Annotated in this window: 53 protein-coding genes, 1 tRNA gene and 1 pseudogene (2 of these 55 cut by a window edge); 24 read left to right on the top strand and 31 right to left on the bottom strand. The window is 67.3% G+C overall.

Features of this window, described 5'->3' with window-relative positions:
- The 3 genes from atuC to N0B71_RS26775 all read right to left on the bottom strand — a co-directional run.
- Nucleotides 1–968 carry the 5' portion of a geranyl-CoA carboxylase subunit beta gene (atuC, locus tag N0B71_RS26785; protein WP_259756063.1) on the bottom strand. Its footprint begins 649 nt before the window's first position, so only the first 968 of its 1,617 coding nucleotides appear in the window; the start codon lies at nt 966–968; its stop codon lies beyond the left edge, outside the window.
- A gap of 3 nt (nt 969–971) precedes the next feature.
- The gene (locus N0B71_RS26780) at nt 972–1,847 is read right to left on the bottom strand and encodes an SDR family oxidoreductase (RefSeq protein ID WP_259756061.1); all 876 of its coding nucleotides are present in this window, start codon (nt 1,845–1,847) and stop codon (nt 972–974) included.
- A gap of 107 nt (nt 1,848–1,954) precedes the next feature.
- Nucleotides 1,955–3,745: an acyclic terpene utilization AtuA family protein gene (locus N0B71_RS26775; RefSeq protein ID WP_259756060.1), complete on the bottom strand. Its 1,791-nt coding sequence runs from the start codon at nt 3,743–3,745 to the stop codon at nt 1,955–1,957.
- Between the two features lie 219 nt (nt 3,746–3,964).
- Between N0B71_RS26775 and N0B71_RS26770 the strand changes: the two genes are divergently transcribed.
- On the top strand, nt 3,965–4,585 hold the full coding sequence (locus N0B71_RS26770; RefSeq protein ID WP_259756059.1) for a TetR/AcrR family transcriptional regulator: 621 nt from the start codon (nt 3,965–3,967) through the stop codon (nt 4,583–4,585).
- Between the two features lie 350 nt (nt 4,586–4,935).
- Here N0B71_RS26770 and N0B71_RS26765 read toward each other — a convergent pair whose 3' ends face one another.
- From N0B71_RS26765 to eat, 5 genes are all read right to left on the bottom strand, one after another.
- Nucleotides 4,936–5,700, bottom strand: coding sequence for a CPBP family intramembrane glutamic endopeptidase (locus N0B71_RS26765; protein ID WP_259756058.1), 765 nt, complete (start codon nt 5,698–5,700; stop codon nt 4,936–4,938).
- A 101-nt stretch (nt 5,701–5,801) separates the two neighbouring features.
- Complete coding sequence (locus tag N0B71_RS26760; protein ID WP_259756057.1) at nt 5,802–5,972, bottom strand: DUF2897 family protein; 171 nt, start codon at nt 5,970–5,972, stop codon at nt 5,802–5,804.
- Nucleotides 5,973–6,020: 48 nt separating this feature from the next.
- Nucleotides 6,021–6,797, bottom strand: coding sequence for an ethanolamine ammonia-lyase subunit EutC (eutC, locus tag N0B71_RS26755; protein WP_259756056.1), 777 nt, complete (start codon nt 6,795–6,797; stop codon nt 6,021–6,023).
- Between the two features lie 12 nt (nt 6,798–6,809).
- Nucleotides 6,810–8,183 (bottom strand): ethanolamine ammonia-lyase subunit EutB, encoded by a 1,374-nt coding sequence (locus N0B71_RS26750; RefSeq protein WP_259756053.1) that lies wholly within the window; start codon nt 8,181–8,183, stop codon nt 6,810–6,812.
- A 57-nt stretch (nt 8,184–8,240) separates the two neighbouring features.
- Nucleotides 8,241–9,605, bottom strand: coding sequence for an ethanolamine permease (eat, locus tag N0B71_RS26745; protein ID WP_259756051.1), 1,365 nt, complete (start codon nt 9,603–9,605; stop codon nt 8,241–8,243).
- Nucleotides 9,606–9,919: 314 nt separating this feature from the next.
- Between eat and pyrF the strand changes: the two genes are divergently transcribed.
- Nucleotides 9,920–10,618, top strand: coding sequence for an orotidine-5'-phosphate decarboxylase (gene pyrF, locus N0B71_RS26740; protein ID WP_259756049.1), 699 nt, complete (start codon nt 9,920–9,922; stop codon nt 10,616–10,618).
- A gap of 223 nt (nt 10,619–10,841) precedes the next feature.
- On the opposite strand, the gene N0B71_RS26735 is transcribed toward pyrF, so the two are convergent.
- On the bottom strand, nt 10,842–11,285 hold the full coding sequence (locus tag N0B71_RS26735; protein WP_259756048.1) for a multidrug/biocide efflux PACE transporter: 444 nt from the start codon (nt 11,283–11,285) through the stop codon (nt 10,842–10,844).
- Nucleotides 11,286–11,404: 119 nt separating this feature from the next.
- Here N0B71_RS26735 and N0B71_RS26730 point away from each other — a divergent pair, with 119 nt between their 5' ends.
- From N0B71_RS26730 to N0B71_RS26705, 6 genes are all read left to right on the top strand, one after another.
- Nucleotides 11,405–12,265 carry a LysR family transcriptional regulator gene (locus N0B71_RS26730; protein ID WP_259756045.1) on the top strand — a complete coding sequence of 287 codons (861 nt, stop codon included), beginning with the start codon at nt 11,405–11,407 and terminating at the stop codon, nt 12,263–12,265.
- A gap of 99 nt (nt 12,266–12,364) precedes the next feature.
- Complete coding sequence (locus N0B71_RS26725) at nt 12,365–13,282, top strand: AAA family ATPase (RefSeq protein WP_259756043.1); 918 nt, start codon at nt 12,365–12,367, stop codon at nt 13,280–13,282.
- A 10-nt stretch (nt 13,283–13,292) separates the two neighbouring features.
- Nucleotides 13,293–14,246, top strand: coding sequence for a DUF58 domain-containing protein (locus N0B71_RS26720; RefSeq protein WP_259756042.1), 954 nt, complete (start codon nt 13,293–13,295; stop codon nt 14,244–14,246).
- Nucleotides 14,243–16,258, top strand: a complete 2,016-nt coding sequence (locus N0B71_RS26715; protein ID WP_259756040.1) for a transglutaminase TgpA family protein — start codon at nt 14,243–14,245, stop codon at nt 16,256–16,258. The genes N0B71_RS26720 and N0B71_RS26715 overlap by 4 nt, the downstream gene beginning before the upstream one ends.
- A 69-nt stretch (nt 16,259–16,327) precedes the next feature.
- Entirely contained in the window at nt 16,328–17,098 is a 771-nt protein-coding gene (locus N0B71_RS26710) for a CHAD domain-containing protein (RefSeq protein ID WP_259756039.1), read from the top strand.
- Nucleotides 17,099–17,209: 111 nt separating this feature from the next.
- The gene (locus N0B71_RS26705) at nt 17,210–18,010 is read left to right on the top strand and encodes an acyl-CoA thioesterase (protein ID WP_259756037.1); all 801 of its coding nucleotides are present in this window, start codon (nt 17,210–17,212) and stop codon (nt 18,008–18,010) included.
- An 11-nt stretch (nt 18,011–18,021) separates the two neighbouring features.
- On the opposite strand, the gene N0B71_RS26700 is transcribed toward N0B71_RS26705, so the two are convergent.
- The 5 genes from N0B71_RS26700 to N0B71_RS26680 form a co-directional block, all read right to left on the bottom strand.
- The gene (locus tag N0B71_RS26700; RefSeq protein WP_442964696.1) at nt 18,022–19,599 is read right to left on the bottom strand and encodes a diguanylate cyclase; all 1,578 of its coding nucleotides are present in this window, start codon (nt 19,597–19,599) and stop codon (nt 18,022–18,024) included.
- Nucleotides 19,599–20,003, bottom strand: coding sequence for a molybdopterin-dependent oxidoreductase (locus N0B71_RS26695; protein ID WP_259756035.1), 405 nt, complete (start codon nt 20,001–20,003; stop codon nt 19,599–19,601). The genes N0B71_RS26700 and N0B71_RS26695 overlap by 1 nt, the downstream gene beginning before the upstream one ends.
- A gap of 175 nt (nt 20,004–20,178) precedes the next feature.
- Nucleotides 20,179–20,538, bottom strand: coding sequence for an Mpo1-like protein (locus tag N0B71_RS26690; protein ID WP_259756034.1), 360 nt, complete (start codon nt 20,536–20,538; stop codon nt 20,179–20,181).
- A 114-nt stretch (nt 20,539–20,652) separates the two neighbouring features.
- Nucleotides 20,653–22,131 carry a methyl-accepting chemotaxis protein gene (locus N0B71_RS26685; RefSeq protein WP_259756033.1) on the bottom strand — a complete coding sequence of 493 codons (1,479 nt, stop codon included), beginning with the start codon at nt 22,129–22,131 and terminating at the stop codon, nt 20,653–20,655.
- A 137-nt stretch (nt 22,132–22,268) separates the two neighbouring features.
- Nucleotides 22,269–23,069, bottom strand: a complete 801-nt coding sequence (locus N0B71_RS26680; protein ID WP_259756032.1) for a TatD family hydrolase — start codon at nt 23,067–23,069, stop codon at nt 22,269–22,271.
- A gap of 223 nt (nt 23,070–23,292) precedes the next feature.
- Here N0B71_RS26680 and N0B71_RS26675 point away from each other — a divergent pair, with 223 nt between their 5' ends.
- Together N0B71_RS26675 and N0B71_RS26670 are read left to right on the top strand one after the other, a co-directional pair.
- The gene (locus tag N0B71_RS26675) at nt 23,293–24,717 is read left to right on the top strand and encodes a transglycosylase SLT domain-containing protein (RefSeq protein WP_259756031.1); all 1,425 of its coding nucleotides are present in this window, start codon (nt 23,293–23,295) and stop codon (nt 24,715–24,717) included.
- 143 nt (nt 24,718–24,860) lie between these two features.
- Nucleotides 24,861–25,295: a DoxX family protein gene (locus N0B71_RS26670; protein WP_045211483.1), complete on the top strand. Its 435-nt coding sequence runs from the start codon at nt 24,861–24,863 to the stop codon at nt 25,293–25,295.
- Between the two features lie 241 nt (nt 25,296–25,536).
- On the opposite strand, the gene N0B71_RS26665 is transcribed toward N0B71_RS26670, so the two are convergent.
- Nucleotides 25,537–26,565 (bottom strand): YeiH family protein, encoded by a 1,029-nt coding sequence (locus N0B71_RS26665; RefSeq protein WP_259756029.1) that lies wholly within the window; start codon nt 26,563–26,565, stop codon nt 25,537–25,539.
- Nucleotides 26,566–26,658: 93 nt separating this feature from the next.
- On the opposite strand from N0B71_RS26665, the gene N0B71_RS26660 reads away from it, so the two are divergent.
- Complete coding sequence (locus N0B71_RS26660; protein WP_259756028.1) at nt 26,659–27,558, top strand: LysR family transcriptional regulator; 900 nt, start codon at nt 26,659–26,661, stop codon at nt 27,556–27,558.
- On the opposite strand, the gene thpR is transcribed toward N0B71_RS26660, so the two are convergent.
- Nucleotides 27,544–28,062 (bottom strand): RNA 2',3'-cyclic phosphodiesterase, encoded by a 519-nt coding sequence (gene thpR / locus N0B71_RS26655; RefSeq protein ID WP_259756026.1) that lies wholly within the window; start codon nt 28,060–28,062, stop codon nt 27,544–27,546. The genes N0B71_RS26660 and thpR overlap by 15 nt on opposite strands.
- A gap of 182 nt (nt 28,063–28,244) precedes the next feature.
- On the opposite strand from thpR, the gene N0B71_RS26650 reads away from it, so the two are divergent.
- Nucleotides 28,245–28,565, top strand: coding sequence for a hypothetical protein (locus tag N0B71_RS26650; RefSeq protein ID WP_259756024.1), 321 nt, complete (start codon nt 28,245–28,247; stop codon nt 28,563–28,565).
- Between the two features lie 95 nt (nt 28,566–28,660).
- Here the strand turns inward: N0B71_RS26650 and greB are convergent, their stop codons facing one another.
- The 3 genes from greB to N0B71_RS26635 are packed head-to-tail and all read right to left on the bottom strand — an operon-like array spanning nt 28,661 to nt 32,398.
- Nucleotides 28,661–29,158 carry a transcription elongation factor GreB gene (greB, locus tag N0B71_RS26645; RefSeq protein WP_259756023.1) on the bottom strand — a complete coding sequence of 166 codons (498 nt, stop codon included), beginning with the start codon at nt 29,156–29,158 and terminating at the stop codon, nt 28,661–28,663.
- 41 nt (nt 29,159–29,199) lie between these two features.
- The gene (locus N0B71_RS26640) at nt 29,200–31,701 is read right to left on the bottom strand and encodes an ABC transporter permease (protein ID WP_259756022.1); all 2,502 of its coding nucleotides are present in this window, start codon (nt 31,699–31,701) and stop codon (nt 29,200–29,202) included.
- A gap of 13 nt (nt 31,702–31,714) precedes the next feature.
- The gene (locus N0B71_RS26635; RefSeq protein ID WP_259756021.1) at nt 31,715–32,398 is read right to left on the bottom strand and encodes an ABC transporter ATP-binding protein; all 684 of its coding nucleotides are present in this window, start codon (nt 32,396–32,398) and stop codon (nt 31,715–31,717) included.
- A 10-nt stretch (nt 32,399–32,408) separates the two neighbouring features.
- On the opposite strand from N0B71_RS26635, the gene N0B71_RS26630 reads away from it, so the two are divergent.
- From N0B71_RS26630 to N0B71_RS26620, 3 genes are all read left to right on the top strand, one after another.
- On the top strand, nt 32,409–33,014 hold the full coding sequence (locus N0B71_RS26630; protein WP_259756020.1) for an arylesterase: 606 nt from the start codon (nt 32,409–32,411) through the stop codon (nt 33,012–33,014).
- Nucleotides 33,015–33,101: 87 nt separating this feature from the next.
- Nucleotides 33,102–33,380: a hypothetical protein gene (locus N0B71_RS26625; RefSeq protein WP_259756018.1), complete on the top strand. Its 279-nt coding sequence runs from the start codon at nt 33,102–33,104 to the stop codon at nt 33,378–33,380.
- Between the two features lie 73 nt (nt 33,381–33,453).
- A complete protein-coding gene (locus tag N0B71_RS26620) occupies nt 33,454–34,431 on the top strand; it encodes a L,D-transpeptidase family protein (RefSeq protein ID WP_259756017.1) in 978 nt (325 codons plus the stop codon).
- A gap of 142 nt (nt 34,432–34,573) precedes the next feature.
- Here N0B71_RS26620 and oprI read toward each other — a convergent pair whose 3' ends face one another.
- A complete protein-coding gene (oprI, locus tag N0B71_RS26615; RefSeq protein WP_017517003.1) occupies nt 34,574–34,825 on the bottom strand; it encodes an outer membrane lipoprotei OprI in 252 nt (83 codons plus the stop codon).
- Between the two features lie 410 nt (nt 34,826–35,235).
- Nucleotides 35,236–35,325 (bottom strand) — tRNA-Ser (locus N0B71_RS26610).
- Between the two features lie 173 nt (nt 35,326–35,498).
- On the opposite strand from N0B71_RS26610, the gene earP reads away from it, so the two are divergent.
- Both earP and efp read left to right on the top strand, forming a co-directional pair.
- On the top strand, nt 35,499–36,626 hold the full coding sequence (gene earP, locus N0B71_RS26605) for an elongation factor P maturation arginine rhamnosyltransferase EarP (protein ID WP_259756015.1): 1,128 nt from the start codon (nt 35,499–35,501) through the stop codon (nt 36,624–36,626).
- 42 nt (nt 36,627–36,668) lie between these two features.
- A complete protein-coding gene (gene efp / locus N0B71_RS26600; RefSeq protein WP_090260808.1) occupies nt 36,669–37,235 on the top strand; it encodes an elongation factor P in 567 nt (188 codons plus the stop codon).
- A 66-nt stretch (nt 37,236–37,301) separates the two neighbouring features.
- Here the strand turns inward: efp and N0B71_RS26595 are convergent, their stop codons facing one another.
- The 3 genes from N0B71_RS26595 to N0B71_RS26585 all read right to left on the bottom strand — a co-directional run bounded on the left by N0B71_RS26595 (nt 37,302) and on the right by N0B71_RS26585 (nt 39,358).
- A complete protein-coding gene (locus N0B71_RS26595) occupies nt 37,302–37,730 on the bottom strand; it encodes an organic hydroperoxide resistance protein (RefSeq protein WP_024764536.1) in 429 nt (142 codons plus the stop codon).
- Nucleotides 37,731–37,890: 160 nt separating this feature from the next.
- Nucleotides 37,891–38,340, bottom strand: a complete 450-nt coding sequence (locus tag N0B71_RS26590) for a MarR family winged helix-turn-helix transcriptional regulator (protein WP_259756013.1) — start codon at nt 38,338–38,340, stop codon at nt 37,891–37,893.
- 61 nt (nt 38,341–38,401) lie between these two features.
- On the bottom strand, nt 38,402–39,358 hold the full coding sequence (locus N0B71_RS26585; RefSeq protein ID WP_259756011.1) for a LysR family transcriptional regulator: 957 nt from the start codon (nt 39,356–39,358) through the stop codon (nt 38,402–38,404).
- Between the two features lie 106 nt (nt 39,359–39,464).
- On the opposite strand from N0B71_RS26585, the gene N0B71_RS26580 reads away from it, so the two are divergent.
- On the top strand, nt 39,465–40,211 hold the full coding sequence (locus N0B71_RS26580) for a sulfite exporter TauE/SafE family protein (protein WP_259756010.1): 747 nt from the start codon (nt 39,465–39,467) through the stop codon (nt 40,209–40,211).
- A gap of 6 nt (nt 40,212–40,217) precedes the next feature.
- On the opposite strand, the gene N0B71_RS26575 is transcribed toward N0B71_RS26580, so the two are convergent.
- Nucleotides 40,218–41,069 carry a LysR family transcriptional regulator gene (locus tag N0B71_RS26575; RefSeq protein WP_259756009.1) on the bottom strand — a complete coding sequence of 284 codons (852 nt, stop codon included), beginning with the start codon at nt 41,067–41,069 and terminating at the stop codon, nt 40,218–40,220.
- A gap of 97 nt (nt 41,070–41,166) precedes the next feature.
- On the opposite strand from N0B71_RS26575, the gene N0B71_RS26570 reads away from it, so the two are divergent.
- The 3 genes from N0B71_RS26570 (at nt 41,167) to N0B71_RS26560 (ending at nt 43,244) form a co-directional block, all read left to right on the top strand.
- Nucleotides 41,167–41,409 carry a DUF1127 domain-containing protein gene (locus N0B71_RS26570; protein WP_311197259.1) on the top strand — a complete coding sequence of 81 codons (243 nt, stop codon included), beginning with the start codon at nt 41,167–41,169 and terminating at the stop codon, nt 41,407–41,409.
- A 74-nt stretch (nt 41,410–41,483) separates the two neighbouring features.
- On the top strand, nt 41,484–41,963 hold the full coding sequence (locus tag N0B71_RS26565) for a DUF3291 domain-containing protein (RefSeq protein WP_259756006.1): 480 nt from the start codon (nt 41,484–41,486) through the stop codon (nt 41,961–41,963).
- A 60-nt stretch (nt 41,964–42,023) separates the two neighbouring features.
- The gene (locus N0B71_RS26560; protein ID WP_259756005.1) at nt 42,024–43,244 is read left to right on the top strand and encodes a winged helix-turn-helix domain-containing protein; all 1,221 of its coding nucleotides are present in this window, start codon (nt 42,024–42,026) and stop codon (nt 43,242–43,244) included.
- A 34-nt stretch (nt 43,245–43,278) separates the two neighbouring features.
- Here the strand turns inward: N0B71_RS26560 and N0B71_RS26555 are convergent, their stop codons facing one another.
- Entirely contained in the window at nt 43,279–44,040 is a 762-nt protein-coding gene (locus N0B71_RS26555; RefSeq protein ID WP_259756003.1) for a M48 family metalloprotease, read from the bottom strand.
- Between the two features lie 132 nt (nt 44,041–44,172).
- Nucleotides 44,173–45,519: a class II 3-deoxy-7-phosphoheptulonate synthase gene (locus tag N0B71_RS26550; RefSeq protein ID WP_259756001.1), complete on the bottom strand. Its 1,347-nt coding sequence runs from the start codon at nt 45,517–45,519 to the stop codon at nt 44,173–44,175.
- 457 nt (nt 45,520–45,976) lie between these two features.
- Here N0B71_RS26550 and N0B71_RS26545 point away from each other — a divergent pair, with 457 nt between their 5' ends.
- Nucleotides 45,977–46,723 carry a spermidine synthase gene (locus tag N0B71_RS26545; protein ID WP_259759684.1) on the top strand — a complete coding sequence of 249 codons (747 nt, stop codon included), beginning with the start codon at nt 45,977–45,979 and terminating at the stop codon, nt 46,721–46,723.
- A gap of 19 nt (nt 46,724–46,742) precedes the next feature.
- Here N0B71_RS26545 and N0B71_RS26540 read toward each other — a convergent pair whose 3' ends face one another.
- The 3 genes from N0B71_RS26540 to N0B71_RS26530 form a co-directional block, all read right to left on the bottom strand.
- Complete coding sequence (locus N0B71_RS26540; RefSeq protein WP_259756000.1) at nt 46,743–48,410, bottom strand: ShlB/FhaC/HecB family hemolysin secretion/activation protein; 1,668 nt, start codon at nt 48,408–48,410, stop codon at nt 46,743–46,745.
- 85 nt (nt 48,411–48,495) lie between these two features.
- Nucleotides 48,496–50,067, bottom strand: coding sequence for a collagen-like triple helix repeat-containing protein (locus tag N0B71_RS26535; RefSeq protein ID WP_259755998.1), 1,572 nt, complete (start codon nt 50,065–50,067; stop codon nt 48,496–48,498).
- Between the two features lie 256 nt (nt 50,068–50,323).
- The gene (locus N0B71_RS26530) at nt 50,324–51,115 is read right to left on the bottom strand and encodes a crotonase/enoyl-CoA hydratase family protein (RefSeq protein WP_259755997.1); all 792 of its coding nucleotides are present in this window, start codon (nt 51,113–51,115) and stop codon (nt 50,324–50,326) included.
- Between the two features lie 303 nt (nt 51,116–51,418).
- Between N0B71_RS26530 and N0B71_RS26525 the strand changes: the two are divergent.
- Nucleotides 51,419–53,151, top strand: a pseudogene (locus tag N0B71_RS26525) (DEAD/DEAH box helicase).
- 175 nt (nt 53,152–53,326) lie between these two features.
- On the opposite strand, the gene N0B71_RS26520 reads toward N0B71_RS26525, so the two are convergent.
- Nucleotides 53,327–54,097 (bottom strand): DODA-type extradiol aromatic ring-opening family dioxygenase, encoded by a 771-nt coding sequence (locus N0B71_RS26520; protein ID WP_259755996.1) that lies wholly within the window; start codon nt 54,095–54,097, stop codon nt 53,327–53,329.
- A gap of 251 nt (nt 54,098–54,348) precedes the next feature.
- Between N0B71_RS26520 and N0B71_RS26515 the strand changes: the two genes are divergently transcribed.
- A protein-coding gene (locus N0B71_RS26515; protein ID WP_259755994.1) for a hypothetical protein crosses the window boundary here: on the top strand, nt 54,349–54,416 show its start. It continues 127 nt past the right edge of the window; only the first 68 of its 195 coding nucleotides appear in the window; the start codon lies at nt 54,349–54,351; the stop codon falls past the right edge of the window.

Raw genomic sequence — 54,416 nt, 5'->3', positions numbered from 1 at the left:
AACTCGTTCTTGAAGTCGAGGAAGCGCGAACCGTCGGCGATGCGCGCGACGATCTCGCGCACGTCATAGGGCTTCTTCGCGTCCGCCGGGACTACGCCGAGCAGTTCCTCGGCCGGGTACAGCGGTGCCTCCCAGTCCTTCTTCGGGCGTGCCGGCAGCTGCGCGTTCCACGGCAGCGCGGCAAGGATCTCGCGGGCCAGGCGCACGCCGTCGGCGTCGTTCTCCGCCAGGTACTCGGCGGTGCCCGCGACCTGGGCGTGCAACTCGGCGCCGCCCAGTTCTTCATCGGTGGCAATCTCGCCGGTGGCGGCCTTGAGCAGCGGCGGGCCGGCGAGGAACATCTTGGCCTTGCCGCGCACCACCACCACGTAGTCCGACAGCCCCGGCTGGTAGGCGCCGCCGGCGGTGGACGAGCCGTGCACCACGGTGACCTGCGGAATGCCCGCCGCCGACATGCGCGCCTGGTTGGCGAAGCCGCGCGCGCCCTCGACGAAGATGTCCGCCGCATAGTTCAGGTTGGCGCCGCCGCTCTCGGTCAGTGCCACCACCGGCAGCTTGTTCTCGAAGGCGATCTGCTGCAGGCGCAGGGTCTTTTTCAGGCCGGTGGGGGAGATGGTGCCGCCCTTGATCGCGCTGTTGCTGGCGGTGACCAGGCAGCGCACGCCGGCGATGTAGCCGATGCCGGAGATGATGCCACCGCCGGCCTGGGTGCCGTCCTTGTCGTCATGCAGCTTGTAGCCGGCCAGCGAGGCGATTTCGAGGAACGGCGCGCCGGGGTCCAGCAGCAGGTTCAGGCGTTCGCGCGGCAGCAGCTGGCCGCGCTTGTCGAACTTGGGCTTGGCCTCGGCGGCCTTGTCGAGCACCTTCTGCTCCACCTCGCGGAAGCTCGCCACGGCCGCCAGCATGGCCTCGCGGTTGCGGGCGAAATCGTCGCCCTGGGGATCGATATCCGAGACGATCACCGGCATGGCTTACTCCTGGTCCTTCAGCACATCGGGAAGATAGGCGCGGTGGAAGCCGTTGTAGGAGCGGCTCTGCCCCGGCTTGCCCTTCACCAGCGGGAAGGCGCGGCTGCCCTGGCTGGCAGCGCCGTCGATACGGATGGTGTTGCCGCTGATGAAGGCGGCGCCCGGGGAGAGCAGGAAGACGATGGCGGCGGAGACTTCCGACTCGGTGCCGATGCGCTTGAGCGGCACGTGTTCGCGCAGGGTCGGGATCACAGCCTTGAACGCGCCTTCATAAGTGTCCATGCCGCTGGAGGCGATCCAGCCCGGCGCCACGGCGTTGACCCGCACCCCGGCATGCCCCCATTCGATGGCGGCGGTCTTGGTGAAGTTCTCCATGCCCGCGCGGGCGGCGCCGGAGTGGCCCATGCCGGGCATGCCGCCCCACATGTCGGCGAGCATGTTGACGATGCTGCCGCCGGTTTTGCTGAGGCTTTGGTTGAACACTTCGCGGGCCATCAGGAAGCCGCCCACCAGGTTGGTGCGCACCACGGCCTCGAAGCCCTTCAGGTTGATCGAGGCCAGCGGCGCGGGATATTGGCCGCCGGCGTTGTTGACCAGGTGATGGATCGGCCCGCGCTCGGCGATGACCTGCGCCACCAGCGCCTTCACCGCGTCTTCGTCGCGGATGTCGCAGCTGTGCCAGCTGGCGCTGCCGCCGTCCTCGATGATTTCGCCGGCGGTCTTCTCCAGCTTCTCGGCCTTGCGCCCGACCAGAACCACGTGGGCGCCGAGGGCCGCCAGCTCATGGGCGGTGCAGCGGCCGATACCGCTGCCGCCGCCGGTGACGATGATGGTCTGGCCATCGAACAGGCCGGGTGTGAAGATCGAGTCGTAGCTCATTGTTGTTTTCGTCCTGCTCAATCGTTCTAGGTACGGGCACTTCGTAGGAGCGAGCTTGCTCGCGAATCCAGCCCCGCAGCGGAACCTGTTCGCGAGCAAGCTCGCTCCTACAGGAACTGATCGGCGATCTGCTGCGGCACCGCCACCGGGAATTCCAGCAACTGCTGGGCGAAGGCCTTGCCCTGCGGGTCGATGCGCAGGCTGGCGACGCCGCCGCCGCCCAGGGCGTTCTCCAGCAGGAAGTTCAGGCTGTGCGTGCCCGGCAGGTGCCAGCGGCAGACACGGCCGGTCTGTGGGTCGAGCACGTGCTGCATCCACTCGGCCACCGCGCCTTCGCTCAGCGCCTCGGCGATCCACGGCAGGTACTCCGGCTTGCGCGCCATCACGCCGATGTTGCTGTGGTTGCCCTTGTCGCCGGAGCGCGCCACGGCCAGCTTCACCAGCGGCACGCTGGCCTGGGCGGGGCCGCTGGCGGTCGCCACCGGAACGTCGGCGGCCAGTGCGGCCGGGTCGAACGTGTCGAGGGCGGGCAGCGCGGCGGGATGGCGTTCACCGTCGATATCCACGGCCAGCTCGCAGCTGTCCTTGTCGATCAGGAAGGAGAACAGGCGGATCACCGGGTACACGGTGGGGCGGCCGCCGACGATGCCGGTGAGGCCAGGCGCCATCCCGGTGGCGGCCTGGGCGATCTCGCGGGAGAACAGCACCAGCGCCTCCTTGCGGCTGTGGCGCACGGCGAGCTTCACCACGATTTCGCGGGTGTCGCCGCGGCGCCCGTGCGGGCCGTAGGTGGCCTCGCTGCCGAGCAGTTCCACGCTGACCTCGCGGTACGGGCCCCAGCCGCGCTCCATGAGGATTTCCTCGGTCTTGGCGATGATCGCCTGGCTGACCCGCTCGGCCTTCTTCACCGCGTCGATGCCGGCGATCAGGCAACTGGCGGTGCAGCGGAAACCGTCCGGGTAGGTGGCGCTGACCTTGTACTGCCCGGTCGGCGGCAGGCCGCGCGCGCCGCTGACGGCTACGCGGTGTTCGCCCGCCTGGGCCAGCTGCACCCGGGTGAAGTCGCAGACCACGTCGGGTAGCAGGTAGGCGCGCGGGTCGCCGATCTCGTAGAGCATCTGCTCGCCCACCGTCAGCGACGTCACCAGCCCGCCGGTACCCGGCGGCTTGGTCACCACGAAGTCGCCGCTGGCCTGCACCTCGACGATGGGGAAACCGATGTGCTCGTAGTCCGGCACGCTGTCCCAGTCGGTGAAGTTGCCGCCGGTGCACTGCGCGCCGCATTCGATGATGTGCCCGGCCAGCGCGGCCTGGGCCAGCTTGTCGTAGTCGTTCCAGGCCCAGCCGAACTCGTGCACCAGGGCGGCGCTGACCACCGCGCTGTCCACCACGCGGCCGGTGATGACGATATCCGCGCCGGCCTCGAGCGCGGCAACGATGCCGGGCGCGCCGAGGTAGGCGTTGACCGACACGCACATCGGCGGCAGCGGCGCGCCGGAGAACATCTCGCGGAGGCCGGCCTTGGCCAATTCACCCAGGCGCGGTTGCAGGTTGTCGCCGTGCACCACGGCGATCTTCAGCGCCACGCCGGCCTTCTCGCAGGCGGCGGCCAGCGCGCTGGCGCAGGCCTGCGGGTTCACCCCGCCGGCATTGCTGATCACGCGGATCCGTTTCGCGGCAATTTCGCCCAGCAGCGGCGTCATCACCTCGACGAAATCGGTGGCGTAGCCGGCCTCGGGATTCTTCAGGCGGGCGCCCGCCATGATCGACAGGGTGATTTCGGCGAGGTAGTCGAAGACCAGGTAGTCCAGTGCCGCGCCGCGCACCAGTTGGGCCGCGGCGGTGGAGGTATCGCCCCAGAAGGCGGAGGCGCAGCCGATACGTACGGTTCTCGTCATTGTTCTGCCCGTGACGCTGAGTGATGGATCGACATTACCAAGCAAGCGCTTGGTTGAAAAGCCCCGACTGAACCTCAGGCCCAACCTTTGGATGGCCAAGCGCTTGCTTGGTTGGGGCCTGCGGGCTTACATTTCGTCAAACAACACAAGCACTTGCAGGGCGTTTCGACGATTCGCCCTGAGCAGATCGGCCAATGGGCCCCATGGGGAGAGAACAGCGTGGATGACCGCAAAGCCCGCGAAGTACTGCTGGAGCTGGTCGGAACCGGGCAGATCACCGACCCGGAGAGCGCCCGTGGCAAGCTGCTGCAGACCGCCGCGCACCTGTTCCGCAGCAAGGGCTACGAACGCACCACGGTGCGCGACCTGGCCAGCGCGGTGGGCATCCAGTCCGGCAGCATCTTCCATCACTTCAAGAGCAAGGACGAAATCCTCCGCTCGGTGATGGAGGAAACCATCCTCTACAACACCGCCCTGATGCGCGCCGCGCTGGCCGACGCGACGACCCTGCGCGAGCGGCTGCTGGCGTTGATCCGCTGCGAATTGCAGTCGATCACCGGCGGCACCGGCGAGGCGATGGCGGTATTGGTCTACGAATGGCGGTCACTGTCGGAAGAGGGCCAGACCTACATCCTCAGCCTGCGCGACATCTACGAGCAGATGTGGCTGGACGTGCTGGAAGAGGCGCGTAGTGCCGGCTACAGCCAGGGCGACCCGTTCATCCTGCGGCGCTTCCTGACCGGGGCGCTGTCCTGGTCCATCACCTGGTTCCGCCCCGAGGGCAGCCTGACCCTGGACGAGCTGGCCGAGCAGGCGTTGCTGCTGGTGATGCGCGAGTAAGTTCGGCGTTGGGGGAATTTGATCGCGGACGCAGTCCGCTCCTACGCCGCGTTCGAGTTCGGTAGGAGCGGACTCCGTCCGCGATTGTCTTTGCGGCCGTTGCGGGCTTGGTTCGCGAGCAAGCTCGCTCCTACAGGCCATCCCGCCATCCGGGGCGCTTAAAAAAAACCATGCCGTCCCTGACGGGAGAGGTGCTCTCCACTTTGTAGGAGCGGGCCATGCCCGCGAAATCCCGCGCGGCGGAATGGGACTTCACCGGCAAACGCTGACCTGTAGCGCCCATTTGCAGGAGCGCCCACCGGGCGCGGTCGCGGGCATGGCCCGCTCCTACAGGGGGATTTCCGTGCGCGTCAGATAATCCGCAACGGATAGCTGAACAGCAGCAGGTGCAGGCAGTTCACGGCCGCGTGCAGCAGCACCGGTACCAGCAGGCGCCCGCTGAAGTAGAAGGCCAGGCCATAGCCCAGGCCGGCGATGCCGGCGACCACGGCGAACAGCGGGTTGATCGGCCAGTGCACCATGCCGAACAGCACGCTGGCGCTGGCCACCCCAGCGAGGCCGCCGAAGCGACGCACCAGTTCGCTCTGCAGCAGGCCGCGGAAGAAGGCTTCCTCGGTCAGCGAGATCACGCAGACGTTGACCAGCATCCACAGCCAGAAGCCGGGCGGCCATTTCGGATTCCACACCACCAGGCCCCCCGCCACCGCGACCAGCGGAACGGCGAACAGGGTGGTGACGATGACGATGGCGGCGAAGTCCGGCGAGCGCCGCTCGGTCGGCACCGGGTCACGACGCAGCCACCAGGCGAGCAGGGTGGCGCCAACCAGGGCCTTGTCCCAGGACAGGTGCAGAGCGTAGACGGGGGCGTCGGGGCTGAGCTGGCGCACCGGCCACAGCGTCCAGGACGTGGTGCCCGGCAATAGGTGCGCGGCCAGGGCGATGCTGAGCACCAGGCACACCAGCCACCAGAGCAGGTGTGGCAGGCGCTGCTCGCCATAGAGGGTCCAGGCGACGTAGACCGCGCCGATCAGCAACCCCAGCGGCTGCACGAAACCCAGCGCGAATCCGCAGAGCAATAACAGGATCGGCAGCAGCGGCAGGAGCTTCCTGAACATTCTTTCCTCCATCAAGGGAGGCGCAGTCTAGGCAATTTCGCCTGCCGCTGGCCATCGCTGCGACCAGTTTTTGGCTGAGGCGTCAGCGAGTTAGGCGAATTTCACCGCTTCTCGTCGGCGTCCTGGGCATCCATCTGGGCATTGCGCTCGTGGATGCGCTTGAGCTGCTCCTCGGTGAGCGGGAGCTTCTTCGCGGTATCGCGCAGCATCATCAGCGCGCCGACGATGGAGCCCAAGGCTAGGGCAATGATCAACCAGGCATACCAGGGCATGGCCGCGTCTCCGACAAGTGGCAGAAAAACATCACGATACGCCGTGATTCAGACCTTGTCAGGCGCGCGCCGGTTCAGATCGATCACATCGGGCAAGTCGCTGTCGTCCTTCAGCCGGACGCCGCTCACCCGCAGGCGCAGGGCCTGTTGCAGCAGATGGGCGAGCTTGTGTGCCGCCAGCGCGTAGGGCAAGCCCTCCGGGCGCACGTTGGAGATGCAGTTGCGCTCGCTGTCCATGCGTCCCACGCGCGGTTGCCAGGTGAGGTACAGGCCGAGGCTGTCCGGCGAGCTGAGGCCGGGACGTTCGCCGATCAGCACCAGCGCGAGTTTCGCCCCCAGCGCCTCGCCGATGCCGTCGCCGATGGCCACGCGCCCCTGTTCGGCGAGCACCACCGGGGTGTTTTCCCAGTCCGTGGCGAAGCGTTCGCGCAGCGCGCTCAGCAGCGGCAGCGCGTGTTGCTGCACGGCGAAGGAGGAGAGACCGTCGGCGATCACGATGACCAGCTCCGCGGCCACCTGCTCGCCCTTGAGTTGCCATTGGCTGTCCGGGTGCAACGCGCGGCCCAGGTCCGGGCGCAGCAGGTAGGTCTGGCGGTCCGGCGCCTCGCTGCGGGCGCGCAGTACGCGAAAGCCCGCATCGGCCAGTGCCTGCTGCAGCGCCGCGAAGTCCAGCGGGTGGTGCACGGCGTCGCGGGCCTGGGCGTGGGCCATGCCGAACTTCAGCACCTCGCGGGTCGGCAGGCTGGAGCCGACGCGGCCCAGCGCGATACGTGCGCTGGTGTGCGCGCGCAGTTCCTCCCACGGGTCGTTCTGGATCAGGTCCATGCGTGCCACTCCTCAGAATGCCCGCAGCAGGTCGTGGCCGCGGCTGATCGCGCGCAACTGGCCGGACGCCTCGGTGATCGCCATCTTCGCCAGCCACGCGTCGAACTCCGGGGCGCGCTTGAGGCCCAGGGTGCTGCGCAGGTAGAGCGCGTCGTGGAAGGAGGTGCTCTGGTAATTGAGCATAATGTCGTCGGCGCCGGGGATGCCCATGATGAAGGTGATACCCGCCGCACCCAGCAGGGTCAGCAGGTTGTCCATGTCGTCCTGGTCGGCCTCGGCATGGTTGGTGTAGCACACGTCGCAGCCCATGGGCACGCCCAGCAGCTTGGCGCAGAAATGGTCCTCCAGCCCGGCGCGGATGATCTGCTTGCCGTCGTAAAGGTATTCCGGGCCGATGAAGCCGACCACGGTGTTGGTCAGCAGCGGGCGGAATTCGCGGGCCACGGCGTAGGCGCGGGCCTCGCAGGTCTGCTGGTCGACGCCGTGGTGGCCGCCGGCGGAAAGCGCGCTGCCCTGGCCCGTCTCGAAGTACATGACGTTGTCGCCCAGCGTGCCGCGCCCCAGCGACAGCGCCGCCTCGTGGGCCTCGCGCAGCAGGGCGAGGTCGATGCCGAAGCTCTCGTTGGCCTTCTGCGTGCCGGCGATGGACTGGAACACCAGGTCGATCGGCGCACCCGCCTCGATGGCCTGGATCTGCGAGGTGACGTGGGTGAGCACGCAACTCTGCAGGGGAATGTCGAAGCGCTGGCGCAGCTCGTCCATCATCCGCCACAACTGCACCAGCGTGGCCTGCGAGTCGCTTGCCGGGTTGATGCCGACCACCGCATCTCCCGCGCCGTAGAGCAGGCCGTCGAGCATGCTGGCGGCGATGCCGCGCACGTCGTCGGTGGGGTGGTTGGGTTGCAGGCGCACCGAGAGGTGGCCGGGCAGGCCGATGGTGTTGCGAAAGCGCGTGACGACGCGGCACTTCTTCGCTGCCAGGATCAGGTCCTGGTTGCGCATCAGCTTGCTCACCGCGGCGGCCATTTCCGGAGTGATGCCCCAGGCGGCGGCCGACAGCGTGGCGCTGTCGGTGCTGTCCAGCAGCAGCCAGTCGCGGAAGTCGCCGACGGTGAGGTGGCTGATCGGCGCGAAGGCGGCGGCGTCGTGGCGGTCGATGATCAGCCGGGTGACTTCGTCGGCCTCGTAGGGGATCAGCGCCTCGTCGAGGAAGCGTTTGAGCGGCACGTCGGCGAGGGCGATCTTCGCCGCCATGCGCTCCTCGTAGCTGTCGGCGGCGAGCCCCGCCAGGGCATCGCCCGAGCGCGCCGGGCTGGCCTTGGCGAGCAGGGTCTTGAGGTCGGCGAAGCGGTAGGTCTGGCTACCGACGGTGGTCTGGTAGGGCATGCGAAGGTCCCGGTGGCTGCGTGCCGGCCGCGCAAGCCTGCACGCAGTGGGTGGCTGTCAGGCTCCCGTCAGCATAGCGTCCGCCGGGGCGCTGGCGCGATGGGCGGCGGTGAGCTGGAAGTAGAGGAAGCCGGCAGCCATGAAGCCCAGGAAGATCCCGGCGATCTGCAGGTTGAACCAGACCATCGCCGCCAGGCACACCATGGCCAGCGCCAGGGCGATGCCCGGCACCACCGGGAAGCCCGGCGCGCGGAAGCTGCGCTCGAGATCGGGTTCGCTGCGGCGCAGCTTGAACAGGCTGAGCATGCTCATGATGTACATGACGATGGCGCCGAACACGCTCATGGTGATCATCGCGGCGGTCAGGCTCATGCCCTGCAGGGCGATCAGCCCGTCGCTGTAGATCGCCGCGATGCCCACCAGGCCGCCGGCGATGATCGCCCGGTGCGGCGTCTGGAAGCGCGACAGCTTGGCCAGGCCGCGGGGCAGGTAGCCGGCACGCGCCAGGGCGAAGAACTGCCGCGAGTAGCCCAGGATGATGCCGTGGAAGCTGGCCACCAGGCCGAACAGGCCGATCCACACCAGCATGTGCAGCCAGCCGGAGTTCTCGCCCACCACCATCTTCATGGCCTGGGGCAGCGGGTCGTTGATCCCGGACAGGGCCTTCCAGTCGCCCGCGCCGCCGGCGAACAGCATCACCCCCAGGGCCAGCACCACCAGGGTGAGGATGCCGCTGACGTAGGCCTTGGGAATGGTGCGTTTCGGGTCCTTGGCTTCCTCGGCGGCCATGGCCGCGCCCTCGATGGCGAGGAAGAACCAGATGGCGAAGGGAATCGCCGCGAAGATCCCGCCGATGGCCGCGCCCCCGAAGCTGTCCGAGCCGGCCCAGCCATTGATCACGAAGTTGCTGAAGCTGAAGCCCGGTGCCACCACGCCCATGAACACCAGCAGCTCGGCCACCGCGAGGACGGTGACGATCAGCTCGAAGGTGGCGGCGATGCTGACGCCCAGGATGTTCAGGGTCATGAAGATCAGGTACGCGCCAACCGCCGCGTGCTTCGGATCCAGCGAGGGGAACTGCACGTTGAGGTAGGCGCCGATGGCCATGGCGATGGCCGGCGGGGCGAAGACGAACTCGATCAGCGTGGCCAGCCCGGCCACCAGCCCGCCTTTCTCGCCAAAGGCGCGACGGCTGTAGGCGAAGGGCCCACCGGCGTGGGGGATGGCGGTGGTCAGCTCGGTGAAGCTGAAGATGAAGCAGGTGTACATGGTCGCCACCAGCAGGGTGGTGACCAGGAAGCCCAGGGTGCCGGCGACGCCCCAGCCATAGCTCCAGCCGAAATATTCACCGGAAATCACCAGCCCCACGGCGATGCCCCACAGGTGCAGGGTGCCCAGGGTGGGTTTGAGTTGCGTGCTCATGCGACGTCTCCAGAGAGAATGCCCGAAAGAGGATGAAAGACACGACCCGAGGGTTCGTGCAGTGGCCGTGCCAGTCGCCGGAACCCGGTCGCAAACCGCCCGTTCGCGTCGTTTCGTGAACATTCGCCACCGGTTCGCCTGCTTCGAAGCGGTGCGAGGCACCGGCGCACGTCCCGTTCGGGTGCGCCACCGCGACGCGTGTGGCGATGCCGGCCGCGAGTCGCTGGCGCAGCAATCCTGCCGGGCGGGCTACGGAAGTCGGCGCGTTTCTGCGACAATGCGCGCCGATTTTTTCGATACCCGCGAGAGAGACCATGTCCGCCTGCCAGACCCCGATCATCGTCGCCCTGGATTTCCCCACCCGCGAAGCCGCGCTGGCGCTGGCCGACCAGTTGGACCCGAAGCTGTGCCGGGTGAAGGTGGGCAAGGAGCTGTTCACCAGCTGCGCCGCCGGGATCGTCGAAACCCTGAACGGCCGCGGCTTCGAAGTCTTCCTCGACCTGAAATTCCACGACATTCCCAACACCACCGCGATGGCCGTGCGCGCCGCCGCCGAGATGGGCGTGTGGATGGTCAACGTGCACTGCTCCGGCGGCCTGCGCATGATGAGCGCCTGCCGTGAAACCCTCGAAGCCTTCAACGGCCCGAAGCCGCTGCTGATCGGCGTCACCGTGCTGACCAGCATGGAGCGCGAGGACCTGGCCGGCATCGGCCTGGATGTCGAGCCCCAGGAGCAGGTGCTGCGCCTGGCGGCCCTGGCGCAAAAGGCCGGCATGGACGGCCTGGTGTGTTCCGCCCAGGAAGCGCCGGCGCTGAAAGCCGCGCACCCGGCGCTGCAACTGGTCACCCCTGGCATCCGTCCGGCCGGTAGCGCACAGGACGACCAGCGCCGCATCCTTACCCCGCGCCAGGCGCTGGACAACGGCTCCGACTACCTGGTGATCGGCCGCCCGATCAGCCAGGCCGCTGACCCGGCCAAGGCCCTGGCGGAGATTGCCGCCAGCCTGGCCTGAGTGCTTTCTCTGCACTGAGATGACGCCGGAAACGAAAAAGCCCGCATCGCTGCGGGCTTTTTTGCTTTTTGCTTTTCGTAGGTGCGAGCTTGCTCGCGAACGCGTTTCCCGGCAGCCGGGGGAGCTGGGCGGTTCGCGAGCAAGCTCGCTCCTATAGGTGTCGGACGCATGGCGCTGGAGGCGTTATGCGCCCTACATCGAGCATCAGCGTCCGAACGCGAGGTCAGTTCGCCTGGGCCATCGCCGCCTGACCCACCCAGCGCTCGCGCACCACGTCGTACACCCAGTTGAACACCAGCGCGTACGGCAGGAAGAACAGCACCAGGCCGATGTCGAGGATGAAGGCCTGCAGCAGGCTCACCGACAGCCACCAGGCGGCCAGCGGCACCAGCAGGACGATCAGGCCCAGCTCGAACAGCGAGGCGTGCAGCACCCGCACCGGCAGGGTGCGGGCGAAGCCCTTGCGCCGCTGCGCGCGGTCGAACGCGGCGTTGAACAGCATGTTCCACACGGTGGCGATGGCCGAGAACATCAGGGTCATCGCGCCCATGTGGCCCAGGGGTTTGTCCATCAGCCAGGCCAGTGTCGGTGCGCAGATGACCACCGCCAGCAGTTCGAAAAGCACGGCGTGGAACATCCGTTCTTTCAGGGTTTTAGTCGGGCTCATGGTGTGCTCCAGTACGAAAGAATACAGGCCGACTCCGTCGGTCCGGCGCCATTATCATCGGTCGACCGGCTGGATCTAAGTTGGATACCATCGGCTTAACCGATAATTTGGCCGCCGCCATGCACTATTCCCCCGAGTCCCTCCAGGCCTTCGCCGAGGCCGCCTGCCTCGGCTCGTTCAGCGCTGCCGCGCGCAAGCTGGGCAAGAGCCAGTCTACCATCAGCGAAGCCATCGCCCGGCTGGAGATCGACCTCGGCCTGACCCTCTTCGACCGCAGCAGCCGGCAGCCGCAGCTGACCGAGGCCGGCCACGCCCTGCTCGGGCGGGTGGAGGAAGTGCTGATGGCCAGCGACCGCCTCGGCCAACTGGCGCATCAGCTCGTCGGCGGTCTGGAGTCACGGGTCACCCTGGCGATGTCGGACACCTACCAGTCCGCCGAATTCGAGGCGCGGCTGGCGGAGATCGATGCGCGCTACCCGGACCTGGAGTTCGAATGGCTGATCGCCGAGGACAGCGACGTGCTCGACCTGGTGGTGCAGGGCCGCGCCAGCCTGGGGCTGCTCGCCGCGCAGAAGGACTATCCGCCGGACATCAGCTCGGCGACCCTGAGCGAGCAGGCGGAGTTCGGGCTGTTCGTCAGCCGCGACCATCCGCTGGCCAGCCGCGCGCGGGTGGAGCGCGAGGACCTGCTGGCCTATCGCGCGCTGCGCCTGAACACCTACCTGGACGACGCCGCGCCGCTGCTCGGCGGCCGGTGCTGGAGCGCACCGAACTACCTGCTGTTGCTGGACATGGCGGTGCTGGGCTTCGGCTGGATCGAATTGCCCAGCTGGATGGTAGGACGCTTCGCCAGCGGGCGTATGCAGGAGCTGAAAGTCGCCGGCTGGCCGCGCCGGGTGGCGGTGGACGTGATCTGGTCGCGGCGGCGCAGCCTGGGGCCGGCGTCGAGCTGGCTGATGGAGCGTCTGCTGGGGCGCTAGGCGCGGTGGATCACAGATTGCGGACTAAATGTGTCGAAGCCTTTGATGCGCCGTCCTGGACCAGTAGGATCGGAGTTTTCCGGGGAAGAGAGGGTCAGGATGCACGCCAAGCTGGAGAATTGTCTGAAGGCAGTCGATCAGGTCCTGCTCGGCAAGGAAGTGCAGGTAAGACTGGCGCTCACCTGTCTCCTGGCGCGGGGGCACCTGCTCATCGAAGACCTGCCCGGCATGGGCAAGACCACCCTCAGCCATGCCCTGGCGCGGGTGCTGGGCCTGAGCTTCCAGCGCATCCAGTTCACCTCCGACCTGCTGCCCGGCGATGTGCTGGGCACCTCGGTGTTCGACAAGGACACCGGGCAATTCGTCTTCCATCCGGGGCCGATCTTCTCCGAGCTGGTGCTGGCCGACGAGATCAACCGCGCCACGCCCAAGAGCCAGAGCGCGCTGCTCGAAGCCATGGAGGAAGGGCAGGTGACCATCGAGGGCGCGACCCGGCCGCTGCCCGAGCCGTTCTTCGTGATCGCCACGCAGAACCCGGTGACCCAGGGCGGCACCTTCGCCCTGCCCGAATCCCAGCTCGACCGTTTCCTCATGCGTCTTTCCCTGGGCTACCCCGGCCGCGCCGCCGAGAAGGCGCTGCTGCTGGGCGAGGCGCGCCGCGACCTGCTGCCGCGCCTGGAACCGATGCTCGATCCGCAGGAGTTGCAGGCCTTGCAGGGCGAGGTGCTGGCGGTTCGAGCCAGCGACGCGCTGGTGGATTACGTGCTGCGCCTGGTGGAAGCCACACGGACCCAGCCGGCCTTCGCCCTCGGCCTCTCGCCGCGCGGCAGCCTGGCGCTGCTGGCGGCGGCGCGTGCGTGGGCGCTGCTGGCCGGGCGCGACTATGTGATCCCGGAGGACGTGCAGGCCGTGCTGCCCTCGGTGGCCGGCCATCGCCTGCGCGACCAGGCCGACCCGGCCGGCCATGGCGGCGGTGCGCTGGTGCAGTGGTTGCTGCGCGAAGTTCCGGCGCTCTGAGGGGGCTGTCATGCTCGTCAGGGTCCGACCGTTGTGGCAGAGCTGGATCGCCCGGCGCATTCCGCCGTCGCCGTCGCTGCAGCTCAACCAGCGGCGCATCTTCATCATCCCCAGCCGGCAGGGCATGGCCTTCGGCGTCGCCCTGCTGCTGATGCTGCTCACCGCGATCAACTACCAGAACAGCCTGGCCTACGGCCTGACCTTCCTGCTGCTGTCGCTGTTCATCGTTGCCATCCTGCACACCTACCGTAACCTCGGCGGCCTGCGTCTGACGGCGCTTGGCGCAGCGCCGGTGTTCGTCGGCGAGCAGGCGGCGTTCCGTGTGCGCCTGGAAGGTGAAGGGCGCCCGCGACAAGCCATCGGCCTGGGCTGGGAAAGCCAGCACCTGCAGTTTGCCGACGTGGCGGCCGATCACGCCCAGGAGCTGTTGCTCACCCAGGCCGCGGATCGGCGCGGCTGGCTGCGCCCCGGTCGCCTGCGGGTGGAAAGCCGCTTCCCGCTGGGGTTGCTGGTGGCCTGGAGCTGGGTGGACCTGGACCAGTCGGTGCTGGTCTACCCGCATCCGCAGCCCGCCGACCTCCCACTGGAAAGCGGGCCTGCCGAACACGACGAGGAGGGCGTGCGCCCCAGCGGGCGCGGCGTCGATGATTACCAGGGGCTGCGGCCCTACCAGCCGGGGGACTCGCGCCGGCGGCTGCACTGGAAGGCCTATTCCCGTGGCCAGGGCCTGCTGGTGAAGGATTTCTCCGCGCTGGCCGGGCGCAACGTCTGGCTGGATTTCAACAGCCTGGGCGGCGACACCGAGGGGCGGCTGTCGCGGCTGTGCTTCTGGGTCCTGCAACTGTCGCTACGCCAGCAGCCGTTCGGCCTGCGCCTGCCCGATGCACAACTGGCGGTGGGCGTGGATGACGTCCACCGCGATGCCTGCCTGCGTGCCCTGGCGCTGCACGGGACGAAACGATGAGCGGCGCCAGCGCCACGGCCGTCCAGCCGATTCCGCGGGTGGCCCTGACCTGGCTGCTGGTGGCCCAGGGAGTGGTGATCCTTCCGCACCTGGAGCACTTGCCAGTGTGGATCGTCGCCCTCTGGCTGGGGTGTGCGGCGTGGCGCGTCCAGGTGTTCCGCATGCGCGCCAACTACCCCAGCGGCGTCGCCAAGCTGGCGCTGGTGGCAGCGGCCGGGGTGGGCGTGTGGTTTTCCCGCGGTTCGCTGATCGGCCTCGACGCCGGCGTGGTGCTGCTGATCGCCGCGTTCGTGGTCAAGCTGGTGGAGCTCAAGACCCGCCGTGATGCGTGGGTGCTGATCCTGTTGGGCTTCTTCGCGGTGACCACCAGTTACCTGTTCCAGGACGACATCGTCGCCGCCGCCTTCAGCCTGCTCCCCGTGCTGGCCCTGCTGGCGGCGGCCATCGGCCTGCAGCAGAGCAGCTTCGCCGCGCGCCCCATGGCCACCTTGCGCCTGGCCGGCGGCCTGCTGCTGCAGGCCTTGCCGCTGATGCTGCTGCTGTTTCTGATGTTCCCGCGCATCGGCCCGCTGTGGTCCTTGCCGATGCCGGGCGAGCAATCCACCACCGGGCTGAGCGACAGCATGGCGCCGGGCGATATGGTGGAGCTGAGCCAGTCGCCGGCGCTGGCCTTTCGCGTGAGTTTCGACGGCAGCCCGCCGCCGCGTGCGCAGCTCTACTGGCGCGCATTGACGCTGGAACGCTTCGATGGCGTGCGCTGGAGCACCGCCTACCAGCGTGCCGACGCCCTGCCGCAATGGCGGCCGCAGGGCCAGCCCCTGCAGTACCAGGTGATCATGGAGCCCAACGGCCGGCCATGGCTGTTTGCCCTGGATGTGGCGCGCACCAGCCTGGACGATGCGCGCCTGATGAGCGACTTCCACCTGGAGCGCCGCCAGCCGGTGCGGCAGGGGCTGCTGTACCGTGCGACATCCTGGCCGGAAGCGTTGCTCGAGCCCGACGATGGCGCCCGCGCGCAACGCATCAACCTGGCCCTGCCCGAGGGCGGCAATCCGCAGGCCCGCGCCTGGGCGCAGCAATTGCGCGAGCGCTATCGGCAGCCGGCGGAACTGGTACAGGCGATGCTGCGCACCTTCCGCGAGCAACCGTTCCACTACACGCTGCGGCCGCCAGCGGTTGGCGAGGAGCGCATCGACGGTTTCCTCTTCGGCACCCGTGCCGGCTTCTGCGAGCACTACGCCGGCGCCACGGCCTTCGTCCTGCGCGCGGCCGGCATTCCGGCGCGGGTGGTGACCGGTTACCAGGGCGGCGAGGCGAGCTCGTCGGGCAATTACCTGGCGGTGCGCCAGTTCGACGCCCATGCGTGGGTGGAATACTGGCAGCGCGGCCAGGGCTGGACGCGGGTCGACCCCACCGGCGCGGTGTCGCCCGAGCGTATCGAGCAAGGGCTGGAAGCGGCCATGAGCCGCGAAGGCAGCTTCCTCGAAGCCGACCCGTTCTCGCCGCTGCGCTACCGCCAGTTCGCCTTGCTCAACCAGCTGCGCATGGCCTGGGACGACATCAACTACGGTTGGCAACGCTGGGTGCTGGGCTACCAGGCCGAGCAGCAGGGCGACATGCTCAAGCGCTGGTTCGGCGGCCTGGACCGGCAATGGATCGGCGCGTTGCTGGTGGGTGGCGGTGCACTGCTGCTGGGCGCACTGGCACTGCTGCTGTTCAAGCCCTGGCGACGCTCCGCCGATGCGCAGCTGCGCAGCTTCGAGCGCTTCGAACGCATGCTGGCACCGCTGGGCATACAGCGCCGGCCGGGGGAGGGGGCGCGGGACTTCTGCCGGCGCGCGATCGAGGTGCTGCCGGCCCATGCCCAGGCGATCGGCAATTTCCTCCAGGCGTTCGAAGCCCAGCGCTATGGCGGCGCGGCCGCCTCGCCTGCGCAATTGCGCGCGCACCTGGCGCGTCTGCGCCGCGAGCTGCCGTGGCGCTTGCGCCGCACGCGCAGAAACGGAACGTGACATCGCGCCCCCTTGCCGGTGCGTGGGTGGGGGCTAACCTGATAGTTCACCCTCTGAGTGGAGCCTGCCGTGACGTCCTTCTGCGATTACCTGGTGAGCCATCTGATCGAGCAGGAGGTCGCGTTGTTCTCCGCGTCGTCCCGCCTGAAGGCCGAGTCCGACCCCGAAGCGCTGCATGACCTGCGCATTGCCGTGCGCCGCCTGCGCAGCCTCCTGCACCCGGTGCGCGGGATGCCCGGCATCGACGAGCTGGAACAGGCCCTGGGCGACATGGGCCGGCTCAGCGGCCCGCTGCGCGATCTGGAGGTGCTGCTGCCGGTGCTCGAAGCCGAAGGCTACGAGCGCGCCGCGGCGCTGCGCCGGCCGGCGCTGATCTCCGGCTACGCCACGCTGCTCGCCAGCCCGCAATGGGAACGCCTGATGCTGCGCCTGGACGGCTGGCCGCAGCTGTGGCGCACCGCCGAGCGCCACGGTGTGCTCAAGGGCCTGCACGGCAAGGTGGAAAAGCGTCTGGCCAAGGAGTGGCAGAAGCTGCGCGAGGCCCTGAAGGATCCGGCCCACGACCGCCATCGCCTGCGACTGCTGATCAAGCGGGTGCGCTATTCGCTGGAGGCCTATCCCCGGGAATCCGCCGTGCCGCAGCGCCTGCTGGCGCCGCTGAAGGACGCCCAGGCGGCCCTGGGCGAGTGGCATGACTACGAGCAGTGGCTGATCCGCAGCGAGCGCGAGTTGGACCTGATGCCGCTGCAGCCCCATTGGAACGCCCGCCATGACCTGGCCGAGCGGCTGGCCGACGAGAGCCTGGAGGCCCTGCAGAAGGCGCTGCATAGCGGCCATTGATGGCAAGGCATTTACCGGCGGGAACAAGGCTTTGGATGGTTTGCCGCCAGCGCTGGCGCCCTTAAGATCGCCGCCTGCACTTTCTACCCAGTAGCCTCAGGGAAGTCGTCCATGTCCTTCAGCGAAATGCTCAAGGCGGTGCGCGCCGCGCCGCTCTCCATCGTCATTCCCGCCACCTGGGCGCAAGGTCGCGCCAGCTTCGGCGGCCTGGTGGCCGCGCTGGCCTACGAGGCCATGGCGGCGGTGGCCGAAGCCGGGCGCCCGGTGCGTTCGCTGGCGATCACCTTCGTCGGCCCCATCGAAGTCGAGGTGCCGGTGAGTTTCGAGGCCGAGGTCCTGCGCGAGGGCAAGTCGGTCAGCCAGGTGTTCTGCCGCGCCGTGCAGAACGGCCAGGTGGTGGTGCTGGCCCAGGGCAGCTTCGGCGTGGCGCGCGAGTCCAGCGTGCAGGCGGACGGCCTGCCGCCGCCGGCGTTCAAGCCCGTCGAGGACTGCCAGGAACTGCCCTACATCCGCAAGCTGATGCCGGCCTTCACGCAGAACATCGCTATGCGCTGGGCGGTCGGGCACATGCCGTTCTCCGCCAGCCGCGAGCGCGAGATGGGCGGCTGGATGCGCTTTCGCGGTGACGATGTGGGCGATGAGCCAATGGAAGTCAGCCACCTGCTGGCGCTGATCGACGCCTGGCCGCCGGCCAACCTGCCGCACCTGAAAACGCCGGCGCCCTCCAGCTCGCTGACCTGGACCGTGGAGTTCGTCCAGCCGCTGCCGCGCTTGCCGGCCAACGGCTGGTGCCAGTACCTGGCGACCATCGAGCACGCCCGCGACGGCTATGGCCATATCGCTGCGCAGACCTGGTCGGCCGACGGACAGTTGCTCGCCATCGGCCGGCAGACGGTGACGATCTTCGGTTAACGGCCGCAGGCTCAGATGCCGGGCGCGGTCTCCGTGCGGTTGCGCCCGCCCGCCTTGGCCCGGTACAGCGCACGGTCGGCGCGCGCGAGCAGGTCTTCCAGGCGCAGCTCGCCGTCGCGGCGAACGGCCACGCCGATGCTCAGGGTCAGGCGCACGCGGCTGCCGTCTTCGCTGGTGAAGGACAGCGCCTGCACATTGTGGCGCACCCGCTCGGCCACCTGCAGGGCCTGCTGCAGGTCGGTTTCCGGCAGGATTGCGGCGAACTCCTCGCCGCCCAGGCGGCCCAGCAGGTCCACTTCGCGCAAGCCCTGGGTCAGTTCCTTCGCCACGGCTTGCAGCACGGCGTCGCCGAAGGCATGGCCGTGGGTGTCGTTGATCGGCTTGAAGAAGTCGATGTCGAGCATCAGCGCCGCGCACTGGCGCTCGTAGCGCTGGGCGCTCTTGAGCAGGGCGACGCCACGTTTGACGAAGGCGTGGCGGTTCTGCAGGCCGGTCAGCGGGTCGGTGGTGGCCAGCAGGCGCAGCTCCTGCTCCATGGCCTTGCGCTGGTTGATGTCGAAGCTCCAGACGAGCGAGGCGGGGCGGCCGTCCACTTCCATCTTCCGTGCCCAGACGATCGCCCAGTACGACGGGTTGCCCGCCAGCCGGGTTTCCCAGCTGTCCAGCTGGCCATGCTCGGCGAGGGACTGGCGGAAGCGCGCCTGCTCATCCGGGTCGTCGAACAGCCGGTGCAGGGTGAAGGGCTCGTCCGGGCGCACGCCGGTGCGCTGCAGCAGCCGGGGACTGACGTAGTGGGCGCGGGAATCCTCGTCGCTGAGCAGCGCCACGTCGCTGGGGCTGGTGTCGAGGATGTAGCGCAGCAGCGCCTTGCGCTCGCTCAGCTCCTGGGTGCGCTGGTCGACGCGTTGCTCCAGCGACTGGTTGAGGTCGTGCAGGCGTTGGGTCAGCAGCTGTTTGCGCCGCGAGTTGGCGATCACCCGCAGGGCCAGCAGCACGCTGCACAGGCCCAGGCCGAAGAGGACCCAGGCGAGCAGGTTGAAGGCGTGCTGCAGGTCCTGGCGCTCGGCGTCCATGTAGTTGGTCAGGGCGATATTGGTCGCCACCACCACGTCGTGGGCCGGCTCCAGCAGCGGCGGCAGGTCCCGCAGCATCTCGCCGGCCAGCCGCCTGGCGGCCTCCGGCTGGCCCCAGGGCGCGCGCACGAGCCAGGCATCGCTCAGGCGCTGGATCTTCTCCAGCGTTGCCTGCACCTCCGGGCGCGGCACCACCAGGTAGCGATAGACCGGCGTGCTGCGCAGCGGCGGCAGCAGGCTGGCGAGCACCTCGACGCGTGTCGCCAGGGCATCGCTGTCGCGTTGGCCGGCGAGCACCTGCCGGGCGGTCGCCAGCGAGCGTTCCAGCTCGGCGCGCAGCTGGTAGGCCTGCCACAGCTCGCTGTGGGCGTCGGGATGGGCCAACTGGCGGACGTGCTGGTGCACCATCCGCAGCGCGGCGCCGGCGCCGACGGTCAGCGCCACGATCAGGCCGCTGAGGATGATGACGGTCAGGCGGCGACGGCGCCGTCTGGGTGGCTGCGGGGGCACGGCGATCACTCCAGGGTAATGCGGCTTACCTGCCAGACGGTGCGGTTGAAGTAGACCTGGGTCCGCAGCGGCGGGTGATCGAGCATCGGGTAGATGACGAACAGCGGGCCACGTTCGGCGATGCCGAGGGTGTGGCCGTCGCGGCGGTAGGCAAGGATCGGCTCGAAGGCGTCGAGGTCGCTCAGCGGAATCAGCGCGGAATAGTCGTTCAGCGCCTCGACCCGCAGGTGCTGGGCGCGTCCGCGTTCCAGGCCGGCGAGCAGGGTGCTCAGGCGCACGCCCTGCCAGCGGTACACACGGGTTTCGTCGGGAAGCATGGAGCGCTGTTCGGTCTGCGGCAGTGCGGCCAGGTCGCGCAGGCGATAGTGCCGCGCGAGCTGTGGCTGGCCTTTCACTGCAACGGTCAGCACGCTGCGCTCGGCCGCCGGTTCCGGGGCCGAGTACACGGTTGCGACAAGAAACAGGCAGGCAAAAATGCCAATAAAATGACGAAAAGCCGACATCTCAACAGCTCGTGACGAAATCTCGACGATTATATCGGCGAACCCGCCTGCGACTTGAATGGCCGAAATGCCGCGCCTGCGATCAGCCCTTGCGTTGGCGCCACGCGCGCCACCAGGCGCCGCTCAAGACGAAGCGCGGGAAGGTGACGAACTGCTCGGCCAGCAGACGCCCCACGGCGTCCTTGCGGTCGTCGAAGGGCTCGGGGGCCTGCGCTTCGAGTTTATGGCCGCGGCCCTGGATGGCCAGCGAGGCCACCATGCCGATCACCCCCAGCAGGATCGCCGACAGGCTCAGGCCGAACAGCCCGCTGAGCAGCGTCAGGGCGCCGAGGATGAACAGCGGCACGGCGATGATGTGCAGCGCGAGGTTGGTGGGATTGCGGTGGTTGGCGGCGTAGCCCTGCCACTGCCAGGCGAGGAGGTTGGGGTGACGTTTGCCCATGGCGAAGCTCCGAGACTGAGAAGCCCGCCTGAGCGCAGGCGGGCGGGATGTCAGCAGTCTAGGTGCTGCCGCAAGGCCCGCGCCAATGGGCGCAGGCTATGCGGGCGATAGGTATTACAGGCGCAGCTGGCGGATGGCGCGGCTGAGCTCGCCGGCGAGGTCTGCCAGCTGATGGCTGGTGCCGGCCGAATCGACGGTCTGCTGCACGGTGTGCTCGGTGACGTCGCGGATGCCCACCACCGAGCGGGTCATTTCCTCGGCGACCTGGCTCTGCTGTTCGGCGGCCACGGCAATCTGCGTATTGCTCTCGCGCATCAGCGCCACCGCCGAGGCGATGGCCGCCAGGGCTTCGCCCGCTTCCCGGGCCTCTTCGACGCAACCGTCGGCCTTGATCGAGCTTTCCTGCATGAACTCCACGGCATCGCGGGTGCCCGACTGCAGGGCGTTGATCATCTGGGTGATCTCGTCGGTGGAGTCCTGTACGCGCTTGGCGAGGTTGCGCACTTCGTCGGCGACCACCGCGAAGCCGCGGCCCATCTCGCCGGCACGGGCCGCTTCGATGGCGGCGTTGAGGGCGAGCAGGTTGGTCTGTTCGGCGATGCCGTGGATCACGCTGACCACGCTGCTGATCTTCTGGCTGTCCTGGGCCAGCTGCTGGATCATCTCGGCGGTCTGCTGCACGCCCTGGGACAGCCCGGCGATGGACTGGCCGACGCGGCTGACGACCTGCTGGCCGTTGCCGGCGAGGCGGTCGGCTTCCTGCGACTGGTCGCGGGTATCCGCGGCGTGCTGGGCGATGTGATGGACCGTGGTGGACATCTCGTTGATGGCGGTGGCGGCCTGGTCGGTCTCGCTCTGCTGGCCGAGCATGCCCTGACGCACCTGGCCCATGCTGTTGGCGAGGCTGCGCGCGCCTTCGTCGAGGCGGCCGGCGGCCTGGGCGACGGTGCCGACCACGCGCTGGTAGCCGGCCTGCATGGCGTTGAACGCGGTTGCCATCTGGCCGACTTCGTCGCGGCTTTCCAGCGGCACGCGGGCGGCCAGGTCGCCGCTCTTTTCCACGTGCAGCATGACGTCGCGCAGGGTCAGCAGGTGGGTGAGGATGAAGCGGATCAGCAGTTGCGAGGCGGCCAGCAGCGCCAGCATCAGTACCAGCACGGCGCCGGCGAAGGGCAGGGCGCGGTCTTCGAACACCGTCCAGAAATCGGCACCGGGGGCGAGCACGGCGACGCGCTGGCCATTGCCGAGGTCCTGCACATAGGCGCCGGCGAGTGTGCCGGCGCGGGATTGCGCACCCTGCAGGTCGACCCAGCCGCTGGCGCGGGCGAGGGCGGAGCCGTCGATACCGGCGATCTGCGGCGCGCTACCGCTGGCGAAGCCGACGAGATTAGGCGAAGCCGGCAGCGCCGAGCCGGCCGGCCAGCTCTTGAGCCACTGCGCCTGGGCTTCGGCACCCTGACGCGCCTGCTGGTTGCGGCCATCGAGCTCCTGGTGCATGGCGAACAGCACCAGCAGCAGCGTGGTGACGAAAGCGACCGCGTTGACGGCCCAGAACTTGTACTTGAGGGAAATATCGCGGATCCAGGCGGCCATAACTCTCTTCTTGTCGGTCGAACAGTGGCAAGGCGCCATTATTCTCGTGAAAAGGATGAAGGTGGCCATTGATGGGAATCAACCCACCTTCCGCTTCCGGACGTATCGGCGGCGGAAGGGCGATCTTGAGAGCTGGTTCAAATTTCTGGCAGGTCAAAGAACCGTCGTGCGCAGGCGGTGGTGTGGTGGGCCACCTGCTCGGCGCTCTCGCCGCGGTGCTGGGCCACGCAGGCCAGCACTTCGGGCAGATAGGCGGGCTGGTTGCGGCCATTCTTGGGTTTGGGGCGCAGCGTCCGGGGCAGCAGGTAGGGCGCGTCGCTTTCCAGCATCAGCCGGCCCTGGGGGATTTCCCGCACCAGTTCGTGCAGGTGAGTGCCGCGGCGCTCGTCGCAGATCCAGCCGGTGATGCCGATGTGCAGGTCCAGGTCGAGGTAGGAATAGAGTGTGCGGCGCTCGCCGGTGAAGCAGTGCACCACCGCGGCGGGGAGTCGGTCGCGGAACTCCTTGAGGATCGCCAGCAGGCGCTCGCCCGCGTCGCGTTCGTGGATGAACACCGGCAACTGCAGCTCCACCGCCAGGCCCAGCTGTTCTTCGAATGCCTTCTCCTGCTGCGGGCGCGGCGAAAAGTCGCGGTTGAAGTCCAGCCCGCACTCGCCCACGGCTTTTACCCGCTCCTCGGCCAGCAGGCCACGCAGCACCTTCGCGCTGCCGCTGTCCCAGTGGCTGGCCTCGTGCGGATGGACGCCGGCGGTGCAGTAGAGACGTTGTTCGTCGTCCAGTTGCCGGCACAGTTCCAGGGCCTGTTCGCTGTCGTCGAGGCGGGTGCCGGTGAGCACCATCTGCGTCACGCCAGCCTCGATTGCCCGTGCGAGGACCGCTTCACGTTCCGAAGCAAAGCTTGGGTGGGTGAGGTTGACGCCGATGTCGATCAGTTGCATTTTTCTTCCTTTTGTTCGGAAGCGGAGCATAGCAAATACCGCTTTTTGAGCGAAAATTCTTGAAAAACAACAGGTTGTGGAGCATTCCGAAGATCTATCGGAAGTTTCGGGTTGGTATTGAGTCCCTCCTGTGAGAGTCTTGCGCGCCCTTGGCGGTCGGGAACCCCCGGCTGAAACCGCACTCTAATCGGCCCGCCGCCGAGTGCGACCCCTGGAGAGCTGGATGACCCGACTGTTGCTGCTACTGCTGTGCCTCGTGGCCTTGACGCCACTGCCGGCGGCTGCGCGCCTGACCGCCCAGCCGGAAAACTGGGAGCAGGAAAGCAGTGGCGCCCGCGACCTGGCCGCCATCCGTTCGGGCGGCACCTTGCGGGTGCTGGTCAACCAGAGCCGCAACAGCTCCGGCGAAATCAAGGGCGAACCCATCGGTGTCGAGTACCGCCGGCTGCGTGCCTTCGAGCAGTACCTCAACGACAGCGCACCGGGGCGCAAGCCGCTCACCGTCAAATTCATTCCCAAGGCCAAGGATCAATTGCTCGGCGCGCTGCAGCGCGGCGAAGGCGATCTGGTTGCGCCCGGGGAGGTCCTGCTGGCGCGCGATGGCCAGAACGTCAGTCCCAGCCTGCCGTGGAAGGCCGACGTGCCGCTGGTGCTGGTGACCAAGCAGGGCAACCGCAAGTTCGTGCGCCTGGAGCAACTCGCCGGCCGCACCATCACCCTGCCGGCCGGTAGCGCCGCCGGCGAGGCCGTGCGCAAGGTCAACGAACGCCTGGCGCAGAAGCGCCTGGCGCCGCTGGTGCTGGAGTGGACCGATTCCTCGCTGGCCGTGGAGGATGTGCTGGAGATGGTCCAGGCCGGCATCTTCAACTACACCGTGGTCGAGCAGCCCATCGCCGAGCGCTGGGCCAAGGTCTTCACCAAGCTGCGCGTCGACCGCCACCTGGTGCTGGACAACAGCGAGCCGATGACCTGGTACGTGCGCCGCGATGCACCGATGCTGCAGGCCAGCGTCAACCGCTTCCTCAAGGATTACCGTGCGCCGGCGGACCAGGACGTGGCGTTCCAGCGCCTCTACCGCCGCGCCTACCAGGTGCGCAATCCGCTGGTGGTGCCGGATCGCAAGCGCCTGGAAGCCGTGCGCCCGACGCTGCAGCGTTACGCCGAGCAGAGCAAGGTCGATTGGCTGGCGCTGGCCGCCGTAGCCTTCAAGGAATCCAACCTCGATGCCGGCGCGCGCGGCGCCGGCGGCGCCACCGGGCTGATGCAGATCACCCCGGCGGCGGCGCGCGCCGTGGGCGTGAACACCGTGCACCAGAAGGAGAACAACGTGCAGGCCGCCAGCCGCTACATGGCGATGCTGCGCAAGCGCTTCTTCTCCAGCCCGCGCATCAACGAACGGGACCGCATGGCCTTCGTTCTTGCTGCCTACAACGCCGGTCCCGAGCGGGTGCAAAGCCTGCGCGCCGAGGCCAAGCGCCAGGGCCTGAACCCCAACCAGTGGTTCTTCCAGGTCGAGCGCGTGGCCGCCGAACAACTGGGTATGGGCGTGGTGAACTACGTCAGCAGCGTCAACAAGTACTATCTTGCATATCAGCGGGAACGTGATGGCCTGGAGCCACGTGAGAGCGTGGCGGCAATCAAGAAGTAATCGGTTTGTTCGATAGTTATTAGCGCGATTTTGCGCTTTTGATATCGGAAAAACTGGATATATTGGTCGCCAAGCAACCACGGTTGTCATCTACTTCCTACGCAACCCTTCGCTCTCACCAGAGCCTCCCATAAGGACGCACCATGAACTCGCTGATCAAATCCATCCTGACCACCAACGCTGGCGCTGGCATCGCGGTGCTGCGTATCACCACCGGCCTGACCTTCATGGCTCACGGCTCGCAGAAGCTCTTTGGTGCCTTCGGTGGCCCGGGTCTGCAAGGCATGGCGGGCTGGCTGGAATCCCTCGGCGTGACTCCTGGCTACCTGATGGCGACCCTGGCCGGCAGCGCGGAGTTCTTCGGCGGTCTGGCCCTGGTCCTCGGTCTGCTGGTGCGCCTGGCGAGCATCCCGCTGATCGTGGCCATGCTGGTCGCCGTGTTCAGCGTGCACCTGGCCAATGGCTTCTTCATCACCGCCAACGGCTTCGAATACGCCTTCACCCTGATCATGATCAGCGTCGCGTTGCTGATCAGCGGCGCCGGCCCGTTCTCCCTGGACCGCAAGCTGTCCAGCTGAGCACAGGCGACATCCATGAAAAAGCCGGGCAATGCCCGGCTTTTTCGTTTGTGTCGGCTACACGGGATATCTGTAGGAGCGAGCTTGCTCGCGAACAGTGCCTCCGGCCGCATCGGCATCAGGCGGTTCGCGAGCAAGCTCGCTCCTACGAAGAGCAAAGAAAATGCTGGGCATAAGCCCGGCATCTTTCGTGGGTTCCTCGTGCAGAAACCAGCCTGCTCATCCCTGCACGGGTTTCCTATCAATGGAAGAGGTACTGTACGCCGCCATTGATCAAGCCGCCGCCCACCAGCAGGAAGACGAACAGCCCGGCGCCCAGCAGCAGCGGCTTGGGGCCTTCCTTGCGCAGGTCGCCCAGGCGGGTGGCGAGGCCCAGGGCGGCCATCGCCATGCCGAGCATCACGTCGTCCAGTTGCTGCAACGGCGCCAGCCAGCTTTGCGGCACCCAGCCCAGCGAGCGCAGACCGGTCACCAGCAGGAACAGCACGGCGAAGCCGGGAATGTGCAGCTTGCGCCGGGCGCCCGGCTCGGCGGCTTCGGCGCACCCTACGCGGCCAAGGATCAGCAGTGCCGGGGCCAGCAGCAGGACGCGCAGCATCTTGCTGATCAGCGCGGCGTCGGCGGCGGCCGGGTCCATGGCGCGGCCAGCGGCGACCACCTGGGCGACTTCGTGGATGGTCGAGCCGGTGAACACGCCGAAGGCCTGCTCGCTGCCGAACAGATGGGGCAGTGCGGCGTAGATCAGCGGGTGCAGCAGCATCGCCAGGGTGCCGAACAGCACCACGGTGGCCACCGCGACGGCGGTGTGCTCGGCCCGCGCCTTGAGCACCGGGCTGCTCGCCATCACCGCGGCGGCGCCGCAGATGGCGCTGCCGGCGCCGATCAGCAGGGCGCTTTCGCGCGGCAGCTTGAGCCAGCGTTCGCCGATCCACCAGGCCACGGTCAGGGTGCTGGCAACCATCAGGACATCGATGATCAGCGCGGCCGGCCCGAGGGCGGCGATGTCCTGGAAGGTCAGGCGCAGGCCATAGAGCACCACGCCCAGGCGCAGCAGTTGCTGGCGCGACAGGTCGATGCCGGGGCGGATGCCGCCGAAGCTGGCCAGGCCGAGGTTGCCGGCCAACAGGCCGATGAGGATCGCCAGTGTCAGGCTGCCGAGCCCCAGGTGCTGCAGTGCGGGGATTTCCATGAGCTGGCGCGAGCCGAAGGCGATGGCCAGGCAGAGCAGGGCGCCGGGGAGGTAGTAGGGCAGGCGGCGAAGGGCGTTCATTGCAGGCTCCTTGTATAAGGTGAAGCCATGGTGCCGCCGCCCCGCTTAGTGTAAAAACGGATTGTTCTTATTGGGTTGACCGGTTTTATCGATATGGGCCCGCGCCTCACCCTTCGCCAGTTGGCGACCTTCACCGCGATCGCCGAATCGGGCAACGTGACCCAGGCGGCCGCGCGCATTGCGCTCTCGCAGTCCGCCGCCAGCCAGGCGTTGCAGGAGCTGGAACGTACCCTCGGCACCCGCCTGTTCGACCGCAGCGGCAAGCGCCTGGCGCTTAACGACAACGGCCGCGCCTTCTACCCCAAGGCCAGCGCACTGCTGGCGCAGAGCGCCGAGCTGGAAAGCCTGTTCGAATCGGCACCGGTGCAACTGAGCCTCGGCGCCAGCCGCAGCATCGGCGGCTACCTGTTGCCCCAGGTGATGGCCGGCTTTCTCGCCGAGCTGCCCGACAGCCGCCTGGAGCTGCAGGTGGCCAACAGCGGCGGGGTGATCGAGGCGCTGGCCGAGTTCCGCCTGGACGTGGCCTTCATCGAGGCGCCGATCCAGCATCCGCAGATCCAGCTCTCGCCCTGGCTGGCCGATGAGCTGTTGCTGGTGGTGGCGCCGGACCACCCGCTGGCGCTGGCCGAGCGCGTCACCCTCAGGGATCTGGCCGCGGCGCGCTGGGTGCTGCGCGAGGCCGGATCGGGCACGCGGGTGACCTTCGAGCAGCAGGTATTGCCGCGCCTGGGCAGCGTCGACGCCCCCCTGGAGGTCAGCAACGCCGAGGCGATCAAGCACCTGGTGGGCAGCGGATGCGGCATTGGATGCCTGTCGCAGCGCGTGGTGCAGGCGGAGCTGGAACGCGGTGAGCTGGTGCGCCTGGGCAACCCGCTGGGGCCGCTGCGGCGCACCTTCTTCCGCGCGCTGCACATCGACAAATACCCAACGGCCGGTCTGCGCCGCTTCCTGGATTACGCCAGCGAATGGGCGGCGCGCTCAGGCGCCGTCTAGCGGCCACTCGCCGATGGCGCGATAGCGCACGCCGCTGGGGCTGTTCTCCGAACTGAACAGGGTGACCGCCCGGGCGGGCAGCAGGAAGGAGGCGGTAGCCGCCGGTGTGTGATGGGCGTGGCGGGCAAGGGTGATGTGCGGATGGAAGGGGCGCTGCTCGACCTCGAACCCACCGGCTCGCAGCGCTTCGCGCAGGGCCTGCACCAGCTCATGCAGGGCGGCGGGAATGTGGCTCGGTGCGAGATGCAGGATGCCATTGCCCCAGCGCGCGATGTGGTCCAGTTCCAGCTCGAAGCCCTGGCGCGGCAGGCGCTCGCCGATGGCGCGCAGTTCCGCCTTGCGGCCGCGCGGCACCGAGCCGAGAAAGGCCAGGGTCAAATGCAGGTTGGCCTGGGCTACGGGCTGGCCGTCCAGGGGCAGGGTGTCGCGCCAGGCGCAGATCTGCGCCGCCAGCGCGGGCGGGCAGGGCAGCGCGAAGAACAGCCGCAAGGGTGGCGTGGTCATCGATTCGGGTCTCCTTGACAGTGCTGCCGGGCCTTCTCTAGGATGCCGCTCAGCGCCGATTTAAGTAGCAACTTGCGGGGCGCGGATGCAGCCATGGCTGACATCGAAATACCGCTAAAGCGCTGGTTCGGTGTGCCTCTCGCCGCGTCCAGCAGGACCTTTGAGGTGGAAGACCAGACACCATGACCTGTCCCAACCCGCATCTGCGCCTGGCCCCGATCACCACCGGGCTGGTGCGTCGCAATCCGAAGATCCTCCTGGGCGGCAATCACCAGCCCACCCTCGTCCGTTACCTCGATGGCTGGCCCAAGCGCTGGAACGGCTCGCGCACTTTCCTGATCCAGTTCGCCGAGACCTTTGCCGATCTGGCGCGCTTCCCCAGCGATAGTTTCGACTTTGCCGTCGTCCAGTCGCCGGTGGCCGAGCAGCTGGAGTCCGCGGTTCACGAACTCACCCGTGTGGCCCGCCAGGGCCTGATCACCCGCCGCCCACCGCCGCTCTGATCATTCTGTAGGAGCGAGCGTGCTCGCGAGCGGGTTCACCGGCAGCTCCACGCTGGGCGGGTTCGCGAGCAAGCTCGCTCCTGCACGCATGTGCCTCAGGGATACTCGATTTCCACCACGAACCACAGCTTCTCGCCGGAGGGGCTGCGCACCATCACCTCGGCGTCCAGTTCCTTGCCCACCAGGGCGCGGGCCAGCGGCGAGTCGATGCTGATGTGGTTGTTGCGCAAGTCCAGCTCGTCCGGGCCGACGATGCGGTAGCGGGCCTGCTCGCCCTCTTCGTCTTCCAGGGTGACCCAGGCGCCGAAATAGACCTTGTTCGGGTCGGCCGGGCGCTCGCTGACGACCTTGCAGTTTTCCAGGCGCTTGCGCAGGAAGCGCACGCGGCTGTCGATCTCGCGCAGCATCTTCTTGCCATAGGTGTATTCGGCATTCTCCGAGCGATCACCCTGCGCGGCGGCCTCGCTGACCGACTGCGTCACCTGGGGCCGGCGCACGTTCCACAGTTCATGCAGTTCGGCGCGCAGGCGCGCTTCGCCTTCGGGGGTGATCAGCGGGGTACCGGCGGGGCGGGGCGGACGATAGCGGCTCATGGCATCCAGTGCGGAGGGAGTGATCGGGGCAGTCTACCCGATCAGCTCTCGCGCAGCAGGCGCAATGGGCTCACGTTGAGCGCGCGGCGCGTGCCGAGCAGCCCGGCGCCGCCCACCAGCAGTGCGCCCAGCACCGGCAGCAGCAGCAACCAGGGATGCGGGCTCCACGGCAGGTCGAACACCCATCGATAGAGCAGGTAGCTGATCAGTTCGCAGCCCAGCGCTGCCAGCAATCCGCTGAGCGCGCCGAGCAGGGCGAACTCGCTGCGCCGTGTGCGCATCAGCAGGCCGCGTTCGGCGCCCAGGGCGCGCAACAGGGCGCCCTGGCGCAGGCGCTCATCGAGGGTGGCCTGCAGGCCGGCGAACAGCACCACGAAGCCGGCGGCGAGCACGAACACCAGCACGTACTCCACCGCCAGCGTGACCTGGTCGAGGATGCTGCGCAGTTGCGCCAGCAGCGCGTCCACCGGGAGCAGGGTGACGGTGGGGTAGGCGCGGGCCAGTTCGATCAGCTGGCGTTCCTGGCTGGCCGGCAGGTAGAAGCTGGTCAGGTAGGTCACGGGCAGGTCGGTCAGGGTGCCGGGCTCGAAGACCATGAAGAAGTTCGGCTGGAAGTTGTCCCACTTCACCGCGCGCAGGCTGCGGATCTGCGCTTCGCGAGTCTGTCCGGCGACGGTGAAGCTCAAATGGTCGCCGACCTTCAGGCCGAGATTGCCGGCGAGCTTCTCTTCCACCGAAACGCCCGGCAGTTCGCTCTTCTCGCCGGCGTGCCACCAGTCGCCCGCGACGATGCGGTTGCCCGAGGGCAGGCGCGCCGACCAGGTCAGGCCGAGGTCGCGCTGCAGGGCGCGTTCGCTGCGGATGTCTTCGTTCATGGCATGCACGGGCTTGCCGTTCACCGCCACCAGCCGGCCGGGCACCATCGGGTAGAGGTCTTCGGCATGGGGCGACAGCGCCTTCACCCGCTGCTCGAAGCCGTCTTTCTCGGCCGGCAGGATGTTCAGGGCGAAGTGGTTCGGCGCGTTGGGCGGCAGCTGGGAGTGCCAGGTGTCCAGCAGCTCGCCGCGCAGCAGGGCGATCAGGGCCATGGCCAGCAGGATCAGGCCGAAGGCGAGGCTCTGCCCGGCGGCCGCCAGCGGGTAGCGCAACAACTGGCCGAGGCCGAGGCGCCACGGCAGGCTTGCGCCCTGCAGTGCACGACGCAAGCCGCGCAGGGCCAGCAACAGGATGAAGCCGAGGACCACGGCGGCAACGGCGCCGCCGCCAAGCAGGGCGAGAGTGAGTTTCAGGTCGAGGCTCAGGCGCCACATGATCAGGCCGAGGGCCAGCAGGGCGCACCCATACGCGGCCCAGGTGCGCATCGGCACGGGCAGCTGGTCGCTGCGCAGCACGCGCAGCGGCGGTACGCGGCCCAGCGCTGCCAGCGGCGGCAGGGCGAAGCCGGCCAGCGCCACCAGCCCGGTGGCCATTCCGGCGAGCGCGGGGACGATGCCGGCGTCGGGGATTTCCGGCGGCAGCAGGTTGCCCAGCAGCTGCATCAGGCCCAGTTGCGCCAGCCAGCCGAGGAAGGCGCCGGCGATACTCGCCACCAGCCCCAGTGCGAACAGCTGGCTGCCATACAGCAGCAGGGCCTCGCGGCGCGACAGGCCCAGGCAGCGCAGCAGGGCGCTGGCGTCGAAGCGGCGGGTGGCGAAGCGGTTGGCCGACAGGGCCACGGCCACGCCGGCGAGCAGCACGGCGGCGAGGCTGGCGAGATTCAGGTAGCGCTCGGCGCGGCCCAGGGCGTCGCCGATCTGCCGGTTGCCGTGGTGGGCGTCCTGTAGCTCCTGGTTGGCGGCCAGTTTGCCCTGGATAGCGCCGCGGTAGGCTTGCAGCGCGTCGTGCGGGCCGCCCCACAGGTCGCGGTAGCGCACCCGGCTGCCGGGCTGGACCACGCCGGTGGCGTCCAGGTCCTGCAGGTTCATCATCACGCGCGGGGTGAGGCTGTAGAAGTCGCCGGCGCGGTCCGGCTCGTAGGTCAGCACGCGGGCGATGCGCAGGGGCTTGCGGCCGATGTCGACGCTGTCGCCGATCTTCAGGTCGAGGCTGGCCAGCAGACGTGATTCGACCCAGATATCGCCCGGCGCCGGGCGGCCGCCTTCGACTTCCGGCTCCAGCGGTGCGGGCGCGCTCTTTAATGCGCCACGCAAGGGATAACTCTCGCCGACCGCCTTCACGCTGCTCAGCTGGATGCCGTTGTCGGTGGCGACCACGCTGGAAAATTCCACGCTCTGCGCGTGCTGCAGGCCGAGCGCGAGGCCGCTGTCTATCTGCTGTGGTTGCGCCGGCTGGGTGCCGGTGAGCACCAGGTCCGCACCGAGGAATTCGGCGGCGCGCACCAGCATGGCGCCGTTGAGTCGCGCGCTGAAATAGCCGATGGCGGAGCTGGCCGCCACCGCCACCAGCAGGGCGAAGAACAGCACGCGCAGTTCGCCGCTGCGGCCCTCGCGCCACAGCTGGCGCAGGGACAGACGGAACAGGTTGGGCAGCGACAATGGCTTCATCGGCTCGGGTCCGTCAGGGTTCGACGTGGTCGATCAGGTGGCCGCTTTCCAGGCGGATGTGGCGCTGGCAGCGGTGGGCGAGGCGTTCGTCGTGGGTCACCAGCACGAGCGTGGTGCCGCGCTCGCGGTTCAGCTCGAAGAGCAGGTCGCTGATGCGCTCGCCGGTGTGGGTGTCGAGGTTGCCGGTGGGCTCGTCGGCGAACAGCACGTCCGGTTCGGCGGCAAAGGCGCGGGCGATGGCGACCCGCTGCTGCTCGCCACCGGAGAGCTGGCGCGGGTAGTGGGTCAGGCGCTGGCCCAGGCCGACCCGCTCCAGCAACTCGCGGGCGCGCTGTTCGGCGTCCTTGCGGCCGTCCAGCTCCAGCGGCAGCATGACGTTCTCCAGTGCATTGAGGCTGTCGAGCAGCTGGAACGACTGGAAGACGAAGCCGACGTGGGCGGCGCGAACGCGGGCGCGCTGGTCTTCATCGAGGCTGCCGAGGGCGTGGCCGAGCAGGACGATCTCGCCGCCGCTGGGCAGGTCCAGCCCGGCGAGCAGGCCCAGGAGGGTGGATTTGCCCGAGCCGGAGCTGCCGACGATGGCGAGGCTGTCGCCGCGGGCGAGGTCGAGGGAGAGGTCGTGGAGGATGGTCAGCTTGCCTTCCGCGCTGGAAACAACCTTGCTAAGGTTCCGCGCGGTGAGAATGCGTTCGCTCATGGAGAATCCGATGCGTGCATGGCTAATGGGCGGCTGCCTGGCGTTGCTTCTGATCACGCAGCAGGCCGCGGCGCAGACGCTGTTGGTCGTCGGCGATAGTATCAGCGCCGGTTTGGGGCTGGATACCAGCCAGGGCTGGGTCAACCTGCTGGACAAGCGCCTGAAGGAGCAGGGTTTCGACTGCCGGGTGGTGAATGCGTCGATCTCCGGCGACACCACTGCCGGCGGCCTCGCGCGGCTGCCGGCGCTGCTTTCGGAGCAGAAGCCGGCACTGGTGGTGATCGAGCTGGGCGGCAACGACGGCCTGCGCGGAATGGCGCCGGCGCAATTGCAACAGAATCTTAATGCGATGGTTCAGCAGTCGCGGCAGGCGGGCGCCAAGGTCGTTCTGCTGGGCATGCGCCTGCCGCCCAACTACGGGCAGCGCTACACCGATGCCTTCGCCCAGGTCTTCCAGAGCGTGGCGAGCGAGCAGAAGATCGCGCTGGTGCCGTTCTTCCTCGACGGGGTGGGCGGCGTGCAGGACATGATGCAGGCTGACGGCATCCACCCGGCGGTGGCGGCGCAGCCCAGACTGCTGGACAACGTGTGGCCGACGCTCAAGCCGCTACTCTGATCACTCGCCGCGTTGATAAACGGCAGAATCGAGGCTTCCCCGCGCCCGGCCTTTCGGCTATGTTTGCGCACCCTTCTGGAACCCCCTATGTCGCGCCCCGCCTGGACCCTCTTCGCCTACCAACTGATCGAGCCCGATGAGCAGTTGGATCTGTTCGCCTGCCGCGAGGTCCGGGTGCACCTGGTGGCGCGCCAACTGGAGCTGGGGACCCCGGCGGACCGCACGCTCTGCGGCAGCCTGCTGCCGGCCCAGCCGCTGTGGCGCGGCGCCGAAAAACCGCTGTTGCGCGATCGACGCATCTGCGCGGCCTGCCTGAAACAACTGGATGAGGAAAAGCGCGGCGCGCGCAGTTCCTGGCTCATCTGACATCTCCCGTTGACGGGGCTTGCGGTGGTAAACTGATCACCCTTTGCTCATTGCCCTCGTCAAGGATCCTCGGATGTTGTCGCGCGTCATTGCCGCCTGCTCGCTGTCCCTCGCCGCGCTGCTCTCGGCCGGCCCCGTTTCCGCCATTGAACTGCCGCTGCCGGCACCGGGTGACGATATCGTCGGCCAGGTCCAGGTGATCAAGGCCAAGTACGAAGACACCTTCGCCGATCTCGGCGAGAAATACGGCCTCGGCTACTCCGAGATGATCGCCGCCAACCCGGGCGTCGACGCCTGGCTGCCGGGCGTGGGCACCGAGATCATCATTCCGACCCGTTTCGTCCTGCCGCCGGGCCCGCGCGAAGGGGTAGTGATCAACCTCGCCGAGTACCGCCTGTACTACTTCCCCAAGGACAAGAACGTCGTCTACACCTACGCCCTGGGCATCGGCCGTGAAGGCTGGGGTTCGCCGGTGGGCAGCACCACCGTGATCGCCAAGACCAAGGACCCGGCCTGGTACCCGCCGGCGTCGATCCGCGCCGAGCACGCCGCCGATGGCGACCCGCTGCCGACCGTGGTGCCGCCGGGCCCGGACAACCCGCTGGGCCCGTACAAGATGAGCCTGGGCTTCCACGGCTACCTGATCCACGGTTCGAACAAGAAGTTCGGTATCGGCACCCGCACCAGCCACGGTTGCTTCCGTATGTACAACTGGGACGTTACCCAGCTGTTCTCGATGATCCCGGTGGGCACCAAGGTGCGCATCATCAACGAGCCGTACAAGTTCGGTCGCAGCGAAGGCAAGATCTACCTCGAGGCTCACGCGCCGATCGATGACAACGGCGACCCGTCGGTGGTCGACAAGCACACCGCGGTGATCAACGCCCTGCTCAAGCGCGAGGATATCGCCAGCCAGATGCAGATGGACTGGAACGTGGTGCGTGAAGTGGTCGCTGCCGAAGACGGCCTGCCGGTCGCCATCGCTCAGCCGCAAGTGCAGGGCGGTTCGGTTGCCGCCACTGTCGACCAGGACGCCGTGCCGCTGCAGTAATCCCCGGCACGCAACAAAGCCCGCCGACCGTCGCCGGTCGAGCGGGCTTTTTGTTGCCTGCCGATCGCGCTGGGCAGCAAACGGCAGGCATAAAAAAACCGACCCCGAGGGGTCGGTTTTTTCGAACAGATCCGAAGATCTATTACTTGCGGCTGGCTTTGTCCAGCATACGCAGGGCGCGCTCGTTAGCCTCGTCAGCGGTCTGCTGGGCTTTCTGAGCGGCGGCCAGAGCTTCGTCAGCCTTGCGATAAGCTTCATCGGCACGGGCTTGAGCGCGAGCAGCGGCGTCTTCAGTAGCGGTCAGACGTGCTTCGGTTTCTTTCGAGTGGCTGCTGCAACCGGTGGCCAGAACAGCAGCCAGAGCCAGAGCAGAGAATTTCAGAACGTTGTTCATCGTGTTCCCCTTAAGGTGGACATTTCCATTAAAAGCAATCTCCCATGACTGGGAAATTAGCCGGACTACATAGTACTCATTACTTGTAGTAAGTAAACTGACCAAGCGCAAGTACAGCACTTTTTTTTCATGTTAGGCCTGCTCTTAGCACTAGTGCGAGGCCGATTTGGGCAAAAACTGTCCAATCTGGCAAAGGCGCACTGCCAAAGGCTATCAGGCGGGTGCAGCGCCGCTTTCGGCTTTCGGAACCAAGCTGTCGAAAGAGTGTCGACAATGGTCGAACAACTGTTTAGTCGGCGTTGTGCAGTTGTCCAACTGACAACTTGCAACTAGCGGCTATCGGTGAAGAAAGTGTGAAGCGGAAAACGAAAAAGCCCGGCTAATTGCTTAGCCGGGCTTTTTCATGAATCTGGCGGTGAGGGAGGGATTCGAACCCTCGATACGATTTCTCGTATACACACTTTCCAGGCGTGCTCCTTCAACCGCTCGGACACCTCACCAGATTTCTCGACAGCGCTGTGTCTGTCGAGGCGCGCACTTTACTCAAAGGTTTCCTCCTTGGCAAATCTTTTTTGAAAATTTTTTCCAACGGATTCATCGGCTTAAGGAGCATGGTCGGGATCGCGGGTACACTGGCGCCTTCTGAGACAGGCTCTGGTACGTAGGAAAGCGCATGGCGAGCTGGGACATCTTCTGCAGCGTAGTCGACAACTACGGCGATATCGGCGTCACCTGGCGGCTGGCCCGGCAGTTGGCGGAGGAACATCGGCAGCCGGTGCGCCTGTGGGTCGACGACCTCGCAGCCTTCGTGCGTATCTGCCCCGAGGCCGACGGCGCCGCCGCGTCGCAACGGCAAGCGGGGGTGGATGTGTGCCTGTGGCCCAGGCCCTGGCGGGAAGCCACCGCAGCGGACGTGGTCATCGAAGCGTTCGCCTGCGAACTGCCGGCTGCCTATATAGAAGCCATGGGGCGTCGCCAGAGGCCGTCGCTGTGGCTGAACCTGGAATACCTCAGCGCCGAGCCGTGGGTGGAGTCCTGCCACGGCTTGCCGTCGATGCAGGCCAGCGGTCTGCAGAAGTACTTCTATTTCCCCGGTTTCACGCCGGCCACCGGTGGCCTGCTGCGCGAGAGTGATCTGATCGCCCGGCGCGATGCCTTCCAGGCCGATCCGGCTGCCAGCCTGCGATTCCTCGAAGGCCTCGGCGTGCAGCCGCGCGCGAACGAGCGGCGCATTTCTCTGTTTGCCTATGAGAATGCCGCGTTGGGCGGTTGGCTCGATGCAGTGGCTGCCGGCACCGAGCCAACGCTGCTGCTGGTGCCCGAGGGCAGGGTGCTGGCGGACGTCCAGCGCTGGGCCGGAAAGTCGCTGGCGGTCGGCGAGCAGGTCCGGCGTGAATCGTTGCGCGTGCAGGTGTTGCCGTTCATGCGCCAGGAAGACTACGACCTGTTGCTGTGGAGCTGCGATTTCAACGCCGTGCGCGGCGAGGACTCCTTCGTTCGCGCGCAGTGGGCGGGGCGGCCGTTCGTCTGGCACATCTATCCGCAGGATGAAGAGGTCCACCTGGAAAAACTCGATGCCTTCCTGGCGCTGTTCGGTGAGGGGCTGGACGAGTCACTGCGGGCGGACCTGGTCGCCTTCTGGAGCGCCTGGAACGGCCGGGGCGATGCGGGCAAGGCGTGGCGAGCGCTGGAGAAGCGGATGCCGGAATGGGCGACGTGGATTGGCGATTGGCAGCGCCGATTGACCGAACAAACCGATCTTGCCGCGGGGCTGGTGCGTTTTTATACAAATTGGCTATGATATGGCCCCTGTTTTTTGTCTCCAATCCAATCGGATAATCGTATGAAAACCGCACAAGAGTTCCGCGCTGGCCAGGTTGCCAACATCAATGGCGCCCCCTGGGTCATCCAGAAGGCCGAGTTCAACAAATCCGGCCGTAACTCCGCGGTCGTCAAGATGAAGCTGAAGAACCTGCTGACCGGTGCCGGCACCGAGACCGTGTTCAAGGCCGACGACAAGCTGGAGCCGATCATCCTCGATCGCAAGGAAGTGACCTACTCGTACTTCGCCGACCCGCTGTATGTCTTCATGGACACCGAGTTCAACCAGTACGAAATCGAGAAAGGCGACCTGGAAGGCGTGCTGACCTTCATCGAAGACGGCATGACCGACGTCTGCGAAGCGGTCTTCTACAACGATAAAGTCATCTCCGTCGAACTGCCGACCACCATCGTTCGCGAAATCGTCTACACCGAGCCGGCTGTCCGTGGCGACACCTCCGGTAAAGTGATGAAGACCGCTCGCCTGAAGAACGGTGCTGAAGTCCAGGTTTCCGCCTTCTGCGAAATCGGCGACTCCATCGAGATCGACACCCGCACTGGCGAGTACAAGTCCCGCGTCAAGGCCTGAGCCTGATTCGAGACACAGAAAAGCCCGGCTGATGCCGGGCTTTTTCGTTTCTGCGACCTGGAGAGGTCAGACGCTGACGTTCAGGCGTACATCGATGTTGCCGCGGGTCGCGTTGGAGTAGGGGCAGACCTGGTGGGCCTTGGCAACCAGGTCTTCGGCTTCTGCCTGGTCCAGCCCTGGCAGGTTGATGTTCAGCTCCACTTCCAGGCCGAAGCCGCCGGGGATCTGGCCGATGCCGACCTTGCCGGTGATCGAGGCGTCCGCCGGGATCTGCTTCTTGCTCTGGCTGGCGACGAACTTGATGGCGCCTATGAAGCAGGCCGAGTAGCCGGCGGCGAACAGTTGTTCCGGGTTGGTGGCTTCACCGCCCGCACCGCCCAGTTCGCGCGGAGTGCTCAGTTTCACGTCGAGGATGCCGTCCGAGGAAACGGCGCGGCCGTCGCGGCCTCCGGTGGCGGTAGCGGTGGCGGTGTACAGGGCTTTGATGGTTTGCATGGTGTGTCTCCGAGTGTCTGGCTGTGAATGTCTGGTTGGTTAAAGTTTGGTGCGCTAAGCAGTTCGTGAGATGAAAGTTAGTTCTGTTTAATTTAGTGCGCAAGATAATTATTGGAAGATTTCTGACTAAAGAACCTGCAGCTTTGGCATAAGCCCCGGTTTACGGGGCTTGCAGATGTCCGCGCAGCTCCACCAGCTCCTCCTGGAGGCGCTTCAGACTGTCCAACGTTAGCCCGCTGCTGGCCAGGATGCAGGCCGGAATGCGCTCCGCCTGTCGGCGCAGGTCGCGGCCCTTTTCGGTCAGGCGAAGCTGCACCACGCGTTCGTCCGCCTGGCTGCGGGTGCGGGTGATCAGCCCTTCGGCCTCCAGGCGCTTGAGTAGCGGAGTGAGGGAGCCGGGGTCGGTGAGCATGCGCGCGCTGATTTCGCCCACCGTGATGCCGTCTTCCTCCCACAGCACCAGCATGGCGATGTATTGCGGGTAGGTGAGGCCGAGTTCCTGCAGCAGGGGCTTGTAGACCTTGGTCATCTGCAGGGACGTGGAGTAGAGGGCGAAGCACAGCTGGTTATCCAGCTTGAGGGCTTCGCAGGTCGGGTCTTGCTGGGTCATGGCGTGCTCCTGGCTCGCGCTCGAAGCGAAGAGGTGATTACGCATTAATTTAGCGCGATGGTTAATTCTTGAACAGCGCTTCCGCCAGCGCCACGTCCCAGGGCGGTGGAAAGCCAAAGCGCTCCAGCAGGAAGGCCAGCAGGCGCTCGCTGCGCGGGTGCGTGCCACGCTCCAGGCGTAATGCGTGGATGACGCCCGGCTCCGGCTCGGGCAGGCCGTTCTCGCAGAACAGCGGCACCAGTTGGCCGCTGATCAGATACTCGCTGCACAGCCAGGTCGGCAGGTGGGCCAGCCCTAGGCCTTGCAGGGCGCCTTCCACCAGCGTCTCGGCGTTGTTGGCGGTCATGCGCAGCCGGCGCGGCCGCAGGTGCTGCAGCTTGCCGTCGATGAGAAAACGCCAGGCCAGCGGCGGCGCGAGGCCTTCCCAGTCGAGGCCAACGTGATCGGGCAATGCCGATGGCGAGGCCGGCGTGCCGTAGTGTTCCAGGTAGGCGGGGCTGGCGCAGACGATCCGCCGCATGGCCGCCAGGCGCGTCGCGACCAGGCGGCTGTCGGGGAGGGTGCCGATGCGCAGGACCAGGTCGACCTGGCCGAGGTTTTCTCCGCGGGTATCGGTGAAGCTGTCGATCAGCCGCAGTTGCACATCCAGGCCAGGGTTGGCGGTGAGGAAGTCGGCCAGTGCCGGCGCCAGATGGCGGCGGCCGAAGGGCACCGGTGCATCGATGCGGATCAGCCCTTCCGGCGCTGTGCTCAGGGACACTGCTTCGGCCCGCGCCTGGCGCAGTTCGCCGACGATCCGCCGGGCGCGCTCGGCAAACGCCAGGCCCGCTGGCGTGGCGCGCACCTGGTGGGTGCTGCGCACCAGCAGGGTCGACCCGAGTCCTTGCTCCAGCGCATCCATGCGCCGCGCGACGGCGGAGGGCGTGAGCTGGCGCAGGCGCGCGGCGGCGGAGAAGCTGCCGTGTTCGAGCACGTCCAGATACAGGTCGAGCGGGTCTTCGAGGCCGGAAACATTCATGTGGGCAAGTTCGCTATGCGAGAAAGGCAAAGCCATTGTGCTGCGCTTTGCGTTTCCCATCCAGCCACGGTTTTCTAGCATGGGCGCACAGTCGTGGAGGTGCGTGATGTGGGACCTGGTTGTGGACTTTCTGCTCGGCGTCATCCTGGGCAGCCTGGGTGGGCTGTTCGGCATCGGCGGCGGGCTGCTGGCGATTCCGGCGCTGGGCGTGCTGTTCGGGCTGGATCAGCAATTGGCGCAGGGCACGGCGCTGGTGATGGTGGTGCCCAATGTTGTGCTGGCGATCTGGCGCTACCACCAGCGCAACCGCATCGACTTTGCCCAGGCCGGCGTGCTGGCGCTGACCGGCCTGGTCTGCGCGTTCTTCGCGTCGAGCATTGCGGTCAACCTCGACGCCGGCAGCATGCGTACCGCCTTCGTGGTGTTCCTCGTCCTGCTGGCGCTCTACCTGCTGGTGCGGTTGTTCCAGCGCGTGCCCGAGGGCAGCAGCACGCCGCGCTACGGTTTGCCGTGGATGGGGGTGCTGGGCCTGGGGGCGGGGTCGCTGGGTGGGCTGTTCGGTGTCGGCGGCGGGGTGTTGGCGACGCCGGTGCTGACGTCGGTCTTCGGTCTGACCCAGGTCATCGCCCAGGGCCTCGCCCTGGCACTGGCGGCGCCGAGCACGGGCGTGGCGCTGGCGACCTATGCCGTGCACGGTCATGTGGACTGGCGCATGGGCAGCGCGTTGGCGCTGGGCGGCCTGCTGAGCATTTCCTGGGGCGTGCGCCTGGCCCACGCTCTGCCCGAGCGCCAGCTGCGCATGGCCTTCAGTGCCTTCCTGATCGTCTGCGCAGTGCTGCTGGCGGTGCGCTGAGCCGCCTTACGAACGGAAGCCCTCGACGATGTATTCGGCCAGCTTGTCGGTCACCGGCGTCATCTTCTGCCCGCGCAGCAGCACGATGCTGGCGGTGGGCAGGACCGGCAGGCCCTCGTCTTCGCCGATGATGCGCAGGTTGCCGGTGAGCAGGCTCTGCAGCTGCGCCGTGACCGCCAGCCCCGCGCTGGCCACGGCGAACAGCGCCGACAGGCTCGGGCTGCTGTAGGCGATGCGGTAGTCCACCTCCATCGCTTCCAGCGCATTGCAGGCCCAGGCGCGGCAGAAGCAGGCGGTGTTGAACATCGCCAGCGGCAGCGGGCGCTGCTCCTGCGGGCAGAAGCTCTCGGCGGCCATCCAGACGAAGGATTCCTGGCGCAGCAACTGGCCGATCTCGGTGCCCGGCTCGCGGGTGACGATGGACAGGTCCAGGTCGTTGCGCATCAGCAGTTGCGCCGACGATTCGCAGTGCACTTCCACCTGCACCAGCGGGTAGGCCTCGGCGAAGCGCGAAAGGATGCTGGGCAGGAAGCGCATCACGTAGTCATCCGGCGTGCCGATCTTCACCGAGCCGACCATGTGCGGCTGGCGGAAGGTGTTGAACACCTCGCCCTGCAGCCGCAGGATGCGCCGCGCGTAGCCCAGCAGGATCTGCCCCTCGGGCGTCAGCCGCACCTGGCGGCCGTCGCGCTCGAACAGGCTGCGCTCCAGCACGTCTTCCTCCAGGCGTTTCATCTGCATGCTCACCGCCGACTGGGTGCGGTTGACCATCTCGGCCGCGCGGGTGAAGCCGCCGTGGTCGGCGATGGCGACGAAGGTGCGCAGCAGTTCGCTGTCGATGCTGGGGAAGCTGCTCATTCATCAATCTCCGAGATGAGTCGCATAAGAATGATTCGTTGGATTGATCTTAGCGCGAGCGGGAAACTGCATCCAACCCCACAGGGAGGGAAGCATGATGAAAGGTCAACTTGGTTTCGTAGCGTCCTACCATGTCCACAAAGCCTCCGCCCGCAACGGCACAACCGTGTCGCTATGGAAACGCGTGGTACAGCGCTTCCTGCGTTGGCAGGAGCTGGCGCGCCAGCGTCGTGAGCTGGCGAGCATGAGCGATGAAGCACTCAAGGACATCGGCTTGAGCCGTGCCGATATCCTCGAAGAAATCGAGCGTCCGTTCTGGATGGACGATGTTCGTCGTTGAACCCGCCGGGCGGCACGGACCCTCGCCGTGCCGCCCGCGCTTGCGTTGACAACCATGACAAGGAAGCCCTGACGTTGAATTCGTCGTCCGCTCGTTACCACCTCGCCCAGGTCAACATCGCCAAGGCCCGCGCCCCGCTGGATCACCCGCTGATGAAGGGCTTCGTCGACCAGCTCGACCACATCAATGCCCTTGCCGAGCGCAGCCTCGGTTTCGTCTGGCGCCTGCAGACGGAGGAGGGCGATGCCACCTCCATCCGCGTCTTCGAGGACCCGCTGATCATCGTCAACCTGTCGGTGTGGGAATCGGTGGAGGCGCTCAAGGACTATGTCTATGCCGGCGAGCACCTGCAGGTCCTGCGCAGCAAGCGCGACTGGATGGAGCGCCTGCCCGCGCCCAGCCTCGCGCTCTGGTGGCTGCCGGTCGATGAGCTGCCGGACGTGGCCATGGCCCGCGACCGCCTGGAGCGACTGCGGCTGCAGGGCCCCTCGGCGGACGTCTTCACCTTCGCGCGTCCCTTCCCCAGGCCGGAACGTCTGGGCGAACCCGCCTGATGCAGCCAGGCGCAGCGAATGCGGTTAGGCTCTAGGGCTCGTCCAGACCTGGAGGCCGCGATGCCGATCGTCGAATCCCTGTCCCTCAAGCAGGCCCGCAGGCTGGCCCTGGCCGCCCAGGGCTTTACCGTGCGCAAGCCAGCCGGCGAGGTGCAGCGCCGCCATGTGCGCAGCCTGCTGGAGCGCCTGGGTGTGCTGCAGATCGACTCGGTGAACGCACTGGTGCGCTCGCATTACCTGCCGCTGTTCTCGCGCCTGGGCCAGTATTCGCCGACGCTGCTGGAAGAGGCAGCCTGGAGCGGCGGGCGGCATCGCCGCCTGTTCGAATACTGGGGCCATGAAGCATCGCTGCTGCCGCTGCAGCTCTACCCGCTGATGCGCTGGCGCATGCGTCGTGCAGCGCAGGGCCAGGGGATCTACCAGCAGCTGGCGCGCTTCGGCCGCGAGCAGCAAGCGGTGATCCAGCGGGTGCTGCACGCCGTGCGCGAGCAGGGCGCGCTGGGCGCCGGCAGCCTGACCACCCGCGCAGAGCGGGCCGGCCCCTGGTGGGACTGGAGCGATGAGAAGCACGCGCTGGAATGGCTGTTCGCCGCGGGAGAGGTGACGGTGGCCGGGCGACGCGGTTTCGAGCGCCTGTACGATTTGCCCGAGCGGGTACTGCCCGCGGACCTGTTGCAACAGCCCGAATTGGACGAAGAGCAGGCGCAGCGCCAGTTGCTGCTGCATTCGGCGCAGGCGCTGGGCGTCGCCACCGAGAAGGACCTGCGCGATTACTTCCGCCTCGACCCTGCCGACAGCAAGGCGCGGCTGGCCGAACTGGTGGAGGCGGGCGAACTGCTGCCCGTGCAGGTGCAGGGCTGGCAGGCGCCGGCCTATTGCCTGGCGGACCCGGTGATCCCGCGCAAGGTGCGCGCCAGTGCCTTGCTGTCGCCCTTCGATTCGCTGGTGTGGGAACGCGCTCGCACCGAGCGGCTGTTCGACTTCCGCTACCGCCTGGAGATCTACACGCCGCAACACAAGCGGGTGTACGGCTACTACGTGCTGCCGTTCCTGTTCGACGAGCACCTGGCCGCGCGGGTCGACCTGCGCTCCGATCGCGCCAGCGGAACGCTGGTGGTGCATGCCGTGCATGAAGAGGAAAAGGGCCTGAGCGAGGAGGGGCACGCCGCGCTGGCGCAGCAACTGGGCGAGATAGCCCGGTGGCTCGGGCTTGCGCAGGTGGCGGTGAATTGCCGGCGGCCGTCCGGTGCGCGGCTGCAGGGGCTGCTGGCGCAGGCCTGAAAACGAACGGGCCTCCGAAGAGGCCCGCCTGGGATCACTTGCCGCTGGCGATGCGCTGGCGGATGTGGTCGGCGCGCTGCTGCGAGCCAGGGTGCGAGTCGAACATGCTGCTTTCCTTGCCACCGCTGAGCTTGGCCAGCTTGTCGAAGGCGCTGGCCAGGCCTTCGAGGGCGATGCCGCGCTTCTTCAGCAGGTCGAAGGAGTAGTCGTCCGCGGCCGATTCCTGGGACTGGGAGAACTGCGCGTTGACCAGGGCTTCGCCGATTTCGCCCAGCTGCGACTGCGACAGGGCGGCGACGGCGCTGTTGCCGGCGGCCGAGGCAGCGGTGCGCGCGGCGGCGGTGGCGTAGGCGGTCTGGGTGGCCTTCTTCACGTGGCCGAGGGCGACGTGGCCGATCTCGTGGCCGAGCACGCCTTCCACTTCGTTGTCGTTCATCAGGTCCATCAGGCCGGAGTACACGCGCACGCAGCCGTTGGCCATGGCGAAGGCGTTGACGTCGCTGGTGAGGTAGACCTTGTAGTTGACGCTGGTGCCGCTGAGCGGGTTGCCCAGGGCGGCGGCGATCTTGTCCAGGCGCTTGGTGTAGGCGCTGGAGGCGGGAGCGATGGTGGCTTCGGCGTCCTGCTTGGCGCAGGCTTCGTCGGCGACCTGCTTGATCTCGGCGTCGCTCAGGGTGGCGGCTTTCATGGCCAGCATGCCCGATTGCACGAGGTTGTCGGTGTTCATGTTCTGGCAGCCGGCGAGGGCGGCGCTGGCACCGATGAGCAGGGCGAGCAGGGAACGGTGGAGGGTCATGGTTTCTTCCTTGGTTGACGAAATCCGTGGGAGGCGGGCGCCCCCCGAAAAGGGCGGTCACTCTAGGAAGACATCCCGGGAGCGTCAACCAAGGGAAGTGGCTTTAGGACGGGTCTGAGCGCTGTGTCGGATTCAGCGCCGAACCTGCTTCAGCGTTTCCGCAATGAGGAACGCCAGTTCCAGCGACTGGTCGGCATTCAGGCGCGGATCGCAATGGGTGTGGTAGCGATCGCTCAGGCCGTCCTCGGTGATCGGCCGCGCGCCGCCGATGCACTCGGTGACGTTCTGTCCGGTCATCTCGATGTGGATGCCGCCGGCGTAGCTGCCTTCGGCCTGGTGCACCTCGAAGAACTGCCGGACCTCGGCGAGGATGCGCGCGAAATCGCGGGTCTTGTAGCCGCTGGAAGCCTTGATGGTATTGCCGTGCATGGGGTCGGAACTCCACAGCACCTGCTTGCCTTCGCGCTGCACGGTCTGGATCAGGCGCGGCAGGCCGTCGCCGACCTTGTCCGCGCCCATGCGCACGATGAGGTTGAGGCGGCCGGGGTCGTTGTCCGGGTTGAGGATGTCGATCAGGCGGATCAGCTCCTCGCTGTCCATGCTCGGGCCGACCTTCACGCCGATGGGGTTGCCGACGCCGCGCAGCATCTCCACGTGGGCCCCATCGAGCTGGCGGGTGCGGTCGCCGATCCACAGCATGTGCGCCGAGCAGTCGTACCAGCCGCCGGTGAGGCTGTCGCGGCGGATGAAGGCTTCCTCGTAGTTCAGCAGGAGCGCCTCGTGGGCGGTGAAGAAGCTGGTCTCGCGCAGCTGCGGCGCGGTGTCCAGCCCGCAGGCGCGCATGAAGGCGAGGGTCTCGTCGATGCGGTCGGCCAGTTGCTGGTAGCGCTCGGACAGCGCCGAGTTGGCGATGAAATCGAGGTTCCACTGGTGCACCTGGTGCAGGTCGGCGAAGCCGCCGTTGGCGAAGGCGCGCAGCAGGTTCAGCGAGGCGGTGGACTGGTGGTAGGCCTGCAGCAGGCGCTCCGGGTCCGGCACACGGCTCTTCTCGTCGAAGCCGATGCCGTTGACGATGTCGCCGCGGTAGGCCGGCAGGGTCACGCCGCCGATGGTCTCATCGCCGGAGGAGCGCGGCTTGGCGAATTGCCCGGCCATGCGCCCGACCTTCACCACCGGGCAACCGGCGGCGAAGGTCATCACCACGGCCATCTGCAGCAGCACCTTGAAGGTGTCGCGGATCTTCGCCGCGGAGAATTCGGCGAAGCTCTCGGCGCAGTCGCCGCCCTGCAGCAGGAAGGCGCGGCCCGCGGTGACCTCGGCGAACTGCCGGCGCAGCTCGCGGGCCTCGCCGGCGAACACCAGCGGCGGGAAGCTGGCCAGGGTGCGCTCCACCTCGCTCACGCGGTTGGCATCGGGGTAGGCGGGCTGTTGCTGGATCGGCTTGCTTCTCCAGCTATCGGGGCTCCAGGGCAGGCTCATCGGCGGATCTTCGCGGCTGTGGACGGTATCCGCCGATGGTATCAGCTCGGCCTTGGCCGCGCGCGGCTGGCTGCCGGGCAAAGAGGGGGGACGTCCGTGTCCAGGGGAACGCTGGGGTGGCGCAAGGCAGGCCGGCGAAACCGGGCGTGCGATCAGCCGCCCGCGCAGTACGCCGGGGCGCACTGGGTGGGGAAGGTCGAGGGGAATGGGTGCCGCTGGGTGGAATCGCGAAGGGCGTTGCGCTGGCGCATGCTCGGTTGTGCCTCGTGGGCTGTTATTCTTGCGGCTTTGCCGACCCGGTGGTGGTTGGCCGTCTTGATTCGAAGGATTATTGCGTGGGCGAGCCCCTGTATTTCAATGGCAATCCGTGCCGTTCGCCGCTGTCGGCGGGCTGCATTGTCACCGCCGTGCCTGCCCGGAGCCGGCCGTGAGCGAGGAGCTGCTGAGCGACGCGCCGCTGGGCGAAGAGCGGCTGATCGTCGAGGAACACGATGACTTCGGCGTGATCCGCGTGGTGGAAAGCGGCGCCTTCCGCTACCTGGAATTCGGCGACGAGGTCGAGCAGAGTTGCGTGCTGATGGGCGACCCGAGCTGGCTGGAGTACGACTACTCCCGCGCCATGCTGGTCGGCGCGCTGTGCCATTCGCGCCCGCGCCGCGCGCTGTTCCTCGGTTTTGGTGCCGGCAGCCTGACCCAGGCCTGCCTGAAGTACCTGCCGCTGGAAGAGGTGGAGGCCATCGAGCTGCGCCCGTCGATTCCACACCTGGCCCGCGAACACCTGGGGCTGGTGGAAGACGAGCGGCTGAACCTGCGCATCGGCGATGCGGTGCAGGAGCTGGCCGGGTGCGAGCCGGCGGACCTGATCTTCCTCGACCTGTATACCGACACCGGACCTGCGCCGGCGCACATCGGCTGGGATTTCCTGGGTGCCTGCCGCGAGCGGCTGCGGCCGGGCGGCTGGCTGGTGATCAACCAGTGGAGCACCGACGATGGCCGGCCGCTGGGCGCCGCGCTGCTGCGCGGGCGCTTCAACCGGCACTATTGGGAATGCCCGGTGCCGGAGGGCAACGTGATCGTCTTCGTGCCCGCCGCACTGGACCAGGAGCTGAACCTGCGCGGCCTGAAGAAGCGCGTCGGCCAGCTCGAACCGACGCTGGGCTACTCGCTGCGCACCTACATCGAGTCACTGCGGCCCGCGCAGTGACCCGGCACCGAGGGCAACCTCAGGGAATCTGGTAGCTGAAGGCGAAGTTCAGCCGCGGGCTGCGCTCGTTGTTGTCAGCCGGGCGGTCGCCGAACGGTTTGGCCACTTCCATCGACACCAGGTAGTGCTTGCGGTCGGAGAAGCGTACGCCCAGCGCCGCCGAGCCGAGCTTGTTCTCGATCAGGCCGTCCTGGTTGTAGCGCGTGCGCGCGGTGTCGACGACGAAGTAGGGCTGGATCTGGTTGAGCACCGTGCTCTGCCGCAGGAACGAGTAGTTCACCTCGTAGGAGGCGCCCCAGCCCTTGTCGCCGCTGGCCTGGTCGTCCGGATAGCCGCGGCCGAAATTGGCGCCGCCATAGGTGACCTGCTCGGAATCGGGCAGCACGTCGTCGCTCCACTGGAAGGCGGCGGTCACCACGCCCTGCCAGTTGGAGCCGAACTTGTCCTGTTGCGCGCCGTAGCCGAGCAGGCGGGTGAAATTCTTCTTGATCGGCTCCGGCGCCTCCGCGCCCATGCCGTTGAGCCCCTGGTACACCGCCACGCTGCCGGCGCGCACGCGCTTCTCGGCGAACTGCTGGACGACGCTTTCAATGCCCACCACGCGCAGCTTGCTCTTCTGCTCGATGCGGAAGGGGATGGCCGGGTAGACCAGGTCGTAGGTGCTGGTGTCGTTGACCGTGTAGCCGCGCAGGTTGAGGTCCCAGGTCAGGTCGCGGCGCAGCACCAGGGGAATCCCCAGGCCGGCGCTGACCCGCTCGTTCTGCCGCTTGCGTTCGAACTCCAGGCCGCTGGCCAGGCGCAGGTTCTCGCCCGGGCGGGAGTTGTACTTGCTGTAGCCGGCCAGCAGTTGCAGGCCGTTGTCGCCCAGCAGCTGGCTGTAGTTCCAGGCGCGGTAGTACTCGTGATCGTCGCCCGGCGGGTAGAGGTAGCTGAATTGCAGTTGCTCGCCCCAGCCGAGCAGGGACATCACCTCGGCGTTGAACAGCCCGCGCTGCTCGCCGCGCCGGGAATCGAGGTTCATGCCGGTATCGAAGCGCTTCTGCTTGCCGGCCAGCTCCAGCACGGCGCCGCCGTCGTTGGTGGTGGGCGGGTTGAGCGCCATGGCCATCTGCATGCCGGGTACCCGGCTCATCAGCACGCTGAAGCGCTCGAAGCTCTCGCGGGTCAGCGGCTTCTCCGCCTTGAGCTTCTCGATCCAGCGGTCCACGCGCATCTGGTGCACGCCCAGGTCACCGGCGGAGCGGACCTGGGTGATGTGGCCTTCGACCAGCACGATCCGCGCGACGCCGTTGCGGAAGTCCTGGTTGGGCACGTAGGCGAAGGAGATGAAGTAGCCGTTGTCCTGGTAGCGCTGGGTGATGGCCTTGGCGGCGGCCACCAGTTCGCTGACCTGGATGGTGCGCTTGGTCAGCGGCTCCAGCAGGGGTTTCCAGGTGTCGACGGGGTAGTGCTTGCCGCCGGCCAGCTCGATGCGCTTGATGCGGACGCGTTGCTGGAGGATTTGTCCGGGCTGGCTGGCCGAGGGTTCGGGCGCCTTGACCTTGGGGGCGGTGGGGCGAAGGTCGCCGGTGGGGAGGTTGGGGCGGGGGAGTGTCTGTTCGATATCGGAGCCGGGAAGCTGGATCGGGCGCTCGGCCCAGGCGAAAGGTGCAGCCAACAACAGGGGCAGGACAGCGAGTTTGCGCATCTGGCTCCTCCATGAGACCGACTTCGATAAAAGGACCAGGAGCCGTGGGTGGCTCCTGGTTATCACAGTATGGGTGTAATTCGGATTATTGCTTGGGCGTACCGATCGCCAATCCACCACCCAGTCCGCCGGTCACACCACCCAGCGCGCCACCCACGGCGCCCAGCGTATTGCCCAGCAGGCCTCCCTGACCGCTGGTACCGCCAGTCGTACCGGCGCCGGCGCCGACCGCCACCCCGGAACCCTGGGTGGTGCTGCCCACGCCTACGCCTGCCCCGGCCACCAGGCCGCCGCTACCGGTGAGGCCGCTGGTCACGCCGCTCAGGGTGCCAGTGACGCCGTTGACCAGGCCGCCTACCGGGTTGCTGCCGCCGGTCGCGCCGCTCAGCGAGCCGGTCAGGCCGCCCACGGCGCCGGTCACGCCACTCACCACGCCGCCCACGGGATTGGTGCTGCCAGTGGCGCCGCCCAGCGAGCCGGTGAGGCCGCCGACCGCGCCGGTCACGCCGCTGACCACGCCGCCCACCGGGTTGGTGCTACCGGTGGCGCCGCCCAGCGAGCCGGTCACACTGCCGAGCAGGCCGCCGCCGGCGGTGCTGCCATTGACCAGGCCGCCGGTGGCGCTGACTGCCTGACCCACATCGCTGACGACTCCGCCGACCGGGGCCAGGGCGGGATTCGCCGTGGCGACCTGGTTGCCTGTCTGGGTCACAACGCCGCCGACGGTGGTCAACAGGTTGTTCACCGGGGTGCCAAGGCCGGTGACGGAGCCGACGCTCCGGGTGGTGCCTTCCACCGTGCCCACCAGGCCGGCGGTGGTGCCGCTGAGCTGGGTGGTGAGCTGGCTCAGCGGGCCGGTGGTGACCGCGCCGCTGAGGGAGTCGCCGAGCATGGTGATCTGGCCGCCAACGCCGTCCACCAGGCCGCCCACCTGGCCGGTCAGGCCGTTGAGCGGGGTATTGGCCAGCACCGGTGCATCGCCGATGGCGGCCACGGTGTCGCCCAGGCTGCTGACCGCACCACCGGTATGGCTGACCAGACCGGTGGCGCCGGCGACGGTGGTGCCCAGGGCGTTGGGGTTGTTGCCAAGCTGGCCGAGGCCATTGGTGACGCCGGTGCCGACGCTGTCGACGCCCGCGCCGACTTCCTGGATCAGGGTGCCGGCATTCTGGGTGACGCCATCGCCCAGAATCGGCAGGTCGACGTTCTTCACCACGCCGCCCACGGTGCTCACGGTGTCGCCGACATTGGAGACGGCTTCGCCGGTATTGGTCAGGATGTTGCCGGTAGTGCTGGCCGGGGGCGTGGTGCCACCGCCGGGAGTTTCGCCGCCGCCCGTGCCGTCGCCACCGCCATTGCCACCGGTTCCTCCGGTGCCTCCGGTGCCGCCAGTCCCGCCGGTACCGCCTGTTCCATCGGTGCCGCCCGTCCCGCCCGTGCCACCGGTGCCGCCAGTGCCACCGCTGCCGTCGGTTCCGCCGCCGGAGCCATCGCCGCCGCTACCACTGCCGCCGCTGCCACCCGAGCCTGAGCCGTCATCGGTGGAGCTGCTATCGGAAGATCGGTGGTGACTGCTACCACCGTGGCTGCTGCAACCTTGCAGCGACAGGGCAACAACGAGAAGGGAAAGTGCGAAAACGCGGATCGGGCCAGACATATCGAATTCCTCCATGAGAACGTCAGTCAGCGTGCGTCCCGGTCGGTATCCGGCGAGCCACTGAGCTGCTCTGGAGTCAGTTCTAGAGGTTTGTTTTCAGGCGCGAAATTGGAACTTGTATATAGTCGTTTTGTGAAAAATAACTATCTGATTTTGAAGGGAAAACTAAAGAATTAAGACCGTTTTGCCAGTATTTCTAATACCTTGGATATAGCGCTTTTCGCACGAGCGTTCCGTTTGCGTTTTGCGCGGGCGCTCATTTGCCCTGGAATCGGCCTTCGCGGCGCTCGAGCATGGCGTTCAAACCTTCCTGCGCATCCTCGGTGGAAAGCAGTTCGCTGGCCATGGCGGGCAGCAGCCGCGCCGCCGCTTCCTCACCTTCGTCCAGGCTGCGGCGCGCCGACGCCAGGGTAGCGCGGATGCCCAGCGGCGCCTGGGCGGCGACCCGCTTGGCCAGCCACAGGGCGCGGGGCATCAGTTCCTCCGGCGCGGTGACTTCCTGCACCAGGCCGATGCGGTAGGCCTCGTGGGCATCGAACGGGTCGCCGGTGAGCAACCAGCGCATTGCGTTGCCCCAGCCGGCCACCTGGTGCATGCGCAGGGTGGCGCCGCCAAAGGGGAAGATGCCGCGCTGCACTTCGAGCTGGGCGAAGCGCGCGTTGCTGGCGCACAGGTTGATGTCGGCGGCCAGCATCAGCTCGATACCCAGGGTGAAGCAGTAGCCTTGCGCGGCCACCAGCAACGGTTTGGTCAGGCGTCGGCCGCCGAATGTGCCCCACGGGTCGGCCGAGCCTTCCGGCATGGTCCAGCCGGTGCGGAAGGTCTCGCCGATGTTGGCCAGGTCCAGGCCGGCGGTGAAGTGGTCGCCGTGGGCGAACACCAGCGCGCAGCGCAGGTCATCGTCCCGCTCGTAGTCGCCAAAGGCCTGGACCAGTTGGGTGAGCATGTCCAGGTCGAAGGCGTTGCGCTTTTCGACCCGGTTCAGCCCTAGCAGCAGGACGTGGTCCTGGCGTTCGACGGTGATGCGCGGTTCGCTGCTGGCGGTCATCGGTAGGGCTCCGGACAGGTGGCCAGCAGGGTATAGCCGGCAGTGGCGGGATTGTCTACGCAATGACCGTTCGCCGGCCATGTTCCGAAAAGAAACACATTGGTCAGGATTTTCCGGTATGATACGCGCCGGCCAAACGCTGGCCTCGTTTCGGATCCCGCATTTTTCCGCAGCTTCACGCTCGGTCTATGTGTCCGCAGTGCGGACTTCCTTGACGCATTCTTCCAATCTTCATTTCGCAAATCCCCGCTTCCAGCTGCCTGGGTGACTTCATTGTCGTACAGGGCATGCGCAGCTCGGCTCTTGGGTCTTTGCGGATGTATTTAGAGGCAAAACCCATGACCCAGGAAACCGCCGGCTTCGCCGCGCTCGGTCTTCACCCCAATGTTCTCGCTGCCATCGCCGCTGTCGGTTATGAAGAGCCCTCGCCGATCCAGGCCCAGTCGATCCCGGTGATCCTCGAAGGCCACGACATGATCGGCCAGGCCCAGACCGGGACCGGCAAGACCGCTGCCTTTGCGCTGCCGATGCTGTCGCAGATCGACCCGAGCCGCCGCGTACCGCAGGTACTGGTGCTGGTGCCGACCCGCGAGCTGGCCCTGCAGGTTGCGACCGCGTTCGAAACCTATTCCAAGCAGATGCCGGGCGTCGGCGTCATTGCCGTCTACGGCGGCGCGCCCATGGGCCCGCAGCTCAAGGCGCTGCGCCAGGGCGCCCAGGTCGTGGTCGCCACGCCGGGCCGCCTGTGCGACCACCTGCGTCGCGACGAAAACCTGCTGTCCACCGTCAAGAGCCTGGTGCTCGACGAAGCGGACGAAATGCTCAAGCTCGGCTTCATGGATGACCTCGAAGTGATCTTCGAAGCCATGCCGGCCAGCCGCCAGAGCGTGCTGTTCTCCGCGACCCTGCCGGCCTCGATCCGCAGCATCGCCGAGCGCCACCTGAAAGAGCCCAAGCACGTCCGCATCGCTGCCAAGACCCAGACCGTCGCCCGCATCGAGCAGGCGCACCTGATGGTTCACGCCGACCAGAAGCCGGCCTCGATCCTGCGTCTGCTGGAAGTCGAGCAGTTCGACGCGCTGATCGGCTTCGTCCGCACCAAGCAGGCCACCCTGGACATCGCCGAGCTGCTCGAGCGCCAGGGCTACCGTGCCGCCGCGCTGAACGGCGACATGCCGCAGGCCCAGCGTGAGCGCGTGATCGAATCCCTGAAGGACGGCTCGCTGGACATCGTCATCGCCACCGACGTCGCCGCCCGCGGCCTCGACGTGGCGCGCATCACCCACGTCCTGAACGTGGACATGCCCTACGATCCGGAATCCTACGTACACCGTATCGGCCGTACCGGCCGTGCCGGTCGTGAAGGCCGCGCCCTGCTGCTGGTGACCCCGCGTGAGCGCCGCATGCTGCAGGTGATCGAGCGTGTGACCGGTCAGAAGGTCGGCGAAGTTCGCCTGCCGGACGCCGACACCGTGCTCGAAGCCCGCCTGAACCGCCTGGCCACCGGCCTGCAACCGCTGCTGGCCAACGCAGTTGCCAGCCGTGGCGCCGTGCGCGACGAGCTGTGCCGTCGCCTGGGTACCGACATGGACACCCTGGCCGCCGTGCTGCTGGCCAAGCTGACCGAAGGCAAGGCGCTGGACCTGGAATCGGTCCGCCGCGAACAGCCGCTGACCCCGGCCGCCCCGCGTGAGCGCAGCGACCGTTACGAGCGCAGCGAACGTGGCGATCGCCCCGAGCGCGGCGACCGTCCGGAGCGCAGCGGCGCACCCCGCACCTTGGCTCCGCCGTCGGAAGGCAAGGCCCGTTGCCGTACCGCCCTGGGCGCCCGTGACGGCGTGCAGGCGAAGAACCTGCTGGGCGCCATCCTCAACGAGGGCGGCCTGTCCCGCGAGGCCATCGGCCGCATCCAGATCCGCGAGACCTTCAGCCTGATCGAGCTGCCGGAAGAGAACCTCGACCGTTTGCTGACCAGGCTCAAGGACACCCGCGTCGCCGGCAAGGCCCTGCGCCTGCGCCGCTACCGCGAAGACTGATTCGTCAGTCTCCAGCCCATGAAAAAGCCCCGCCTTGGCGGGGCTTTTTCGTTTCCGGGGAAAATCCCTTCGGCACCTGGCCGCTTTCTGTAGGAGCGAGCTTGCTCGCGAACCGCTTGATGACGTCGCTGCCGGGAATTTGTTCGCGAGACAAGCTCGCTCCCACAGGTGGTGCTCAGCCGAAGCGGTAGATGTCCATTCCCAGCGCGCCGAGGGTGAAGCCGGCGTGCTCCACCGTCATCGCCGGGCCGCCGGCCCCGCGGGCGAAGTACAGCGGCAGCAGGTGTTCGTCGCGTGGGTGGTTGCGTACCGCGTGGGGCGCCTGCTGGCGATAGTCGAGCAGGGCGGCTTCGTCGTCGGCCTGCAGGCGGGCCACCATCCAGTCGCGGAAGACCTTCGCCCAGGGGGTGATGACCTCGGGGCCGGCATGCCAGTCCAGTTCGCCCAGGTTGTGGGTGATGCTGCCGGAACCGATCAGCAGGATGCCTTCCTCGCGCAGGGCACGCAGGGCATGGCCGATGCGCTGCTGCATGGCCGCACCCAGGCGGCTGGGCAACGACAGTTGCACGACGGGGATGTCGGCAGCCGGGTACATCAGGCTCAGCGGCACCCAGGCGCCGTGGTCGAGCGGGCGCTCCGCATCGAGGCTGGCCGGTAGGCCGTCCTCGGCCAGCAGGTCGACGACGCGCTGGGCCAGCTCCGGCGAGCCTTTGGCCGGGTATTGCACGGCATACAGCTCCGGCGGGAAGCCATAGAAGTCGTGCCAGGTGTCTGGCTGGGGAGAGGCGGTGACGCGCAGGTCAGGGGTTTCCCAGTGGGCGGAAACCACCAGGATGGCGTTCGGGCGCGGCAGTTCGTGCGCCAGGCGCTTGAGCGGCGCCTCGCTGGCGCCGGGGTCCAGGGCCAGCATGGGGGAGCCGTGGGAGATGAACAGGGCAGGGAGCATGGCGAACCTCGCTACGGGGATGCCTCTATGTTCACGCGGCTAAAGATCGAAAACCAGTATAGGTTTTTGAAAGTAATGATCGTAAATATCGATGAATTTGCCGGGTTTGATACCCCGATTGCTTCCCGGCAGAAGTGCCAACTCGGTTCCAGACTCAGGGAGTGGAGCGCCATAGAGCACTTCGCCGGGATGTCAGTCGGACGATGCGTTAGAGTTTGCGGAAATTTCCGAAGCGAATGGCGAATTCAGCTATGCAGCAAGTCGAACAAATCCTAATGCTCGAAATCGGCGACTGCCTCCGTCTGGAGGATGGCACCGA

This window comes from Pseudomonas sp. GCEP-101 (genome assembly GCF_025133575.1).
Classification (GTDB): Bacteria; Pseudomonadota; Gammaproteobacteria; order Pseudomonadales; family Pseudomonadaceae; genus Pseudomonas; species Pseudomonas nitroreducens_B.
This window is presented reverse-complemented; position numbering and strand designations above follow the sequence as displayed.

What these genes read in the sequence shown, in the direction of transcription:
- N0B71_RS26780 (WP_259756061.1), bottom strand. Translation starts at nt 1,847, where the DNA reads ATGAGCTACGACTCGATCTTCACACCCGGCCTGTTCGATGGCCAGACC.
- N0B71_RS26775 (WP_259756060.1), bottom strand. Translation starts at nt 3,745, where the DNA reads ATGACGAGAACCGTACGTATCGGCTGCGCCTCCGCCTTCTGGGGCGAT.
- N0B71_RS26765 (WP_259756058.1), bottom strand. Translation starts at nt 5,700, where the DNA reads ATGTTCAGGAAGCTCCTGCCGCTGCTGCCGATCCTGTTATTGCTCTGC.
- N0B71_RS26760 (WP_259756057.1), bottom strand. Translation starts at nt 5,972, where the DNA reads ATGCCCTGGTATGCCTGGTTGATCATTGCCCTAGCCTTGGGCTCCATC.
- eutC (WP_259756056.1), bottom strand. Translation starts at nt 6,797, where the DNA reads ATGGACCTGATCCAGAACGACCCGTGGGAGGAACTGCGCGCGCACACC.
- N0B71_RS26750 (WP_259756053.1), bottom strand. Translation starts at nt 8,183, where the DNA reads ATGCCCTACCAGACCACCGTCGGTAGCCAGACCTACCGCTTCGCCGAC.
- eat (WP_259756051.1), bottom strand. Translation starts at nt 9,605, where the DNA reads ATGAGCACGCAACTCAAACCCACCCTGGGCACCCTGCACCTGTGGGGC.
- pyrF (WP_259756049.1), top strand. Translation starts at nt 9,920, where the DNA reads ATGTCCGCCTGCCAGACCCCGATCATCGTCGCCCTGGATTTCCCCACC.
- N0B71_RS26735 (WP_259756048.1), bottom strand. Translation starts at nt 11,285, where the DNA reads ATGAGCCCGACTAAAACCCTGAAAGAACGGATGTTCCACGCCGTGCTT.
- N0B71_RS26730 (WP_259756045.1), top strand. Translation starts at nt 11,405, where the DNA reads ATGCACTATTCCCCCGAGTCCCTCCAGGCCTTCGCCGAGGCCGCCTGC.
- N0B71_RS26725 (WP_259756043.1), top strand. Translation starts at nt 12,365, where the DNA reads ATGCACGCCAAGCTGGAGAATTGTCTGAAGGCAGTCGATCAGGTCCTG.
- N0B71_RS26720 (WP_259756042.1), top strand. Translation starts at nt 13,293, where the DNA reads ATGCTCGTCAGGGTCCGACCGTTGTGGCAGAGCTGGATCGCCCGGCGC.
- N0B71_RS26715 (WP_259756040.1), top strand. Translation starts at nt 14,243, where the DNA reads ATGAGCGGCGCCAGCGCCACGGCCGTCCAGCCGATTCCGCGGGTGGCC.
- N0B71_RS26705 (WP_259756037.1), top strand. Translation starts at nt 17,210, where the DNA reads ATGTCCTTCAGCGAAATGCTCAAGGCGGTGCGCGCCGCGCCGCTCTCC.
- N0B71_RS26690 (WP_259756034.1), bottom strand. Translation starts at nt 20,538, where the DNA reads ATGGGCAAACGTCACCCCAACCTCCTCGCCTGGCAGTGGCAGGGCTAC.
- N0B71_RS26685 (WP_259756033.1), bottom strand. Translation starts at nt 22,131, where the DNA reads ATGGCCGCCTGGATCCGCGATATTTCCCTCAAGTACAAGTTCTGGGCC.
- N0B71_RS26680 (WP_259756032.1), bottom strand. Translation starts at nt 23,069, where the DNA reads ATGCAACTGATCGACATCGGCGTCAACCTCACCCACCCAAGCTTTGCT.
- N0B71_RS26675 (WP_259756031.1), top strand. Translation starts at nt 23,293, where the DNA reads ATGACCCGACTGTTGCTGCTACTGCTGTGCCTCGTGGCCTTGACGCCA.
- N0B71_RS26670 (WP_045211483.1), top strand. Translation starts at nt 24,861, where the DNA reads ATGAACTCGCTGATCAAATCCATCCTGACCACCAACGCTGGCGCTGGC.
- N0B71_RS26665 (WP_259756029.1), bottom strand. Translation starts at nt 26,565, where the DNA reads ATGAACGCCCTTCGCCGCCTGCCCTACTACCTCCCCGGCGCCCTGCTC.
- N0B71_RS26660 (WP_259756028.1), top strand. Translation starts at nt 26,659, where the DNA reads ATGGGCCCGCGCCTCACCCTTCGCCAGTTGGCGACCTTCACCGCGATC.
- thpR (WP_259756026.1), bottom strand. Translation starts at nt 28,062, where the DNA reads ATGACCACGCCACCCTTGCGGCTGTTCTTCGCGCTGCCCTGCCCGCCC.
- N0B71_RS26650 (WP_259756024.1), top strand. Translation starts at nt 28,245, where the DNA reads ATGACCTGTCCCAACCCGCATCTGCGCCTGGCCCCGATCACCACCGGG.
- greB (WP_259756023.1), bottom strand. Translation starts at nt 29,158, where the DNA reads ATGAGCCGCTATCGTCCGCCCCGCCCCGCCGGTACCCCGCTGATCACC.
- N0B71_RS26640 (WP_259756022.1), bottom strand. Translation starts at nt 31,701, where the DNA reads ATGAAGCCATTGTCGCTGCCCAACCTGTTCCGTCTGTCCCTGCGCCAG.
- N0B71_RS26635 (WP_259756021.1), bottom strand. Translation starts at nt 32,398, where the DNA reads ATGAGCGAACGCATTCTCACCGCGCGGAACCTTAGCAAGGTTGTTTCC.
- N0B71_RS26630 (WP_259756020.1), top strand. Translation starts at nt 32,409, where the DNA reads ATGCGTGCATGGCTAATGGGCGGCTGCCTGGCGTTGCTTCTGATCACG.
- N0B71_RS26625 (WP_259756018.1), top strand. Translation starts at nt 33,102, where the DNA reads ATGTCGCGCCCCGCCTGGACCCTCTTCGCCTACCAACTGATCGAGCCC.
- N0B71_RS26620 (WP_259756017.1), top strand. Translation starts at nt 33,454, where the DNA reads ATGTTGTCGCGCGTCATTGCCGCCTGCTCGCTGTCCCTCGCCGCGCTG.
- oprI (WP_017517003.1), bottom strand. Translation starts at nt 34,825, where the DNA reads ATGAACAACGTTCTGAAATTCTCTGCTCTGGCTCTGGCTGCTGTTCTG.
- earP (WP_259756015.1), top strand. Translation starts at nt 35,499, where the DNA reads ATGGCGAGCTGGGACATCTTCTGCAGCGTAGTCGACAACTACGGCGAT.
- efp (WP_090260808.1), top strand. Translation starts at nt 36,669, where the DNA reads ATGAAAACCGCACAAGAGTTCCGCGCTGGCCAGGTTGCCAACATCAAT.
- N0B71_RS26595 (WP_024764536.1), bottom strand. Translation starts at nt 37,730, where the DNA reads ATGCAAACCATCAAAGCCCTGTACACCGCCACCGCTACCGCCACCGGA.
- N0B71_RS26590 (WP_259756013.1), bottom strand. Translation starts at nt 38,340, where the DNA reads ATGACCCAGCAAGACCCGACCTGCGAAGCCCTCAAGCTGGATAACCAG.
- N0B71_RS26585 (WP_259756011.1), bottom strand. Translation starts at nt 39,358, where the DNA reads ATGAATGTTTCCGGCCTCGAAGACCCGCTCGACCTGTATCTGGACGTG.
- N0B71_RS26580 (WP_259756010.1), top strand. Translation starts at nt 39,465, where the DNA reads ATGTGGGACCTGGTTGTGGACTTTCTGCTCGGCGTCATCCTGGGCAGC.
- N0B71_RS26575 (WP_259756009.1), bottom strand. Translation starts at nt 41,069, where the DNA reads ATGAGCAGCTTCCCCAGCATCGACAGCGAACTGCTGCGCACCTTCGTC.
- N0B71_RS26570 (WP_311197259.1), top strand. Translation starts at nt 41,167, where the DNA reads ATGAAAGGTCAACTTGGTTTCGTAGCGTCCTACCATGTCCACAAAGCC.
- N0B71_RS26560 (WP_259756005.1), top strand. Translation starts at nt 42,024, where the DNA reads ATGCCGATCGTCGAATCCCTGTCCCTCAAGCAGGCCCGCAGGCTGGCC.
- N0B71_RS26555 (WP_259756003.1), bottom strand. Translation starts at nt 44,040, where the DNA reads ATGACCCTCCACCGTTCCCTGCTCGCCCTGCTCATCGGTGCCAGCGCC.
- N0B71_RS26550 (WP_259756001.1), bottom strand. Translation starts at nt 45,519, where the DNA reads ATGAGCCTGCCCTGGAGCCCCGATAGCTGGAGAAGCAAGCCGATCCAG.
- N0B71_RS26540 (WP_259756000.1), bottom strand. Translation starts at nt 48,410, where the DNA reads ATGCGCAAACTCGCTGTCCTGCCCCTGTTGTTGGCTGCACCTTTCGCC.
- N0B71_RS26535 (WP_259755998.1), bottom strand. Translation starts at nt 50,067, where the DNA reads ATGTCTGGCCCGATCCGCGTTTTCGCACTTTCCCTTCTCGTTGTTGCC.
- N0B71_RS26530 (WP_259755997.1), bottom strand. Translation starts at nt 51,115, where the DNA reads ATGACCGCCAGCAGCGAACCGCGCATCACCGTCGAACGCCAGGACCAC.
- N0B71_RS26520 (WP_259755996.1), bottom strand. Translation starts at nt 54,097, where the DNA reads ATGCTCCCTGCCCTGTTCATCTCCCACGGCTCCCCCATGCTGGCCCTG.